Origin of the sequence: Flagellimonas yonaguniensis (genome assembly GCF_029193885.1) — a bacterium.
Classification (GTDB): Bacteria; Bacteroidota; Bacteroidia; order Flavobacteriales; family Flavobacteriaceae; genus Flagellimonas; species Flagellimonas yonaguniensis.
Genome location: NZ_JARFVB010000001.1, coordinates 57,672 through 115,342 on the forward strand (window position 1 = coordinate 57,672; position 57,671 = coordinate 115,342).

The following is a 57,671-nucleotide window of genomic DNA, read 5'->3' on the forward strand; positions in this document are numbered from 1 at the left end:
TGAAAATGGAGCACGTCCCCGAAGAACTTTGGCGATACCTTTTGGGAAAACGTGTTGCCGTAACCGAGTATCCGCATACCTTCCTTTCCAAGGACATAGTTCAATGTGCCCTGACAGGTCTCCCCATAAATGATCTTTGCTATCATCCCTGTTTTTCTTCCATCGTAATTTCAATGAGTGCGTACAAGAGATCATTGGTTCTTTGTATCTCGTTCCGCAAACTACTGTTCGGATTTCTCAAATTTTTATGGTGCGCCAGCTTGACCAATTGGTTGATGTTGTTGCCGATCTTGTTGATATGGTAGGCAAGGTTCGAGGTATCGGGTAGCAAATCCTTTTCCTCTGCTTCGCTGTTCAAGACCAGCCTTCTTAGTAGCGGACTTATGACACCCCTTTTGGAAATATCCAGATTGTAGGATCCACAGATTTTTCGCAATCTTTCATATTCAGCATCGTTGAACCGCAACATTATGCTATGGTACCGCTTCCTAGTCCCCAATCGTTTCCGGCCTCTTTTCCGTTGTTCCATTTTCCTTGCTTATTAAAGCAAAACACTTCGTCAGAAGTAGACAATTCTAAGTTACTTAGAATGCACCTTGCTATCCGTTTCACGGATAAATATAAGTGATTAAAATTGAATTTAACTATCTTGTAATCAACTATTTAACCTGTTAAACCATATCGGGCCATATCAATATAAATGGGTACAGAAAGTGGATTTATTTGGTCTGATATGTTGTTGAAAAAATGGAAGGAAATACGAAAATGCTCAAGCTTTTTGTGGGTAGGGAGAAAAAAGGGCAAGCGGCCTTTTCGCCGCTTGTTCTTTTGCGTGGCCGCGAGGGTGTCTTGCAAAACCGAAACGGAAAGACTTCACGGCCGGACCGGCGAAGCGTGTCCGAACGGGGAGGATCGGAGTGGAAGGTTTGCAAGACTTCCGCAGGGGCTTGGGGACATATGAATGAATGCAAAAGTTAAAAAACGTATGACGCCGTTCGTTAAAATCTTTACTCGGTATCTTTGGGCAACCTCCAAATCCGAACTTGGAATCAACAAAAAAACTTCGAACCCATTGATAGGTATCGGCGACAAAATGTTCATTACAAAGGATATCAATTCGGCTACGGTAGCCTATTTTAAAAAGATAGTACTTCGTAAATTATTGATAGCATTTTCTTTTCAGCCACAATCAAACAACGAAGCTATTACCGACCTTCTCAAAAGCGTTAATCATTATGGGTTTGACTTGCCCAGCGAGTTGGAACTTGACCTTTATGGAATGTTGATGAAGTTCAAAAACGACCTTGAAAAGGACGAACTTACCGCCCTGTACTTTTGGGGCCTCGACCAAAAATACATGTGCTATTTCGAGAATTTTTTAAATGAAAGCGATACCTATTCGGAAAAGGAATTCGATGGTGAATTTGGTAGGTCACTTGCCTATAAGGTCTATGAACCAAATGCCAGTGGATTGGAGGAGGACACCATTGAAGAGCTTAAGGCACTCTTATGTGATTTCGCCGGTGAATTCGATCTGTCGATAGTGGACGAACATACCTGTAAGGATATTTTGGAAACAATGGAAACGTACTGCTTGGCGGCGAACTAATTTTTCAACGGGTCTTCAGGCAATTACAGGCTTGGTCCCCTGCCCCTGGATTTACCCTTGCCCTTTTTGACATTTTGTTCTATCGATTCTTCCTGGTTTTTGTTTTTTGAAAGCTTGGCTTCTTCGATAAACTGCTGCATGCCCAAGTGCATAGGGTTTGTGGGCATTATTTTCTCCTGGTTCTGGAGCATAGGAGCTTTGAGGTTCAGTTCAGCTGCAACCCGGTAGCCTAAGTTAAAGGATTTTTTAAACGCTTCATCTACTTTGATATCTTCTTCCATTGTTAAAAAGTTTCCCTGGCGTGTTTTTCAATATATTCCATAATCGATTCCCTATCGTAAAGTATGATCTTCTTTTGGGGCTGGGAGAACCTTATTTTACCCTCGTCCCTCAACTTTTGGAGAGTCGTGGTCGACTTGATCCGTAAAATGGACATGGCCTCTTCACCATCGATCCATCTATCGAGGGTGTCCTGCCTTTTGGATTCGACATGTTCGATAACCTTCGTAAATAAGGCATAAAAGGCTTCTTCTTGTAAACAGACAACTTCCATTAGGTTGGTTTGAACTCCAATACCCCTTTAAGATATGTTCTCCTTTCATATTAGGGTGTTCGATTTCGACAAATCACTCGTTAATTCGTTGTGGAGCTGCAATTATTAATTGTATTATACAACCGGTGGTAAAACATGTTCAGTTTGATCATGGTTTTAGCAAAACTTAAATGGTCGAGTCATAAAGGTCGGTTTTCCCGTCTGTTTATAGAGAGACACGAACTTTCGCAGTTTGTGGTTTTAGATTCTAAGAGTATTCTTATTTTCAGTTTCTATCCTTTTCAATGTTTGAACTTAGCACTTAAAAATGTGTAATTTCAATAAGGAATAAAATAAACAAATTGTAATTCTACCCATCTTTTAGACCAAAGGCTATGTGCCAAAAATAAAAATAAAACTAGCATTATCTTCAGCCTCCATTTTTAGTCTATCCCTAATTTTTTCAATTACTTCATCCGATGATTTACTGTTTTTTAGTAAATATTCGATGCTATGGCCATCTATAATATTGTGCAGTCCATCTGAACAGATTATTAGCTTATCTGTCTTATCATTCAATTCTAATTCTTGATAAGAGACATAAGATTTCCTCAGATTCCCCTGAACAGATCGTGTTACTACGTGTGAATATTTGGATTTTATTTCTGAAATATTGGGGATAGCATCATCTGAGGTCTCATTATATAAATTATGAGATTTACTTTCAAAATTCAATTTGCTATCTGAGTACCTTAATATTTTTACGTCACCAACCCAAAAACATCTAGCCACATTATTTTCAACAATGACACCCCCTATTGTCGCTCCCAGCCTCGAATGATTCAGTTCTTGAAATTGGCGTATTACAAGATTTGCCTTGTTGACCGCTTTCTGAATGCTTTCTTCATTAATTTCTTTAACGGTAGACAAAAATGTTGAAATGCTATCTACCGTCATCGAAGCCGCAAGCTTTCCATTATCGTAACCTCCCATTCCATCAGCTATTATGTAAAGGTCCGTTCCAGAACCTAGGCTACTCTCACAAATCACATCTTGATTTGTTTTTCTTTTTCCTATATATGAAAATGCAATTGACGTCATTAGTTACCTGTAGCTTGTATAGTTCCTCCCCCATGCTTTGTTACCCTAGGTCTAGTAGAAACCTTTACTGGTTTAATTGAAATGCTTTTTTCCGTTGCTTTGGTCGCCCATAAAAATCCTTCTCCCGGAGTCAGAGCGCTCATATCCGCCGGTGTTAGAGTAGAAAGTTGAGTTATTGATTTTTGAATATGTTTAAGCCACTGAGGGCTATTAAACTTGTGTAATAGTACAACAGAACTCAATTCAATAATTTCATTTGGAAGACTAGGCGGGTCTTGACTTGCAATCATTATACTCACTCCTTTATGTCTCATTTCTCTTATTGCTGTAACAATATTTCCAGTTAAATCTTTATTGTCCATATACTTATGAGCCTCATCGAATACGATGAATTTGTTAAAATGCAATCCGTTAATATTCTTTACCGCAGAGAAAATATTCAACATTATGACAAAAAGACCCAAGGCTTCATCTTTTACAATAAATTCATCCCTTAAATCAACAACCACCAATCTTCCTGGCATTAACACATCTCTCATCATAAAGCTGTCATCAATATATTCACGAGCAAAACTTAGTTTCTGCCTTGCTAATGCTTTTTGAGAATTACTCAATAGTTCTGAATCCTCCACACTCTCGGAAAGGGCGTTTATTGTAATGTTAGATCGATGCTGCTTCATAATTGCTTTTAGCTGTCTTATGTAGGTGGAATCATTACCTATTGCTCCTAAAATAAACAGCCAATCTTGTACATTAAGTTCCTTGGAATTAAAAGCTATTGGCAATACTTTAATAGATGGATATTCGGCTTGCCTTTCTTCAATTTTGTCTTTTGGCGTGAGAATAATAACATCCTCAATGTTATTTGGCTCAGCCCCATAGCGCAACTTTAATTTTTCTAATTCCTTATTTTGGTCATTAGAGTATATCATTGAGGTAAACTCAGGTGCATAGTCCATACTTTCACTATAGTGAAAAATAACCCCTGCTAGCGGTGCTGGAAGAAGATTAATATTGCTAAATTGTTTAAGAACCATTTCGGAAATGGTGCCAATAGTATAACTTTTACCACCGCCTTGAACTCCAAATAGACTAATAGTGTTTGTCTCGCTAAGGTCAATAGCGATTTTTTTCTGTAAAATACTTTCCCCAAGAATTCCAAATTGATTGCTTGGTGATGTTTTACCAATAAGTATATCAAATTCAGGACAGATATGTTCATTATGATTTGACATGAATTCTACAGAATCAATATCTGTGTTTAATTCTATTTCCGTTTCGGCTGCCCTAAGTGTACCTTCTTGATCTTTCGGATATTCCTTTTGCTCGGTCGGCGGACGTACTGTAGGGTTATCGGGTTGGGAATCTGCCTCGGTTGAATTTTCAACCTTATCATCTCCACTAGAATCGGATGTGTTCTCGTTAGACTCCAAATTCGATTTAAATCTTTGAATAAAAGGTTTAAGCTCACTGATATTTCCAAAGGCTTTCGTAAGGTCTTTGTCAAAATCACTTTCTTCAAGCCTTTTAGTATTTAAATCTGAATTAGGATCAAGAATATCATCGATCAATTTCCCGCCGAAAGTAAAAAAGGTGGACTCATTATCTACGACTACCTTTTTATGTCTTTCTGATGCCGCAAAATCAAAAATTAAACCTAGTTTTCTAAAGTGAAGACTAAACCCCGAATCAAGTTTTTGTAAAAAAGCTAAATACTGATTGTATGCTTTATTGGATAAATACTCATATCTATGTGCTCTTTCTAAATAAAAAGTCAATAGTGATTTTAATTCCTTGTTTTTAATTTCTCTATCTAACCTGTCAAAAGAATTATTGTAGGAAGGATCAAAATGATTCCTCAAGGCTTCTATTGTATTTTCTATCTGATCAAGCATTTTTAATCTAAGAGCATCTTTTTCATTTTGCCCTAGGGCCTTACGGCATTTTATTTCTATTACCGAGATTAATATTTCTTTTTTATCAGGATTGATGGAAACAAGCAAGTTATCTGCTCTTGATTTACTTCCAGAAGGTAAATTCTCGAACAGGTTTTGATGCAAATCAATAGGAATGAGAAAAGCATCTTCCAACATTTCCTTTTTTTCCAAAACACGTTTGGTAAACGCAGAGCCAATTACTTCAAATGCCTTGTTTTTAGAAGAATTCAATTGAAGCACCAATGAACTACTTACTGCCCTTAAATCTTCAAGAAGTATTTTTATTTTATGCTCGTCCTCTTCATTATGAATATCAAGGTTGAATTCTTCAAAGTGAGGCCCTAGCAGTCCTAAGACTTCAGAGGTAGGCCTTGTTGTAAGATATGATGAAATTCCCAAAGCCTCTTCGCCAGGAACATAGTCTAGTAAAAATGGGATTTTACCATCCTTAGATGGTTGATCAAATATTTGTGGCCCTAAATTTTTATCAAACGTTATCACCCAATCAGAATAATCGTGTAGATGGGTAAGTAACACCTTGTCCTTATCATTTAGCCTAAGTTGGGTAGAAGGTATGGATAAAGTGTGTTTTGACACTAAAGCCCCGCTTACAAAACTTTGAAGGTTTTCAAAAAGCTTAATGCCGTTTGCACCTGCCGTATCATACTTTACTGGTAGTTTATTGCTTTCAATGAAACGATTCCACTTAATTTGGGATCCATTTTCATCTACCTTTACCGTAGACTCTGTAATTAAGCCATTTAAATAAAAATTGCGATCTTCTATAGTTGGTTTTATAAGTTCTATAGTTATGGGAAATGGACTTACTAAAAAGCTCAAATGAGAGGTATAAGATGAGGGGTCTTTTAAAAAGTCTGAAATATCGTTGATTGAAAAACGTAATTTTGGAAACAATCTATTCTTAGAAGGTTGAGAAAATGCTTCTGCTTCTTCGGAGATATTTGATTCTGGGTTAATTAACGTCTTTAAAGCTTCTCCATGCTCAATTATTTTGTCATCACCCTTAAAAATTCGGACTTCATAATTGATACTCTCAAATGCTTTTTCCTTTTCTAACTCGACAAATGCATTAGCAAAAACCTCTGCGTCACCCGCATTGAATAAATTAACTACTAATTTATCTATATATGGATGTTGCGCTAGGTAATTCTTAATATGTCGAATTACCAATTTGATACTTAAATCAGTCTCTACATAGTTGTCCTTAGTGATATTAAATAGCAACCTTAAATAATGTTGGAGCTGTCTAGAAATAGAAGTCATTCCGTTTTTAGATTCTTGAGATACTGTACTGAGGTAAAGCCCCCAGCCAAATGATAGCTCGCCACTATAATTAAATTGTTTTTGAGATGTTGTCTCAATTAGAACCTGTTGGTTATTTTCAGGAGAGAGCTGACCAATAAACAATTCTTCCAAATGTTGTGACCAAGATTCTTTGTGTCCTGAAAACTCTTTTGTTCTTTGTTCCCAATTTTCAAAAACTTCTAAAAGTTGTAAAGTCCAACACAAACGTAATGGATGCAAAGGTGAAAGGAGTATTGCTTCGACCTTACTCCCGTCAGGTAATTTACTTTTGACCTTAACAAGGTCAATCATTTGCAATTCGATTAGAAACTCTCTAAGTTTTGTTTTCTCGTCTAACGCTATCTCGTCAGTCGCTAACTGGTTATTTAGTTTTGTTGTCCATTTAGTATATGTATCGACATATTTTCTGATGCTCTCTTTAAGATTAAATATGTCTGCTGTTTCAAAAATTCCATTAGCCGTTGTATTTGAATTAGTAATAGCTTCAAAAAGTTGTAATCTTGACTTTAGTAATGATTTTGGTACGATTTCATTTAGTTCGCTTTTTACAAACTGTAATTGTTCAAATCCTACTGCCAACTTATTACCTTTTAGTTGACATCTCACATAGCCTAAGCTATCGGCATTTGCAAGCAACTTATTTTCTATTTGACGCAGTTTAGTCGAAATATTGATCTGATAATTATGTTGGTCGGAATAATTGATGTGAAACGTAGAGTTATGTTTTTCCTTTCCGTCATTAATCCAAATATTCGATGTCTCTGAAGGTTTTGGTAATTCAATCTCGATATCATTCTTTAACGCTTCAATGCGATATTTGAAATAGGCTTGTAAAACATTATTAAGTTTATCCTTGCGCTGATCTTCATCGCGTTCTAAAGATTCCTCAATTACATAGTCAAAATCAATCGAATCACAGCTGAGTTTATAAGGAAAAGCACTTTTTGATATACTTTCATCTTCTTTTTTAGCTTCTTCCCACGCTTTTTGAATTTTAGACTCACGAAACTCATCATTAGTATTTAACATATTACCGTGTTCGTCCTCCGCTAAAACCTTTATAAAATAAGAGCCTTCCTCAATGATATTAGGGTTCAACTCAAGAGTGGCATCCCTGTAGGGCCTATTAGAATTTGAGTTTTTGATTTTTCTTAGTACCGTAATTTCTTCTCCGTTACTTCCATTAACGGCCATCAGTATAATCCTAAAGAATCGTAAATCTTTTATATCCTTTGGATTTGGATTAGTGTGAAAACGAACCTTCAACTTTGCTACATTACCTTCTTGTGCGTAAAGCACATTGGTCCCATCTTCTACTTTTAAATCTTTAGACTTTATTTCTTCAGTTATCAATTTAATATGTGTAAAGTCTAAATCTGGAATAGGCCAGTAACTGAAATTTAATTCGTCATAGCCATTTTTAATAGCATTACAAATCTCTTGGGCATTTCTTGCTCCCTTTTCAGTTTTGAGAAAATTGACAATATCCTTTTGTATAGAATCATTTTCTAACCTTAGTTCAGCTATTCTATCATATAGTGGTTTATTGAAAGCTGATAATAACTCAACACTTTCTCTATTGAAATTTAATCTTGACCTAATTTTTTCGACATGTTTTGTAAGAACCTCATCAGGTATCAAACAAAGGTTACATATACAATTTCCAATTGCCGAAGCCTCATACCCCTCTTGATCAATAGCTATTAAGTAGTCTATTACTTCAGTATTTGAAGGGTTCAAATAGTTTATTATATCATTGACAACCATATCATAAACATCATCGGGAACCTGTTCTATAAGAGTATTGACCAATTCTTCTTCCATACCTTCTAGAGATATCTCTTTAAAGGTTGCGTTACCATACGAATCTTCTGCAGCTGTACGGCTGTTCGACGGGATTAAAATGAGTAGTGGTTTGTCCTGCTTATTGCGAAGCTCGATAAGTTTTGTTGCAGAAATAAATTTGCGACTTGTGTTTTCCGCTTCGGAAACAATATACATGTCGAGATGTGAATGTTTCTCAAATAGCAAATCCCATAAATATTCCAATTCTAGAACACCTAGCCCCGTAATTTTCATACAATGACCGGGGCCTGCCGTTTCAAAGTCAGTATCGTATAGCTCAAGGATAAGACCTATTATCTTTTGATAGTATACATTAATCGTAATTGTTTCCATTCTTTTCTTAATCGTTTAATTCGTATCGAGGACGTATTCTTTGCAAAATATAGGCATCACTTAAATCATTGTAAAAGCCTATTTGGCGTAGTTTCATTTTAAACGATTCTACATTTTCTTTAAAAGCTAAATGGGTATTCAAATCTGCATCCGCAAATCTTTCCTCAGACAAGCCATTAATAATTAATCCATAGCGTGTTCTTATATTATCCATCAATTCCTCTATGGAAAGGGTTTTTGTAGTAAAATGACCATCTTCTACATTTAGCACTAATATTTGAACTAGTGTCTCTAATAATCGAGTACCTAAGACAAAACGTCGCGGATGCTTTTTACTTCGTCCTTGAGCCATAAAGCCTCTTTCCGAATTCTTTTGTGAGAGATTATCAATCAGTTGTATATGATACCTAAATTGATACGCACCACGCGCTTTCACTATTAATTCAATGTATTTGTCGAAGTAAGAATCTTCGTACTTTACCATATCTTTTATCAGTTCCCGATCATCCTCTTCAAGTGAATTGTAGAGATTATCCCATTGGGTCTCAAAATATATTTCAAAACCCACAGGTTTTTCTGCTAAAATCTTAAGTGCTTTTTCTAGGTTTATTGAATTTGTCTTCTCCAACTTTAATCTTCTCAAAGCTGCGTTTATTTGAAAAGTAGCCTTGATGTAATCATAAATGCTGTTAGTTAAGCTTTCAGCGTCATAGCTCGCGAGTTTTGCGATTTTGCTTTCAAAATCATCCGTCGCGTCTACTACAATACTCCAATTATCACTATGGCGAATAGAACCTCTTTCTACCATTTCAGGCAAAAGAAAAACTAGCTTTTGTATATAAATTGATAAATGAAATGATGTTATGGTTTTCAAATAGTCTACCACAACGTTTCTTGGAATTTTTCTTTTATAAACCAGCAAACGTCTTACATCGTCACAGTAGAGTCTGGCTTGTTCTTCTAGTATTGGCTTGATTTGATTTAAAGAACTATTCGTATCTAAAAAACCTGGTTTAATATTTTTAATAATATGAAGTAGTCCCAGACTGTCTACATCTAAACCAGTTCTGATATTAATTTTATTAGTGGTGTTATCCCAACCTTCCATTAGAAAACTTTTGAGTTCTTCTTTTACCTTGGGATTTGCGCCAAGCATTAAATACACTTGATCTGCAGTATTATAATCTCTTGTATGGGCTGCATTTCTTACCCTATAACTTTCAAGGTGGATTGGTCTGAGAGAAGATATTTTCTCCTTATCCAAATTGCCTCTATAGACCATGTTTACCAGATTACTCCGCATCCAAAGCTCTGAGGCTTCCTTGTTCTCATTGAAGCCTTTTACAGATCCATCTTCTTCTAGTTTTCCAAAAACTCTTTGTAGCGTATCCAAGTCGATAAAAGAATTGCTTCTAGCTCGTTGTCTAGGCCTTATTCCATTATGCTTTAAGAGCATAAACAAATTCACAAATACATTATCTATGTTTACTGCTTTTGCATCCCCTGCATAAATAAGTTCATTTCTTAAGACGCTTTCTTCTTTATTTAGTTTTATCGCCATAATTATAATTGCATTGCTTTTATGCTAAGATGATTTTTAACATCCTTGCTTATTTCATAAAACTCAAGATTATCCCTTGTCACTATCACCTTATTATAAGTAAGGTTCTCAAGTAGATTTTTAAAGATGGTTAGCTCCACAAACTTTCCTCGTATATCATTAAGGGAGGGACTGTACCCTTGCTGAATAAAATAAAGCATTTCAAAAAGGTCAAGTGAAATAACTAATTCAATATGGGTTTCCTGCTTATGTCTAAATATCAAACTATCCGGTTCGTATTCTAGATATTTAACTAGATGATCTGTACGACTTACAAATAGCTCAAAATCATTTAAATCGAACAATCTGAATGATTTACTAAACGGATCGTTGATTTCCGAGGAACTTAACACCAGATTTTTTTGCCAAATTGCCTCATTTTCACATCCCTCATTCATTGATATAGCTCTTGAAATAGACATTTTGAGACGTAATAGCGAGTCTTCTGTTAGCTGCTCATATAAGCTGGGTAAAGCTTTTTTTATAGCGAGTGTATTTGTAGCTCTTTTGAAGTCTGTCCAGCTACAGCCTTTATAGGACTCTAAAGAAATCACTTCAATAAATTCAGTAGCCTGATTAATTATCGTCAATTGCTTTATTCCTTTTCCTTCCTCTTGCACCAGAGGTTTAATTTGTTTCAGGCATGCCTTTGTGAAAGAAGAATTATCAGCAAAATCTGCTTCATCAAACTTGAACTGTTTGTTTTTTGACTGTTCATCATTTGTGAGGTAACGTAGTTTTACGTCTGAAACACTATTCTCCTTTTCTACATTAAGTGCTTTATAAAAATTCTGTAAGGATTGATATGGAAGCCGCTTTTTATAATTACCTACACGTCCTTCGTAATATTGATGACGCACAAAGGACTTCTGAATTGACTTTATCTTATCCAATATTTCATTATCCTGTTCGTGAGCAGGCACCCAGATCTTGTTTGCATTGAAATCATCTAGCAAATGGAATTCACGATCAACAAATTCTAAATAATGTCTTTTAAGGTGCTGACCAAAAAACAAATCTCTATCTAGATTCGGTATGGCAACACTACCTATGTCCGTTTCTCTCAGTAATTTTACCAAACGATCGTTATCCCCAGAATCCTCATAATTTGGATTTGTAATGTTGAAATAATATAACTGCCAATATTCTTCTGGCTTATTGAATAGGCGGTTGTATACATCATCTACTTCTTCACAACTATGGTCGCGTGCAATCATAAACGCTATGAAAGATCTTAAGTCACGCATTGTAATGTGCAACTCGCGTTTTAAACCAACTGTACGAAGTAACCATTCCAATCTTGTGATAACCTCGTTACCAGAAGCAGGATCATTCAAAGAATCAACATTATATTTAATGAAACACTTGTTTGCTAGCGAGCAACCTTCGCACTTAGTCCAAAGACTTTTCTTAGTCAAAGCTTTGATTTGCTGCCTAAAGAGACTGGGTTCCTCACCGTCTATAGCAGTAATTGACCTCAAGTTAAGGTTGATAATCATTAATCCTGGAGGTAAATCAAAATGACCTTCTTTATAGAAATATTGGTCAATAGTGTCGTGTAGCGACTTGTATTTTTTAGAAGTTTTTAGAAATTCTACCAATCGTCCTTCATTTATTGCAATGATTCTTCCTTCGTTGGCTTTATTAAAATTTTTGAGCCCTTCAAAAGGATGAAAGAACGATTCTAGAACTTCATTATTTACTTTCCCGTCTTCATCCTGTGACCCGTCATAATTGCTTTCAAACGGAATACCGTTAACTTCAAATTCAGCACCATTTTTATGATCAAATCGATTTAGTTTTTTAACGCTAGCTGCGTCTTCAATCTTTCTGATGAAAGCCGTCTTACCGTCTCCCGCATTTCCGGTAATTATTATTAATTTAAAGCGTGCATCTAATATATCTGGAATTAATTTTCTATCCAGTTTAGATGGTGAATATGTGGCCTCGTCATATTGTGATCCCCGATTATTAACACGTGTTCCCCAATTACCAGACTTTGATTGACTATAAAGCGAATTAATATAATCAACCATATCAATTCCTTCAACATCTATCTTGTGTTCTTTTAAACGGTTGGTGTTTTCTTTAAAAGAGCTTTTTAAGGCATCGTACACTTTAAGGATGTTTCCATCATTAAAATTACGTGCACCACCTTTCCAAAAAACCTCATTTATCAAGACTTCATTATCAACTTTAATTACCACTTTCAATTTCTCTTTTAAAGAAATAGAGGTTTTGTAGCCGTCGATTTTTTCTTTGAATTTGTTTAAAGAAGAATATATTGTTTTCCGCAATTGACCATAATTTGACATTTCATTTAATAGAACAATAACTGTACTGCCTTGTCTAATTGAAACTTCTGTATGATATTCTTTCTGATCAAGTACTACAGAACCTGCTTTTTCTTTGTTCTCTGAGAGGAGATTTTCAACTCCGATTTCGCGTAAGCGGTCTAACATGTCTTGAGCAGAAGAAAAGCGCTTATCACCATTTGTTGCAATTGCTTTCAGAAGAAACTCAGAAAACTTTTCCGAAATTCTTTGATTAATCGTCTTAGGGTTTTCAGGCTCAATACTTATTTTAGGAATTCGACCTTGAGGCCAAGGGTATTTTTTAGTAACTAGTTCATATAAAGTAATTCCTAATGCAAATGTATCCGCGGAAAGATCCCAATTGATATTATGCCCATCCACTAAATCTGGCGCCAAATACGGGTTGGTTCCAACATATGCCTTATCATCTTCCTTAATCGAAGCCACGTTAAAATCAATCAGCACGAAACGTCCTTCATTATCCCATATAATGTTTTGCGGTTTTACATCACGGTGTAGAATGGGTTTTTCTCTATTTTGTAAATAGCTTAACGCGGAGAGCATATCCTCTGCTAGTTTATAGACGGTTCCTATAGGTAAGTTAGCATCGGTTTTTGTGTAAGTGCTTAAATTATCTCCGTCGAGAAACTCTGTTGTCGTGTAAAATTGTCCATAACGGGTTTGTCCATTCCATACGAACTTTACAATATTAGGATGATCAAGTTCTGATAGTGCTTTGTACTCATCTATTACAGAAGCAACACTCACACTTTCATGAAATAGTTTTAAGGCAAAATCACGCCCTTGTAAATCATGTTTCGCCTTAAAAACACGGGAATAGCCCCCACGTCCTAAAATTTTATGAATAATATAGTCATCTACACGATCTCCTTCTTTTAAATCATATGTATCTGGTTGGTCATTTGTTATGGAAGAATTTGTTGGCTTCGTAGATTCTTTGCTTGAAAACTCAACTTTTAAAGCTTCTTCGATATTAGTTTCCAATTCTTCTATACTATCAATACGCTTATCGCTGTCGGTTAAGATGGTTTTTAAACAGATATCATCTAGCCATTTTGGTAAAGAACTATTTTCAGCAGACGGTAATCTGTCCGGCGGTAGTTGTCCACCTAGTTTATCAAGCTCAAAAGGATTTTTTATAGGTTCTTTTCCTGTAAATAACCAAGCTATTAATACCCCTAACGAATAAATATCTGATGCTCTAGATGCATCTTTGGCGATAAGCTCTAGAGGATGGTACGCAGTAGCGCTATATTCATTAATAGTAGGCATTACGGTATAGCCATGGTCATTATGATCTGTAAAGTATGACTTTCCAAAGTTTCCTAAATATGCATATCCATTACTTAAAAAGATATTGTCAGGATTGATATCCCTATGGAAGATATTCTCTTTGTGTGCTGATTTTAAAGCACTCATCACATTCTTTATGATACTTACACGTTCATCAAAAGTGAAGGTTTTATTTCTTGAAGCTGAACGCAAAGAATCTTCTTCCATCAAATCTGTGATTTCATAGAAAAGATGATTTTCTTCATCTAGTTTGAACTCTACAGGAAGAATGAAAGGATTTGAACGGATTTTTATAAGCGCATTGTATTGATTTAAGATACTTTCTTCGCGCTTTAGCAATTCTACTGGAGACAAACCTAGCACCTGTAGCGAATACTCTTTAACCCTTTTACGTATGTTTGAAGTCACATTTTTCGGCTTTACCAAATACTCTACATAATTATCCGATTCTTGTTTTAAGATTTCTACAATTTGGTAGCCTTGTACTTCTTTCTTCTCATTTGGAGATTTTTTGTTTTGTTCCCCAATCAAGAACTGAACAATATCATTTTGAACGTCGACAATCGCTGCTTCCCATTTCCCTATTTGTTCGGGATCTTGAATATAATCGATTAGTTCATCGGTAAGTATAAATGATAGTTTTCCTGCTTCCTGTCTGAGATTTGGAATGAATGAATTAGGATATGAAAGCGTTACCATATTCTGAATCCAAGCCTTTCCCCAATCCCTGTTAGCCTCCTTAAGTTTTGAGGCTAGTATAGCTGTTTTTTGACGACCAGTTTTAAGCGGATTGGGCTTTTGTCTGTCATTGATGTACCAGTAATCATCCGCACCTTCAATTCGGCCTTTCCAATCTTTATTTTCTATATTGTAAATAGCATGAGGAGCAACAACAATCAAATCATATTCCCAAAATTGAGTTCTATTATTTCGAGGGTTCGTAGAAGCAATTTCTACATTTGGTATCAAGAAATAGTTGTCAGGGAGTTTTATCTGTAAAAAATCTAGTAAACGCTTCTCCCCTGCATTTACTACTGTTTCAAAATAGGGTGGTTTTATTATTTTTGCCATTGTTCTATTTCCTTTTCCACTAATGCTATTGCCTCTTCTTCCTTTAACAAGGCTTGATATAACATAGTATGGGCTTTTTTTACTGATTCATCTATTTCATTCATGACAGCTCTGTCCAGAATAGGTACTGGAATATCCTTGAGTAGCGCAGGAATCGGCCTACAAAGTTTAGTACCTGTTTGTGTTGATCTAATCATTCGAAATCCATAGTCAGATGAAAGCCAGCTAAATAAATATCCCGATGGAATTTCATCTTTTGTTCTCATGCGAATGAACTCACCTGCAACTAATTGCCCATCTAATTCTTCGTTTGCAAAAATCACCCTGCTAAAGGTTTCCCCCTCTCCCAAAGTCCCAACACCAGCAACTAAAATTTCTCCATAACGCACAAAATTTTCGGTGCTTACATATCTTCTAGATATCAATTTTCCAGTTTTTCTGAAATTGAATATATCAGACTGATTTAACAGTTTAATGGACTTATTAGAATTAATTGCAACTCTTTTAAAAGAGCCTGTAGAAAAAAACTTATTACTGTCAAGGCAGTTAACCAACTCTGTATGGTGATTCATTTTTACAGCATTGATAACCTCTTCAATTCTTTTTGAATAATTAAAGGCGTTTATTGAAATGCTAGTGATTTCTGAAATGTTCCGAGTAAAAGTAGATACAGCTCTATCGGAAGAATGATGCCCGAAGTATTCAAAGTTTTCCTTTTTGAGAGGTTTTAAGCCTGTGGAATTTTTAAGTGAATTTTGAGCGTCAGTTAATAATATATTTCCTTCTACCCTTAATTTTGATGATTTAACAATTAAATTGTGAATCTTTTCAGTCAATTTAGTCGAAAAAACCGGCACTAATGTTTTTCTTATTCCCGAAGCCTCTATATAACGGACAACTGAACCGGAGGCGTTTTTATTAAGTTGAGATTTTCCGTATTTAGAGGTTAAAAATGCATACACAAAACCATAAAAAGAATTTGATGACACATCTACTCTACAAACATTATTCGCATAACAAATACCAGCACTAATCTCATTTACTAACCTTGTGTTACCTATTGTCCCAAATCCTGTTACTAGAATCTGTCTATCCTTCACAATAGCCTTAACTTTCAAAGCTTGTTCCTTATTTATATAGACATTATTACCTTCTAATGTGTTAGGGATATCGCTACTTTGACAATATTGTATTGCTTTTTCAGTATTTTCACAGAACTGTCTCTTGAAAATCGGAGGATTCCAAACTTCAGCTAGCTTCTTAAGTTGAACACACTTGTCACTATTTTCTTCTAACAATCTACTATTTATGGCATCTTTATTTAAAAAATAACCACTATTCAGCCTATTAGACTCATGAATCAATTGACTTCTGACGGAAGATATAATCATAATTTATCTATTTAAAAAATCGCGATAAGCGATGAGAATTCCTTTAAGATCATCATCAATTTGCTTGACCTTCTCCTTTCTAATTTTAAGAATTTTTTCTCCGTTTTTCTTTTTGGTCAAATATTTAGTTTCGGTATTAAAGATTAATTCAGCTCCATCTTCATCTTTTAAATATATTGGACTGCCTCTACGATCTTTACCCAATTTTTCTGCAATTGCCATAAAAATGTGATAATCTTCTCCTTTTCCCTGCGCCAATTGCCTCTGCTCTTCAGTTTTCTTCTCAAGGAATAAAAGTGAAGATTGGACTCCAACCTGTGGCAAAAAGGCTTCTACTGGAAGATCGATTGATGCAAGAATTTTAAAGCGATCTAAAACCCACTCACGCACACCTTGCATGTTGGGATTTCCCAAAATACCATCGGGCAAAACAATTGCCATTCTACCACCCTCTTTTAGAAGATTATAACAAGCCTCAATAAACAAAACTTCTGGCGCACTACTATACTGGCTCAAATAATAGCGCGAAGCAATTTCCGTTTCGACCTTTACTTTGGCACCAAATGGTGGATTGGTAAAAACCATATCAAACTTTCCACGGGCATCGGTAGTATATACATTTTCAATATCCTGCATAGCTCGGATACTCTCTTCTATCGTGCGGTTTATTTTTTCAACCTCTGCGGGGTGCTCCCATAGCGGATAAGCAAGTGAGTTCACGTGAAAAATGTTGGCGTGGCCATCACCTCCCATAACCATGTTCATCCGCGCTGCTTTCTTCAGGTCCGGGTCGAAATCAAATCCAAAAATACTACGCTCTGCATAGGTTCGAACGCGCTCGTTCACTTCTACCGAATTATATTTTTCTTCTAGCAAAGGCCCTTCTAATTCTGGATACATATATTTTGTAATCTGTTGGCGCACGTGATCAAGAACCATTACCAGAAAACCTCCGGAACCACAAGCAGGATCCAATACACGATGGTGCTCTTTAGGGTCAAGCATTTGTACCATAAATTTCACAATGTTACGTGGTGTAAAGAATTGCCCTGCCTCTTGTTTTAGCGTATTACTTACTATAGTTTCATAGGCTAGACCCTTTACATCTACGGAAGCATCTAGGAAAGAATATTTTGAAAGTCCTCCTGCAATAAAGGCTAGACCCTTATCTGTAAGGTCGATACTTTCGTTTCCTTGGAATACTTCCGAAAACAGATTATCGTTCTTAAGTTCTTCAAAAAGGCCCTTAATTCTTTTTGCAACGGCTCTACGACCTTCTTCGGAGTTCTGTTCTTTGACACCTACCCAAAATTTACGACGGTAGCTTTCGCCATCCGGTAACTCCATAAATCTGCGCTTCTCATCGTAGATTTTACAGAAAATTAGGTTGAGCAATTGCCAAAAGGCATCTTTTTTTCGACCTTCATTTCCATAAATATAATCATGAGAACGTTTGAATACTTTAATCAAAGAGTCATTTGCTGGCGTGCGTGTATGCGAGCGATCTGCGCGATCTAAATCTTCTAAGGTTTCTCCTTCTCCCGGAAAGTCCGATAAATCTGTAAATTCAAAATCGAAGCCAATTCCATCATCTTCCTTTTGTAGAAAATGATAGCTAGAGCCATTTGCCCAAAGACCAAACTCACAATTATTAACCGCACCCATTGCATTCTCCAAAGTAGCAGCAAGACCTTTTTTCTTATCGGTTTCCTTAACCTTATCATCTTGTACTACGCACATGCGAATAATAAAATCTTGTTCGTGTGGTTTGTCCTTTTCAAAAATGGTTAAATCTACCTTTTGTTTTTTAGTTCGACCAGTATCTGGATCTTCGTATTCAATGGTAAAATTACGCTCCATATCATCTAGGTCGAATCCATATTCTTCATTAAGCATTAGGATTACAGATTGCAAATTGCTTTCTTGAGCCTTAATTTTCTTTACTTCTCCCGTAAGTATGCAAACAAGCTCATTATCTTCTAATACTACTTCTTCTTTACCTTTTATAGCTGTGGCCATATAAATAATAGTTGTGTTTAGTTAAGTTGGTTGATTATATTTTCTATACTATTTAGCACTTCTTCAAACGAGAATGCCTTGTGGGTTTCTATTATTTGATTGATCAGTTTACTGTCTTCCTTTTTATTATTTTCAGTAGTTAATATTTCAACTATGGAAGCTTTGGTTTTTTGATGGGTTTTGAGCAGTTCATTGATATCCTTTCCTATGAGAGTTGCGCCGCCGGTAATTATTGAAAAAGGTTCAGCTCCATAAATTTCATCATAGTGTTCCATAGCAGCTCGTTCTGAATTAATATTGAGATAGTTTTCTAATATGAATCCCATATCATCGGCATCCTTGTTGTTTTTATGATTTCGGTCTTTCCATGCCGCTATTTTCAATAAAAAAATGCCACTGAGGGTAGCAATTTTGATATCAGTCTCTTCATCGATACTAACAGATAAAGCTGCTTCATCGGCGGCCGAAAATCCTAAGACCGACATAGCAAACTCCTCTTCGGGTGGCCAGAATATCCTACTATCCTGTTTCATTATTTCTCCGAAAGGCACAATATCCAATTGAAACTTACCCTTGTAGATAAAGCGTTGTTTTTGGTTCTCGTCCTTGGTAAAATTTTCAAGACTTATAATTTCCTCTTCAACTTTTTTCCATTGTTCCCAATCATTGACTGTAATCGCAATATCAAGATCATGTGTTAAGCGTCCAGATTTTTCATTATGCAATTCCATGATGATATCCCTAGCTGTAGCACCTATGACGAAAAAGGAAATTCCCGCTTCCTTGAAATACTCTGTAAGCTCCAATAAAATGGGCTTTAATAGCGGATGAGTAAACCTACTACTAGATATATTGTAACTCATTCTCTAGTATTTGTTTTGCCATCTCTATGTTTCTGCCGTAACCGCTATTAATCAAATCAGTATATATCAAAAGCGCAGGGGCTACTCTAGTGTCATCAAAATCATTCTTCCAAAATTTTTGTAGTACTTCAATTTCCCCATTTTCACTTGGCACTAATCGAAGCACTTTAGCCAATTCTGATAGTTCTAGGTCAGTAAAAAGAGTAAAGTGTTCTGGTCTTAGGTTATCGGTAAGGATTGCACCACCAGGTTCGCCACCCCAAAGAATTGTACCAAGATTAGATTGTGTATCTATATTTCGCCAATTTTGAACATAGTCTGAATCCATAAAACGCATGCGTTTTCTTATAATTCGTGGCCTAAGCACAGAGTTGAACTCGACAAGCCAACGTTCTAAGAGTTCAGTTGTGTTCTTAAGAACTCGTTTTTCATTGGTTTTTAGAAGGAAGTTTAAGTCTTCAAGCTCTGCCATAACATTACTTACTGAGCCGATAGAGACATCTGCCTTTTCCGCTATTTTTCTATAAGAATCTTGAAGATGTTCAGGCTTAGACAAAAGATGAAAAAGTATCTTTAAACCAGCCTCTTGAAAAGCACGAGATTGATTTGTTTTTTCTCTTTTTGGTTTTTTCTGTCCTTCAATATATATTACTAAATCATTATGTTTAATGAAGGCATTGCCAGCTACATCTATATAATTGATAAGACGTTCCTTCAATTCCTTTGCGGCCATTTTAGAAATATACTCGGCAATTAAAATAACAGGCCTACTGTTACTATTTTTCATCTCCTGTAATTGAGATAATACTAGGCCTTGATTAGAAGTTCTAACAGCAGATTTTGCTTCGACGACAAACTGCTCGTTTTTGATTCGTAGTAGAGCGTCATAATTTTGACGGCTACTATCTATTTCTATGGGAATATTTATAAGCTGCTCAAGCTTAGAAGTAGCTTCATATATGAAGTCATTATTACGATACATAGCTTTTTTTGTTCATTATTTTTATTTGTTCAGCGACAATGAACATTCAAATATAATGAACACTATGTTAATTACAAAATATTCCTTTACAATAATATTAATGTATCCAACATTAAGATTTCTTGCTTTCAAACACCTTCAATACAATCAAGATTTTGAATTGAAGGTGTTTGAAAGCTGCTTTAAACTCGTAAGGGAGTTACTAATGAGCTTGTATTTGACATAAATTTTGAACCAATATAGATAGATACTATATTAAAAAAGGCACGCCAAAAGCACGCCACTAAATAAAAAAGGCAGCTACATTTTCATGTAACTGCCTGATTTTAACGCTCCCCCTCTTGGGCTCGAACCAAGGACCCTCTGATTAACAGTCAGATGCTCTAACCAACTGAGCTAAGGAGGAATATTTTACCTTAAGCGGGTGCAAATATAATGGATTCTTTTTTACACCACAAACAAAAAAATTGCTTTTCTATTTAAAAAGCCATTTATATAAATCATTACCGTTGGCAAACAGCAATAAAGCTATCAAAATAAAGAAGCCGATCATTTGGGCGTACTCCAAAAACTTGTCGCTCGGTTTGCGTCCCGTAACCATTTCGTACAGCAGGAACATGACGTGTCCTCCATCCAAAGCTGGTATGGGTAAAATGTTCATAAAGGCCAAAATAATGGATATAAACGCAGTAGTGGCCCAAAACGCAGGCCAGTTCCATGTATCGGGGAACATACCTCCAATAGCGGCAAAACCACCCACTTCCTTATAGGCACCCGTATCTGGGTTAAAGATCTTCTTCATCCCCCTAATGTAGTCCGAAAGCGTCTTTACCCCTTTGTTCCATCCAGCGGGAATTGATTCCCAAAAGCTGTATTTTAACGTTTTTTGCTCAAAATAGCCAGCTTCTTTGAGTTCTTCTGGGCTCATCCCCAAAGCAACACCCAATGCAGCCTCTTCCGACACATTTAAAGTTAAATCAATTAATTTACCGTTGCGCTCTACCTTTACAGGCACCGTACCACCTTTATTGGCTTCTAAAATCGGAATCACCTGATCTTTGTATTCTACTGGCTTACCCGCCATTTCAACAACTGCATCGCCTTTTTCAAGACCACTATCTATATTCGGAGATTTTTTGGGAACTGCGCTAATCACAAATGGAACCCTATAGTAAATAAAGCGCGCCTTTTCCTTATCCTTGGACAAAGTTTCTATAAAATCGACCGGAATTGTTTTTTCAATAACCTGTCCGTTTCTTTCAATTGTGTACCTTTCTCCGTAAATCATTTCGGGAAGCACCTGCTGCAAAGCCTCCACCTTTTTACCATCTACCGACAAAATTTTGTCTCCGGTCCGTACCCCCAATTCATCCCCCAAACTTTTCTCTGTTACCCAAATTCCATCTTTTAGGCTATCGTTGGCAATATATTCTTCACCATAGGTAAAAACCAACCCAATGAAAATGACCACGGCCAAAATAAAGTTGACGGTCACCCCCCCGAGCATTATGATCAAACGTTGCCAAGCCGGCTTGCTCCGAAACTCCCATGGTTTTGGTTCCTCCTTCATCTGCTCCTTATCCATGCTCTCATCAATCATTCCGGATATTTTCACATATCCGCCCAAAGGCAACCAACCAATGCCATAAACAGTCTCCCCGATCTTCTTTTTGAAGAGGGAAAATTTCACATCAAAAAACAGATAAAACTTCTCCACCCTGGTTTTAAAAATCTTCGCAGGGATAAAGTGTCCCAACTCATGAAGCACGATGAGGAGCGATAAGCTCAGAAAGAATTGTATGGTCTTTATTACTATAGGGGTCATCCGTTATCTTTTGTTAAAACGCACAAAAGTAACCTTTTAGGAAATGATAAAAAAACCACAATTTTAATCCCCTTATGATTTAAGAAAGATTTAGCAAGAATAAACCGCTTTATCCTTGAGGAATAACCATTTGGAACGTAATTTTGTAACCATGGCATCATTCTTTGCAAAATACAAACTGTTCGGAATTGTAATGTTGGCACTTTCGGCGGTCATCGTTTACCTGTTTTACAATGCATTGCAACCCAAAAAAATGCTTCCGGTCTACCAGCCATCCATGGTGGACAAATCTTTAGTGGACAGCACACTGCACTACACCAAGAAATACCACAAAGTGGCCGATTTTGCATTAGTGAACCAAAATGGGGATACCATTACCCAAGAAAATTACAAGGACAAGATTTATGTGGCCGATTTCTTTTTTACCACCTGCCTTACCATTTGCCCGATCATGACCAAGAACATGGGCGAGATACAAGAAGCCATTAAGGACGACCCGAATATCATGCTGCTTTCCCATTCGGTCACGCCTCAAATAGATACCGTGGCCCAATTAAAAAGATATGCCTTGGAAAAAGGCGTTATAGACAGCAAATGGAATTTAGTGACCGGGGATAAAAAACAGATCTATGAGCTGGCCAGAAAATCCTATCTGGCCGTTAAGAATGATGGAGACGGAGGTCCTTTTGACATGATCCATACCGAAAACTTCATACTGGTGGACAAGGAAAAACGGATTAGAGGTTTTTATGATGGCACCAATCGTGAAGATATAGACAAGCTTTTGGCGGACATCAAAATACTTGAAGCCAGTTACCAAGAGTAACTGCTTGTACCTTTTACCATGATTACGCCTTGTAGTTTCCCTTTTTTACTTATTTTTGCTCTTACTTAAATTTATTCTAAATAAGAACAGTGGCGACCGTTGCAGATTTACGATATGGACAAAAAGGGATTATAAAGGATTTTACCGAACACATCCTTCCCATCAAATTATTGGAGCTGGGGTGTCTTCCCGGCAATAGTGTGGAGCTTTTGCAAATCGCACCCTTGAACGACCCCATATACATCAACCTCAGTGGAAGTCATTTGGCAATAAGAAGGTCTTTGGCAGAACTCATAGAGCTTGAAATTATTGAAGAAACGCAGGCCAAATGAGCAAAAACATCAATGTAGCCCTAATCGGGAACCCCAATACAGGAAAAACCTCGGTTTTCAACCAACTTACCGGACTCAAGCAAAAAGTCGGGAACTATCCCGGAATCACTGTCGAGAAAAAAGAAGGTGTCTGCAAGCTCCCAAGGGGAGTAAAAGCCCATATCCTTGACCTTCCTGGGACCTACAGTTTAAATACCACCTCTTTGGACGAAAGCCTGGTAGTGGAATTGTTGCTCAACAAAAACGATAAGGACTATCCCGATGTGGCCGTAGTGATCAGTGATGTGGAAAACCTGAAAAGGAACCTTCTCCTATTTACTCAGATCAAAGACCTAAAGATTCCTACCATCTTGGTAGTGAACATGGCCGATAGAATGGACCGTAAAGGGATTTCACTGGATGTGGAGGCCATGGAAAAAAAGTTTGACACCAAAATTGCCCTGGTCAGTACACGGAAAAATACGGGTATCGAACGCATCAAAGAACTGATTGCCGACTACAAAAGTATTTCTTCCAGGCCCATCTTGGACCCGACCAGAATTTCCCCTGAATATTTTGACCGCCTTAAAAAGACATTCCCTCAGGAAGACCTCTACAAATTATGGTTGGTCATCACGCAAGACGTGAACTTTATGCCCATCGAGAAAAAACGCATTCAGGATGCCACCGATTTTTCCACCAAGTCCAAGGACGACCTCAAAAAATTACAACATAAAGAAACCGTACTGAGATATCAGCTCATCAACAATATCCTAAAAGAAACCTATAAGGTTGATTTTATGGCCGCCAAAGGTCTACGAGCTTCACTCGACAAGATTCTTACTCACAAAATCTTTGGTTACCTTATCTTCTTTGCCATATTGCTATTGATTTTTCAGGCCATTTTCGATTGGAGTGGCTATCCCATGGATTTTATCGATGAGCAATTTGCCATGGCAGCGGAATGGATCAAAAATACATTGCCGCCCGGGGTTTTTACGGACTTACTTGCGGAAGGCATCATTGCCGGTATCGGTGGGATCGTCATTTTTATTCCTCAGATTGCCTTTTTGTTCCTGTTTATTTCCCTATTGGAAGAATCAGGATATATGAGTCGCGTGGTCTTCTTAATGGACCGCCTTATGCGCCCTTTTGGATTGAGCGGAAAAAGTGTTGTCCCATTGATTTCCGGAAACGCTTGTGCCATTCCTGCTATTATGGCCACACGTACCATTGAAAACTGGAAGGAAAGGCTCATTACCATTTTGGTAACACCGTTCACCACTTGTTCTGCGAGATTGCCAGTCTATCTCATTTTGATTGCATTGGTGATTCCCGAAGGAACTGTTTTGGGACTTAGCTACCAAGCTTTGACCTTGATGCTCTTGTACCTTATCGGATTTGGAATGGCACTACTCTCGGCCATGGTATTGAACAAGATTCTTAAAATAAAGAGCCGCTCCATTTTTATGGTAGAAATGCCCACCTATCGCCTACCATTGTTGAAAAACGTTGTTTATACGGTCATCGAAAAGACTAAAAGTTTTGTTCTAGGTGCCGGTAAGATCATTTTGGCCATTTCCATTGTATTGTGGTTCTTGGGATCCAACGGGTATTCCGAAGACTTTCAGGATGCCGACCGTATTGTAACCGAGCGTATCGAAAATGAAGGACTGAGCATCTACAGTAAAAACTATATCCAAAACAATGTAGCATCCTACCGAGAATCTGTGGAAGCCGAAGGTATGTCTCCAAGTGCTCTCCAAGATTCCATTCAAGTGTTGACTACAGAACTTTCAGAGCGAGCCGTTGCCCAGGAAATCGCCAGTTACAAATTGAAACACTCCTACATTGGGCAAGCTGGAAAGGCCTTTGAACCCATTGTAAAACCATTGGGCTACGATTGGAAAATTGGAATTGCGGTATTGACCTCCTTTGCCGCCCGTGAAGTCTTTGTAGGAACCTTGGCCACCATATACAGTGTGGGCAGTGACGAAGAGGAAACAATCAAGAACCGAATGGCGGCAGAACTAGATGATTCTGGCAAACCTTTGTTCAATTTGGCCTCTGGTATTTCTTTGATGTTGTTTTATGCATTTGCCATGCAATGTATGAGTACCCTCGCCATTGTAAAAAGAGAGACCAACTCTTGGAAATGGCCCATGATTCAATTGGGCTTTATGAGTGTTTTTGCGTATATTATTGCTTTGATAGCCTACCAAATCCTAATTTAATCCAAAAATGATTCAACAACTTTTGGCATACGGAACATTGATTATCGCTGCAGGCTATTTGGTGTGGAAATTCTTGCTGCCCAAATCGTTCTTCAAAGGGAACGACAACTCCAATTCCTGCGGGAGTGACAATTGCGGTTGTAGTTAAAACATCCTAATCTGAACGCCAGGTCGAGTCCAATCAAGATCTTGCCTTTTCATTCTGTTAACCTCTTGACTGCGCTCGAGGTGACATCCCCGTATTTTTTTGTCAATTCGAGTAATCTTTATGAGTGGAACGAAAAAAGATCGTATCGAGAATCACATACCACCATGAGCTTGTTCTCGATACTTTTTCATAGAAAAAACTCAAACTGACGCTTCTTTTGGTTACCTATCCTAAATTTTTTTCTGTTATTGGTGTAACCTTTCCTAATTTCCTGACTATATAAGTTAAACACCAACTAAAAAACAGCATTTGGAAACGCTTTCAGATGAAATGATCATGCAAAAAGTATCCGAGGGAAACCTGGATTTGCTCAAGGAACTTTTTGACCGACACCACAAGCACGTATATAATTTTCTATACAAAATGTCGGGCGATCAAATGTTGGCCGAAGATCTTACACAAGATGTTTTTTACAAACTGATTAAGTATCGGAACTCATACAACAATGGGGTCTTCTTGTCGTGGATGTTTACAATAGCTCGCAATAGCCTTAAAACGCACTACACAAGAAACCATAAATCCCATGACGATATGGAAGTTTTGGCATATAAAGCCGTGGAGGAGGAAAACGATGTGAGCGAGAACAACGCCCACCTACAATATGCCCTGAGCCAACTTGATCCGTATGATAGGGAACTCGTGATATTGAACCGATATAAGGAAATCAAGTACGATGACCTGGCAGAAATCATGGGGAGTACCCCTGGAGCCGTAAAAACCAGAGTGTGCAGGATTTTAAAAAAATTGAAGAATATCTATTTAGAAAGTATATAGCCATGGAAAAGAATCATGTTTTTGACCAAATACCGGACTATCTGGATGGCAATTTGAGCAAGTCGGACAGAGCCGCATTCGAAAAACACGTAGAACAATGTACCGATTGTCAAAAGGAATTGGAAGAGATGAAAACCTTTTTCAATGTATTTGAAGAAGAAGTTCCAACACCCTCGAACAGGCTTAAAACCAAGTTTGAAGCGGCCCTAGAACAAGAAAAGAACAATCAAGGCAAGGTGGTTCAAATGGAATCAAAACCTTCTGCCAATTGGACGAGCAATGTGCTAAAAATCGCAGCAAGCATTGCACTTTTGGTTGCAGCTTTCCAGATGGGAAGTCTTTTTCAACAGCGAAAAGCGAACGAGGACATTGCACAGCTTCAGGACGAGACCAATCAGATGAAGCAAACGGCCATGCTATCGTTGATGGAGAACCAATCGGCGAGCAAACGTATTCAAGGAGTAAATTATATTGAAGAGTTTGAGCAGCCCGATGCCGCCATTATCCAAGCACTTGCCAACCGATTGCTCTATGATGAAAATGACAATGTTCGGATGACCGCCTTTGAGGCATTGGCCAAGTTCACTTCCTCCGAAACAGTAAAAAACACTTATATAGAAGCCTTGGAACAAGAAAAAAACCCAAGTATCCAAGTGGCCATTATTCAAGCCTTGGTACAGATCCAAGAGAAGAAAGCCGCCGAACCCATGAAAAAATTATTGGAAAAAGAAGATACTCAACCCTTTATCAAAGATCAAATCAGGGCAGTATTGCCAAGTATAACATAAACATCAAAAAAGCGAAAATCATGAGAAAATTCACATTTATTCTAATGGCTCTATTTGTAGCCACCATTGCCAAAGCACAAAACGATTACACCAAATCCCTAAATGGAATCCAATGGGTAAAAATCGAATCCAAAACAGACATTGTGATAAAAACACATAGCTCCAATGAACTGTTGATCAAATCGGGCCCAGAAATAAAAACACCAGAACGTGCCAAAGGACTAAAATTGGTCGGCGAAGGTGGTACGGACAATACCAACGTTGGTTTTTCCGTAGTACAGGATGGCAACACTTTGATTGTATACAATTTAAGAAAAAGCAAAGGTGCTGAAATCCATCTCCCCGCTTCACAAAATATTGCGGTAAAAAGCACATGGAACGGTGATATAGAAATCGATGGATTTTCTGGCGAAATTGAGGCAGATGCCCAACTTAACGGTGGCATAAAAATACACAATGTAAACGGACCTGTTACGGCCAATTCGTTGAATGGTCAACTGGAAGTAGTGTTCGGAAAAGTGAAACAAGATTCCCCTATCTCCCTTTATTCCACCAATGGAGCGGTGGATGTAAGCCTACCCTCGAACACACCGGCCAATCTAGCTTTGAGCACACTCAATGGCAATGTGTACACCGACTTTGAGGTAAAAGCCGAGGACAAGGATGGATTAAAATCTGTATTGGGAAGGAACATTAAAGCCTCCATCAACGGAGGTGGCGTAAAAATCTCCATGAAATCCACCAACGGAAATATGTATCTCAGAAAAAAATAAATTACGCTGTCACATCGAGCGCAGTCGAGATGTTTTTTACCCATCCTTCGACTACGCTCAGGATGACAAAACATCAATTAAATATTAAAATCAAAAATCGAATAATCATGAAAAAATTCATCATTACCGCATTCGTAGGGTTGGCCACGTTGAGCTTGAGTGCACAGAAAATCATTGAAAAGAACTTTAACTATTCCGGGCAATCCATTGACCTGGAAGTAAAATTCGCCAAGGATATCGAGATTAAGACTTGGGATAAATCCACGGTTTATTTCAAGGCAGATATTGAAATCAAAAACGGGAAATTCATTGAGCTTTACGAGCTCGACATTAATGAAAGTTCATCAGTCATTAATATCTCGGAGGATGCTATACCAGTTTTCAAGGCATTTCAAGATGAATGGGATAAAACCCATCCAAATTCAAAGAACCAGGGATTTATGGAAAATGACACCTACGAATTTAACTATGTACTTTATGTTCCCAAAGGAGCCACGTTCAAAGTGAGCAGCATTAACGGTGACCTTTCATCGGACATCATCGAAGGGGATTTTACCGCTGAGTTGATCAATGGGGATATTGACATCGCAAAATATAATGGGGACATGGATCTACAAACCATCAATGGGGAAATAGATTTGGTAATGAAGAATTCCAGATTGATCGCTGAGACCATCCATGGCAATATTTACGCAGATGAAAATATGGAACTGACCGTATCCGATCGTTATGTTGGACAAAAGGTCGAAGGAAGGTTCGACAATGCAGCCCACCGCCTAAAATTGAATACCATAAACGGCAATATGTACCTGCGCCTTTAGATCAAATTGGAAACAAGGGAATAGAGCAATAGGGCCCAACCCGCTACCAAAAGTAGTCCCCCAAGTGGGGTAACAGGGCCCAAAAACCTAGGTTTACTGTCTTTCGCCGCCCCCAAACAAAGGGCATAAATACTAAAGGAAAACAATAGGGTTCCAAAGATAAAGCAGTTGACTATCCAAGAATCCAGCGGTTGATCAAAACTTAGATTAAACCCCAAGACCAAAAGCACGATAGCGTGATACATTTGATATTTGACCCCTGTCTCAAAACTTTGCAGTAGTTCGGGGGTCAATTTCTTTTTTAGCGCATGGGCACCAAATGCTCCAAAAATCACAGCTAAAAGTCCGTATAGTGCGCCCATCAACTGGGCCATAAAAATTGTTTCCATACTACTACAGATCAATGTGTATTTCGTGGTCCGTGCTCATTGTAAAGGTACATTCCCTGAACTTGGGCGGACCAAAAGTCTTCATCTTGCCCTTGGAAAAGGCTACTTTCTCTTTCGGAATTCCCAACCAATTGGTATCCAACTTGCCATTATCATTTTCATCATGGAACACGGCCAGGGCATATTCCCCTGCCGGAAGGTCTGGTATACTCAAAACAACACTTCCTTCGTTCGCCGCAACACTATCCGTTTTCAACACATGGTCAAAAGACAAAAAAGATTCGTCCGAATCATAAACCGCAACATTCACTTTTCCATTTGTGGATTGTACATTGTTTACTTGAATGGACAATGTGTTTTGAGAAAAGCCAAAAGTGGGCAACAGCAGTAAATAATAAAATCCTTTCATACTCATTGGACTCCTTTGGCAGTTTCCTTCTGATTCATCAACTCGGTCTGCAAAATTGCGAATAATTCCTCGGTTTTGAGGCTGTCCCGAAGGTTTACATACATTTTAAGGGAATCGTGGTGCACCACTTTTATTTTTTGTTGATAGAGGTCGTCCACAAAAACGTACACTTTGGCATTGGTAATGGAATCGTTGAAAACCCCTTTTTCCTTTTCCATCCAAGAAAATCCGCTGGAACGTTCCATTTCGGGCAGTTTTTCCACAAAAAGTACACTGTCCAGTTCGGACAATGGTATTTTTTGATAGTATATCCCCGAGAAGATTTTCAAGTTTCCTTCCTCTATCTTGTGCCAATTTTTATAATGTTCCACAAAGGTAAGAACACACAATACCAAGGTCAGGACAATCAAAACATTCCACAACCAATGTCTTTTTCTTTTGCTCATTTTCTATTATTCAGGTAATATTTGGCATGATTTAAAGGTAGTGCAATTCATTTTAAGGGTCAAGAACATACAATCCTAGTATATTTGAGGCATTAAGAATTATTCTATGGATTTTACCAATAAAAATGTATTGGTCACAGGTGCCTCACGCGGCATTGGGAAAGCTACGGCGCTTGCCTTTGCAAAAAAAGGGGCCAAAGTGGGGTTGAATTATCGAAGTAACGAGGAAGTGGCCCATAACACCTTGGCAGAAATGCCCGGGGAAGGACATTGCCTTTTTAAAAGGGATATTTCCCAAAAGGCAGAAACCGAAGCCTTGATCAATGATTTTGTGAAGGAATTCGGTCAGCTTGATGTATTGGTCAACAATGCGGGGATTTCCATTTTCCATGAAATTGACAAGGTGGATTTTGACCATTGGACCGACGCTTGGGAAAAAACCTTTGAGACCAATCTGTTTGCCGCAGCCAATCTCTGCTATTGGGGCGCAAAAGCCATGATGAAAACCGGAGGCGGTCATATCGTAAACGTATCCTCTCGTGGTGCTTTTCGAGGAGAGCCCACCAAACCAGCATACGGGGCCAGCAAAGCTGCCTTGAACTCCATGAGTCAATCCCTTGCCAAAAAACTCGCGCCACACAACATTTATGTTAGTGTGGTCGCCCCCGGATTTACCGAAACCGAAATGGCCAAAGAAACCCTGACCCCCGCAGAACGCGAGAATCTGCTCCGCGAATCCCCGTTCAAGCGAATGGCCCAACCTGAAGAAGTCGCCCATGCTATTTTGTTCTTGGCATCTTCTGAAGCTGCCTATGCTTCAGGAACCATAATCGATGTGAACGGAGCCTCATATTTAAGAAGTTGATTTATGAAAGCCGCTAACGTTGCACAACTCAAAAAAGAACTCCAGTTCAAATCGCAAGACGAATTGATGCAGTTTTGCCTGCGTTTGGCCAGATTCAAAAAAGAGAACAAAGAACTCCTTACCTATTTGCTCTTTGAATCCGACAGTGAGGAAGGCTACATCGACACCGTAAAGGAAGAGATTGATGCCATGTTCGAAGACATCAATGTCAATAGTTATTTCTACATCAAAAAAAGTGTTCGGAAAATACTTCGAACCATCAAAAAATATATTCGCTATTCGGGCAACAAAGCTACCGAGGTGGAACTGCTGCTCTATTTTTGTGAGAAGTTAAAATCCTTTCGCCCTTCCATCAAAAGAAATGTTACCCTCATAAATCTATACAACCGGCAATTGGATTACATCAAAAAGAAAATTCCATTGCTCCATGAAGATCTGCAACACGATTATAGTATGATTCTGGAGGAATTGGACCAATGAACATTTTCAACAAGAAGCCTTTTTTTCATCGTCAAAGCAACAATGCATTAAGAATCAGACTCATTCTAAATTAGTTGTCAGCTATTTACCCGACGATGTTTAATTCGTAATTTTATCATCGTCGGGATGAATAAGATAGTTTCCATAGGGATTTCCCTTATCATTTTGCTGCAAGGAGCCAATATCCACTTTAATGATTTGGTAGAGCTTGGGCAATTGATAGAGCATTACCAATTCCACAGCGAGGAATATGGTGATGGCTTTATGGTTTTTGTTTCCAAACACTACGGGGAACTCAAAGCTTCACACAGCGAAAAACACCAAGAAGAACAGAAAGAACACGAGAAACTACCTTTTCAGCATCAGACCCAATGTGCACAGCTTCTGGTTTTTGTGCTTAACACAGATAGTTTTATCAACTCACGTTCCGAAATACCTGTAGCTACCAAAGATAATTTTCACTACGAAATGTCTTACTCGCATATTTGGGGAGATGATCCTTTTCAACCACCAAAACATGCGTAATTCATAGTATTTCAGCTTTGCTGAACACTTCATCAAGCCTTATTCCATTTAATAATGCTATTATTTTCTATGAATCATGTTTTCAAAAATCATCAACTTTAGTATAAGGAACAAGTTCATTGTTCTTCTCTTTACAGCAACTATAGCCGTAGTGGGTCTATACTCACTATCACAAATACCCATTGGGGCGGTACCCGATGTAACCAACAACCAAGTACAGGTGTTGACCACTTCCAATAGCTTGTCAACTCAAGACATGGAAAAGTTTGTCACTTATCCTGTGGAACTTGAAATGGCCAACCTTCCCGGGGTCAAGGAAATCCGGTCGGTGTCCAAGTTTGGGCTATCAGTGGTAACCATCGTCTTCGAGGACGATATGGGCACCTTTCTGCCCCGGCAGCTTATCGCTGAAAAAATAAAATCAGCATCAAGCCGGATACCTGAAGGATTCGGAAGCCCGGAAATGGGACCCATAACCACAGGTTTGGGTGAGATTTATCAATACATTCTCGATGTTGAACCCGAATACAAGGATCAATACACCTCCACGGAGCTCAGAACCATCCAGGATTGGATTGTGAAGCGTCAACTTTCGGGAATACCTGGCGTAGTGGAAGTGAACACATGGGGTGGCTACCTTAAACAATACGAGGTAGCCATCCAGACCCAAAAACTGAACGCCTTTAACATTACCGCAAAAGAAGTTTTTACCGCACTGGAGAACAACAACAGCGTAACTGGGGGTGGATATATCGAAAAAGTAAACCAAGCTTACTTTGTAAGGGGCGAAGGTTTGGTAGGTAGCTTAAAGGACATCGAAAACATCGTTGTGACCAACCGAAACGGCATTCCTATCTATATTAAAGATGTGGCGAAAGTCGGTTTTGGCAGTGCGCCTCGTTTTGGAGCCATAACAGGTAATGGAGAGGGAGAAAAAGTGCTCGGCCAGATCATGATGCTCAAGGATGCCGACTCCAAAAGGGTAATCGATGCTGTCAAGAAACGAGTTGCTGCCATCTCGAAATCCCTGCCAGAAGGAGTTTACATCAACCCATTCCTAGATCGAAGCGAACTCATTGGAAGAACCACCTTTACTGTTACCGAAAATCTGGTTTTGGGTTGCCTGATCGTGATTTTCGTGGTGGTATTGTTGCTTGGAAACTGGCGATCAGGTCTTGTGGTGGCATCGGTTATTCCGCTATGTTTGTTGTTTGCCCTTACCTTGATGAACATTTTTGGAGTCGATGCCAACTTGTTGAGCCTGGGTGCGATTGACTTCGGGATTATTATAGATGGTGCGGTCATCATTGTGGAATATATTGCTTTCCAGATTACCCAAAAGCAAGCGGAAATTGCCACTTTGGGCAAAAATGAAACCCAGTCCATTAAAGATAAAATAACCGTTGAAGGAGCCACTAAAATGATGAACTCCGCAGTATTCGGACAGCTCATCATTTTGATTGTTTTCATTCCGATTCTATCGCTTAGCGGTGTGGAAGGCAAAATGTTCAAACCAATGGCACTGACATTCAGTTTTGCCTTGTTGGGTGCGGTTCTGCTATGCTTTACTTATGTTCCTGTGGCTTCATCACTATTTTTAAAGCCCACCAAAGAATCGTCCAAGAATATTTCCACCCGTTTGGTCAACTGGATCAACAAACAGTATGAGCCGGTCATCGAATGGGCCATGAGAAGTAAAAAATTGGTGCTTTCCATCGCTGCTGCATTATTGGTCGGCGCTGTCTTATTGTTCTCTTCCATGGGAGGGGAATTTGTGCCCACCTTGGATGAGGGAGACTTTGTGATTCAGCCCGTGCTGAAAACAGGGACCTCTTTGGCGAAAACCGTGGAAACCACCACAAAAATCGAACAGATATTGTTGGGCCAATTCCCAGAGGTAAAACAGGTGGTAAGCCGTATCGGCGCCGCCGAAGTGCCCACGGACCCCATGTCGATGGAAGAAAGCGATGTGATTATTACTTTAAAACCAAAAGATGAATGGGTCTCCGCTAAAACCAAGGACGAACTGGCCGATATGTTCAAAGAAGCCTTGTCCGTGATTCCGGGTATGGAGGTGGAATTTACCCAACCCATTGAAATGCGTTTCAATGAATTGATCACGGGTGTACGGGCCGATATTGCCATCAAAATTTTTGGGGAGAACCTAGAAATACTGAACAGAAAGGCCAATGAGATCAAAGACCTTATCCAAGATGTGGAAGGCGCATCCGATATCACGGTCGAAAAAGTGGAAGGCCTGCCACAGATGAACGTATCCTATGATCGGGCCAAAATTGCCCGTCACGGACTCAATATTGCCGACCTCAATGAAATGATTTCCATGGGGTTTGCTGGCAAGGTCATAGGAAGTGTATTCGAAGGCGAAAGACAGTTTGATCTTGCCGTTCGATTGGATTCTGAGAATCGGCAGGATATTTCCAACTTGAAAAACCTCTATGTTGATATTCCCAACGGTGGAAAAATTCCCATGAGCGAGTTGGCCGATATTACCTATCAAAAAGGGGCGGCAAAAATCTCCCGTGACGATACCCAAAGACGTATCGTAGTGGGGATCAATGTGAGGAACCGTGACCTGCAATCCGTTGTGGACGATGTGCAATTACTGATTGATCAAAATATTACATTGCCTCCGGGCTATCTAATTACTTATGGTGGTCAATTCGAGAACCTCCAAAATGCAAAAGCAAGATTGATGATAGCAGTGCCCATTGCGTTGTTACTCATCTTCATCATGCTCTATTTTGCGTTCGGCTCGGTAAAGGAAGCTTTGCTTATTTTCTCCGCCATTCCACTTTCAGCAGTGGGCGGCGTACTCTTGCTTTGGCTAAGGGATATGCCCTTTAGTATCTCGGCCGGGATCGGGTTTATCGCCCTGTTCGGTATTGCTGTGCTGAACGGGATTGTATTGATCGAGCACTTCAAAGAACTCAAGGGAAAAGATTTTGATTCCATGGAAGACCTCATCAAACAGGGAACCAAGGACAGGCTACGTGCTGTATTGTTGACTGCTTCCGCTGCTGCTCTAGGTTTCTTGCCGATGGCAGTATCCACCAATGCCGGTGCCGAAGTGCAACGACCCCTTGCTACCGTGGTCATCGGTGGATTGGTAACGGCAACCATGTTGACCTTGGTGGTTTTGCCTGTTTTATATGCTTATGCGAACAACATAAAATTCCAAGGAATGGGAAAAAGAAGAAAAGAGCGGAAAATGAACAAGAATACACTAACTCTGCTATTGCTTTTAGCGACTACTTCGGGATTCGCTCAGACCAAATTGGACCTTGAAGATTTGATGACCCTGTCATTGGAGAACAATAAAGGTATCCAAGCAGGTTCGTTGATGGTAGATCGAGCGGAAACCCTCAAGGGAACTGCCTTTGAATTTGATAAAACCGCCATTTACTACCAGTATGACGAAAACAACTTGGCATTGAACGGAGAGCCCCTCAAGGTTTTTGGGGCGCAGCAACAGTTTGAATTCCCTACGGTCTACGGTGCCAAGAACAGACTTCAAGAATCAAATTATGAGCTACAGAAATCTTCGTATGAGATACAAAAAAAGCAACTGTACCAATCACTGAGCAATGCGTACTATCAATACCAGACATTGAACCAAAAAGCAATGCTTTATGGTACACTCGATAGTATTTACAGTAAATTCGCCCATGCGGCCAATAGGCGCTTTGAACTGGGTGAGACCAATTATCTGGAAAAGGTGACCGCAACAGCGAAGCAGCGTCAGATTGCGAACACCTACTCGAAGGTAAAGCAACAAATGTTGACCACCTACGGCCAAATAGTGAGCTTGGTGCAAAGCGAGGACACTTTGGAAATCGTTGATGAAAAACCAGAAAAGTTGAGGGTACTGAATTCCCAAGGGATGTTGCCAACGGAAACCTCCTTTTTGGACAACCGCCAAAAGTTGAGCAATGCCCAAAAGAGCTTGGAACAAAACAGGTTGTTACCGGACCTCAACCTGGAATATTTTCAAGGGACCAACAGTGGGCTTGGAACATCTTTGTACGGCATTCAATTGGGTGTTCGCATCCCGATTTTCTTCTTTGGACACAGTAGTAAAGTAAAGTCATCCAAAATACAGACCAAGATCACGGAGATGGAGAACACCGAAATCACCGTGGCCATGAACCAGCGCTATAAAACCCTATTGGGGCAACTGGAGCAACAGGCCAAGGAACTCTCCTACTACGAAGACGAGGGCGGTCTTTTATCCGATCAAATTTTGAAAGCGGCCTCTGGTAACTTTCAAAACGGGGAAATCGACTTTTTCCAATACATACAAAGTTTGGAAAACGCCTACGATATCCAACTCAATTATTTGGATGTGCTCAACCAATACAATCAAACCGTAATCGCCATTAATTACTTGACAATAACATTATAACAATGAAACATATATTTCAAATAGCCGCTGTATTCCTTCTTTTGATGGGCTGCGGCAATAAGAACAACAAAGCATCCACCTCCGAAGGACAAGCAGGAGCATCGGGAATCATGGTTACACAAGATCAATTTGACACCAACGACCTTATGATCAGTACCATGGAAAAAAGAACATTTCCAAAAATGGTGGAGATCTCCGGAATGATTGACGTTCCACCAGAAAACCGAGCTAGCATAACAGCGTTTATGGGCGGTTTTGTAAAACAGACCTTGTTGCTTGTCGGTGATCAAGTAAAAAAGGGACAACTATTGGTGGTATTGGAAAACCAGGAGTTTGTACAAATGCAACAGGATTATCTCGAGGTATTCAATCAGTTGGATTTTCTTAAAGCAGAGTTTGAAAGAAACCAGACTCTTTTCGAGGAAAAAATCGCATCGCAAAAAAACTACCTTCAAGCCAAGAGCAATTATGAAACGGCCAAGGCCCGCTATCTAGGTCTTAAAGAACAATTGCAAATGCTGAATATTTCGCCCAGTAAGGTAGAGCAAGGTAATATTTCATCGCAAGCCGCCATTTTTGCTCCAATTTCTGGAAGCATCACAAAAATGAACGTGGCCAAGGGTAGTTATGTCTCCCCTGCTACCGAAATTCTGGAGATCGTGAACAATGACCACGTTCATTTGGAACTCACGGTTTTTGAAAAGGATATTTTAAAAGTGAAGAAAGGACAAAAAATCCGGTTCAGAATCCCAGAAGCATCCGAGGAAGCATTTGAGGCAGAAGTGCATTTGGTAGGTACCTCCATTGACGATGCTAAACGAACAATTAAGGTTCATGGACACTTGGCCCACGAAGAGGAGGGCGACTTTCTTCCAGGAATGTTCATCGATGCGATGATCATGACCGACACCACCAAAACCTGGTCATTGCCAGAAGAAGCGGTAATCGAATCAGAGGGCAACTATTATGTACTTAAATTGATCGAGCAAAAAGACGGTGGCTATACCTTTGAAAGGGTTGCTGTAAAACAAGGCGGCACCTTTGAGGGTTATACCAAAATCATATCAACCGGACTGAACGAAACGGACCAATTCTTGACCAAGGGTGTCTTTGACCTAATCGGAGGATAAAAGACATTGCCTAAAAAAACAAACTGTAAACCCTAAAACAATGGGGATATAACGTGTTGAACAATTTTGAGGTGTCCGGGCCCAACCAAGGGATTCGTGACTTCTTTGGGTTACGTTATGCGGTTTTTTTAGGATGGAGCAAGATTGTTTATCTTAGGCAAATAAGGTAATTCATTTTTATCCAAATGGAAAATATCATAACCTACTTAAAGCCTGTTTCAATTTTAAAAAAAATATTTGGCACTATAATCTTTCTGTTTGCATTTTACACCATTGTATATCAAAGCATGCTGTTTGGCTTTTTCATGATTTCTTTTGCTGTCTATTTGATTTCATCAGAAGGGACACAAATAAACCTGGATAATCGTACCTACCGGAACATATGGTCAATTTTCGCAATTCATTTTGGCAAGTGGAAGCCTATTCCTGAATTCGAATACATCTCTGTTTTTAAAGGAAAGCAGAAACAACGTGTTAACTCCTTGGGAGCCTCAACTACTTTCACAGATGTTGTGTTTCTTATCAATCTATTTTATGATAGAAATAAGCACATCACATTTTATCGAACTTTTGAAAAGGAAAATGCCCTTAAAGTAGCTCAGCATTTTAAGCTTGCATTAGGAATTGATATTCTTGATGCAACTGAAAGACAACAAAAATGGTTGGATTAACCTTTTTGATTTTCAAATTCTCCTGAGAAGCATTTTCTTTATCACTATCCCCTATCTTTGATTCTATGCCCAAGTACGATTACATCATTATAGGAGCGGGAGCTGCCGGACTTTTGTTGGCCCAGGCCTTGGGTAAAGACAAGTTCTTTGCCTCCAAATCCATTTTGGTATTGGATAAGGACGACAAATCCAAAAACGACCGTACTTGGTGTTTTTGGGAACGTGGCAAGGGCGAATTCGATGATCTGATCCATAAAACCTGGGGGCATATTTATGTGGGTGGGCAACAGCTTCAAAAATCGACTTCCATTGCACCGTACACCTACAAAATGCTCCGCGGTATTGACTTTTACAACAACTTTTTACCAAAGGTAAAATCCTATCCCAACATTACTTGGGTGCAGGAAGAAGTGCTAACTATTAAAGAGCAAGAAAATGAGATCTTGGTGACCACTCCCTCCCAAAAATTTACCGGACAAACGGTATTTTCCAGCCTCTACAACTCTTCCGTCCCTATAAAACAAAATAGGTTCCCTGTCTTGCAACAACACTTTGTAGGTTGGCAAATAAAAACTGAACAGTCGGTATTTAATTCAAAAGAAGCCACTTTTATGGATTTCTCCGTACCCCAAAAAGGTAATACGCGCTTTATGTACGTGCTCCCTTTTTCAGCTAACGAAGCCTTGGTGGAATACACCTTGTTCTCTGGGCATCTTTTGGAAAAAGGCGAATATGAGGATGCCATCAAAACATACCTAACAACAAACTTTGGCGATACACCGTATACCATTGAAGAAACCGAATTTGGCAGCATTCCAATGACCTGTTATCCCTTTCATCAACATAATACCAATCGGATTTTTCACATTGGTATTGCAGGTGGATGGGCCAAACCAAGTACGGGTTATACGTTTTACAACACAAGTCATCAAGTACCCAAATTGGTGGAACATATAAAAGCAAACAAACCCTTGTCCGAGTTTCACCAAAAGCGTCGGTTTTTGTTTTACGATATGCTATTGCTGGATATTCTCTACGAGAGCAATCACTTGGGACACGAGATTTTTGAGTCGATGTTCAAAAGAAGAAAGGCTTCGCTGATCTTAAAATTCCTCGAGAACGAGACCAATTTGTGGGAAGAACTGAAAATAGTAACGGCCCCCAAGCCCATGCCTTTTATCAGAGCCTTGTTTAAACGGATGTTCTAAACGGTCCGCTCCATCAAACTTTCGCCAAATTGCTTTAGCAATGCTTTGTTTTTATCCGGCAGTCCAGTTTCCGCCAAAGCATCGAATGCCTTTTGGGTAAACCTTTTTATGGCATTTTTGGTTTCCTCCACTGCCCCACTTTCCTTAAAAATGGTTTTTACAGCAGCCACCTTTACCGTGGAGTCTTCGGGTTTGATGGAATAGAGGTGCAATAGACCATCTTGATCTTCCTTGGAAGCTTTTTCCAAGGATTTCAGGTACAAATATGTCTTCTTATTCTCCATAATATCCCCCCCTACCTGCTTGCCAAAGGTTTTGGGGTCTCCAAAGGCATCCAAATAGTCATCTTGCAGCTGAAAGGCAATACCCAGATTACGGCCAAATTCGTAAATGGCATCCGCATCTTTTTGGGATGCATTCGCCACAATGGCTCCCATCTTCATGGCGGCGGCGACCAAGACGGACGTTTTATACTCGATCATTTTCAGATATTCGGGAATCGCTACATCGTCACGGGTCTCAAAATCAACATCATACTGTTGGCCTTCACATACCTCAAGGGCCGTTTTGCTGAACAACTTGGTTAACTCGAAATATATTTCAGGCGGATAACTTTCGAAAAACTGATACGACAAAATCAACATCGCATCCCCGGAAAGGATTCCAGTGTTCACATCCCACTTTTCGTGCACAGTGGTTTTTCCCCTGCGCAATGGGGCATCATCCATGATATCATCGTGTACCAACGAAAAGTTGTGGAACATTTCCACGGCCAATGCAGCATCCAGAGCGTCTTTGGCTTTCCCTCCGAAGGCTTCGGCCGTCATTAAAGTGAGTATGGGCCGCATTCTTTTGCCTCCCAATCCCAAGATATACTGCACGGGCTCATACAGATTCTTAGGTTCCCCTAATTTGGTTCGTCCATGGAGATACGTAACAAACTGCTCTCTATACTGACTAATGATATCGATATATGACATGGAACCAAAAATACATTCAAATATTGAATTTGAGATGAAGGCCCTCGCTTAAAAACTCGGATACTTTGTATCCAAATCCTGAAAATCGGATTCTTTTGAAAAAAATTTCAGAATAACTGCAATAGAATATTTTTTCTTCGTCTCTATAAGTGAAAAGCAACCTGATCCAACTAAATGGCAGCCAAAACCGATAACCGTAACAACCTGGCCGACTTCTTTAATGAGGAGTATGGATCGCTGCGCTCCTATGTGCAGTCCAAGATCAGGGATACATCGGAGCGTGATGCTGAGGACATTGTGCAGGATGTTGCATTACGGATGTTTTCACGATCGGATGATGCCCTGCCCATAACCAACGTGGGCGGATTTGTGTACAATGCCATTCGGAACAGGATCATAGACATTATGCGGGGCAAAAAAGAAAGGAAATTGCCCAGTGACGATATCGATCAACAATGGCAGGAGTTTGCCGAGTTCTTTTATGGCGATGCTGACAACAGTTATTCCCCAGAAATGGAGCAAGCCCTTAAAAAGTCGGTTGAAGACCTAAAACCTGCTTATCGCGATATCATTATTGCGATAGATTTTGAAGGATACAATTATAAACAAATAGCAAAAAGAACCGGAATACCGGCAGGAACCCTGATGTCCAGGAGACACCGGGCCATGTCGGAACTATCAAAAACATTGGAGAATATAAAAGCACTGAATTATGGAACATAAAAAAGAATTTGAGAAAGCCGTAGAAAAAAAGGTGGAGAACACCGTGAAAAAAGCAATCAAGGTCATTGCCATGGTCATACTGGGGATTCTGGTATTCCTGTTGGCCAATTATCTATTGATGCGACTGTGGAATTGGCTCATGCCAGACCTTTTTGGCGTGGGAACGGTTACCTACTGGCAAGCATTGGGCATTTTTGTCTTAGCCAAACTATTGTTCGGCTTTGGTGGCGGAGGTGGGAAAAGCAAAGGAGGCTCCAGTCACAAAAAGAAAATTAAATCGTCCCATAAGTGTACGCCCTGGAGAAGGGATTTTGATGAATGGAAACACTACGACCAATTTTGGAAAGAGGAAGGCGAAGAAGCCTTTAAAGCATATGTGGAAAAAATCAAAAACGACCATCATGATACATCAGAAGAAAAATAAAACACGGAAAAAGTACTTACTTCAATTCAGTCCCTTTTTATGGCGGTTGGGAAATATGGATCCCCATACCGCAGACAAAGAGATGCAACTTCGACCCGTGTTCATAGATGGGAAAGAATCCAGTTGAAACAAATAATCACTCCTTCGTTAAAAAATTGTAAAACTATGGAAACTTTTTTTGTTTTTAAAGTTTCCATCCCTACATTTGGCCCCTGATTATGAAGGAGACTATTATAAACAAAGCAACTGAAATGTTCTTGAACCTTGGTTTTAAGAGCATTACCATGGACGATTTGGCCCACGAACTGGGGATATCCAAAAAAACCATCTATTCCTATTTCAAAAACAAAAATGAGCTTGTTGCCGAAACGACCATGTCCATGTCCGAATTTATCACATGTGGAATCAATGATATCATTTCATTGGAAAAGAACCCCATTGAAGAGCTGTACGAGATCAAAAAATTCGTCATGGTCCACATGAAGGACGAAAAGTCTTCTCCCCTATTTCAACTACAGAAATATTACCCAAAGATTTTTAAATCCTTGATGGAAATACAATTTGAATGTACAAACAGATGTGTTTCCGAAAACGTGAAAAGAGGGATCGAAATGGAAATATACCGGGACAATCTTGATGTCGAATTTGTATCTCGCATCTATTTTTCAGGAGTCATGGCCATTAAAAACAACCAACTTTTCCCCACGGATACATTTAACAAACCCCAATTGCTCGATAATTATTTGGAATACCATCTGAGAGGCATCGTGACACCCGAAGGAAGAAAAATACTCAACTCAATCATCAATTCAAACAAAGAATAAATGCGAAAAACGTTAATCAGTCTATTACTAATACTTCCCTGGTTGGCATCTGCGCAAGATACCATACCGAGCCTTAGCTTGGACCAGGCCATTACCTATGCATTAGAGCATAATTACAGTTCTATCAATGCAGAGAGGGATATTTTGGATGCCCAAAAGCAAAAATGGGAGACCATTGCCACGGGACTTCCACAAATCAATGGTGCAGTCAGTTATCAAAACCAGTTGAAGCAGCCCGTTTCACAGATTCCTGCGGAGTTTTTTGGCGGCGAGCCCGGCACTTTCCAAGAGGTGGTTTTTGGTCAGGCGCAATCCATGTCGGCCACGGCCACATTGAGGCAACAAATTTTTGATGGCTCATACATTGTTGGTGTTCAGGCAACCAAAACCTTCTTGGAATACAGTAAAAACAACAAGAAAAAAACAGAACTGGATGTTCGTAAGGCGGTAGTGGAAGCCTACGGCAATGTACTTTTGGCCAGAGAAAGTGTTCTGATCTCGGAAAAGAACAAAGCCACACTCGAAGAAAATCTTTACGAAACCAAGCGCATCTACGAAAATGGCCTTGGGGACGAGGAAAGCGTGGACCAGTTGCAGATTACCTTATCCTCAGTGGACAACCAACTTAAAAATGCCCGCCGTATGGAAAAGATTACCCTGCAAATGTTGAACTTGGTACTGGGGCTTCCCATTGAAACACCTACGGTATTGACCGAAAACTTGGACAATCTTACCCAAAGGGAAATCGATTTGGGACTGATTGATACGCAATTCAACATCGAAAACAATGTGGACTACAAAATGGCCGACAACCTCAACCAACAAAGGGCATTGGAATTAAAATTAGCTAAAAGCTATGCTTTGCCCACTTTGAACGCCTTTGTAAATTATGGAGGAAACTCCTTTAGCGACAATTTCAATTTTTTAAATAGCGGCCAACAATGGTTTGGTTCATCCATTTTAGGGGTAGATCTTAATATTCCCATTTTTAGTTCATTAAAGAGAAGTGCAAGCACCCAACGGGCCAAGATTGCTTTGGAAAAGGCGAAAACCCAATTTACCGAAGCGCAAGCGCAGATTCGCCTTCAATTGGAAAGTGCCAAGAGCGATTATATCCTGGCGATAGAGCAATACGGTACTTCCAAGGAAAATCTAGAGTTGGCGGAACGCATCGAGAAGAAAAATCAAATCAAATATTCCGAAGGTCTGGCCACCAGTTTTGAACTGAGACAAGCCCAGACCCAATTGTATACCAGTCAACAAGAGTATTTACAATCCATGGTCGATGTCATCAACAAGAAGACCGAACTGGAAAACATTTTAAATCAATAATCAAGAAACTCAATCAAATGAAAAAAATAATTCAACTATCCATACTAGGGTTACTCGTGGTCGCCTGCGGGGGTGGAAACAACCAATCCGTTGATGAAGCATTGGCAAGCAAAGATTTAGAGATCATGAGAGCCAAGCGCTCCTCCATTACAGAAGAATTGAAGGCATTGGAGGATCAAGTGAAAAAGCTCGATGATGCCATTGCCGAACTGGATGATAACTCAAAACTACCTTTGGTTTCCACAATTACCGTTCAAGCTGAAAAATTCCAACACTACTTGGAATTGCAAGGCGATGTGATGACGGACCAAAATGTACTGGTCTATCCGGAAATGGCAGGGACACTCTATCGTGTGTATGTAGAAGAAGGACAGCGCGTGTCCAAAGGACAACTGTTGGGTTCCATTGACGACGGCGGGCTATCAAGTCAACTGGCCCAATTAAGAACCCAAGCAGAATTGAGCAAAACCACTTTTGAACGCCAAAAAAGACTTTGGGAGCAAAACATAGGCTCAGAAATCCAATACCTACAAGCCAAAACACAATATGAAGCACAACAAAGTGCTGTAAAACAATTGGAAAGCCAAGTAGGAAAATCTTCCATTCGCGCACCATTTTCAGGTATCGTTGATGATGTGATCAAAGATCAGGGAACCGTGGTCAGTCCAGGCCCGGGCTCCGAAGTATTCAGGATAGTGAACTTATCGGACATGTACATCGATGTGGAGGTTCCAGAGGCCCATTTGCCCAATGTAACACCAGGCAAAAAGGCAGAAGCTTACTTTCCGGTGTTGGACGAATCCATTACCACCGAAGTACGTCAAACAGGGAACTTCATCAACCCCAGCAACCGGTCCTTTATCGCCGAGATTCCTGTTCCCAATAAGGATGGACATATAAAACCCAACCTTACGGCCCAAGTTAAAATCAACGATTATACCAATGAGAATGCCATTCTCATTCCCCAAAGTGTTGTTTCGGAAAATGCGGAAGGAGAGCAATATGTATATGTTATTGCCGAGAAAGATGGTAAAATGGTTGCAAAAAAGTCCATTATAAAACCCGGTAAAACCCAAGGAGACTATTTGGAGGTCCTTGAGGGACTTTCCGCAGGAAGTCAAGTAATTGTTGATGGTGCCCGTAGTGTAAGGGACGGACAAAATGTTCAGGTATCGGATTCAATCACAACTGCTAAAAACCAATAGACCACAATGGAAAAAGCTAAAAAGAACGCAAATAAAGAATTTCGGCTTTCTTCATGGGCCATTGGCAACCCGTCGGTGATCTATGTGATGATCGGACTGTTCTTCATCATAGGTCTGTCTTCCTATTTTGCCATGCCCAGAGAGGATTTCCCCGAAGTGGAGGAAACCAAAATATATATTAGCTCTGTATATCCCGGCAATACCGCCGAGGATATGGAACGACTTATTACCGACCCCCTGGAGGATGTTCTCAAAAATATAAGCAACGTAGTCGAAATCACTTCAACTTCCCAAGAAGATTATTCCATGATCATAGTGGAGTTTGATGAAGAAATTTCAGTTGAAAATGCGAAACAAAAGGTAAAGGACGAAGTAGATACTGAGAAAGCAGGGGAAGATTGGCCAATTTTCAATGGAGCGAAGGTAGAACCCAATGTATTTGACCTCAACTTGGCAGAATCGTTCCCAATCATGAACGTAAACCTTACTGGGGATTATCCGGTTGAAAAACTAAAGGAGTACGCGGAATATTTGGAAGATGAAATCGAAGATCTTACCCAAATAAAAGAGGTGGATATCCGAGGTGCCCAGGAAAAAGAGGTTGAAGTGGCAGTGGATGTATATAAAATGATGGCCTCCCAGGTAAATTTTGATGATGTTATCCAAGCTATCTCCAATGGAAACATGACGATGTCCGCCGGCAATTTGATCACCAGTGGCCAACGAAGGACCATTCGTATCATTGGCGAGATAGACAAACCGTCCGAACTGGAAAACTTTGTGGTCAAATCCGAGAACGGGGCCATTTATCTGCGTGACATTGCCTCCGTATCATTCAAAGAGGAGGACAAAACCACCTATGCAAGGGAACACGGTTCCCCCGTGGTTATGTTGGACATAAAAAAGCGATCAGGAAAAAACACCATTGAGGCCGCCGATATGATTCGTGATCTGGTAGATGATGCAAAGGAGAATCACTTTCCCCCAGACCTAACCGTGACCATTGCGAATGATTCTTCCAGCAGGACCCTGAACCAAGTGGATGACCTGGTGAACAACATCATTTTCGGGATTATCCTTGTAGTGACCGTTTTGATGTTCTTCCTAGGCTTTAGGAACGCCCTTTTTGTAGGTTTCGCCATACCCATGTCCATGTTCATGTCCTTTATGATTCTTTCGGCCATCGGCTACACCTTGAACACCATGATTCTGTTTGGATTGATCATGGGACTGGGAATGTTGGTGGATAATGGGGTTGTTGTGGTCGAGAACGTATATCGACTCATGGAACAGGAAGGCATGTCACGCAAGGAGGCTGCCAAAAAAGGTATTGGTGAAATAGCCATACCCATTATCATATCCACAGCTACCACGGTGGCCGCCTTTGTGCCCTTGGGTGCATGGCCCGGTATTATGGGCAATTTCATGATCTTATTCCCGATTACGCTATCAGTGGTACTCGGTTCTTCATTGTTCGTGGCCATCTTCATGAACTCCATGTTGGTATCACAGTTTATGCAGATTGGTGAAAAAGAACTTACCAGAAAACAATTGATACGACTGAGCGTCATTCTGGGTGGATTTGGCCTGTTCATCTACTTTGTGGGAGGACCCGTTCGCGGACTTGGAACGCTTATGATCGTAGTGGCAGGCATGTTCTGGATCTATAAGTATTTCCTAAAACCATCGGCACGTCGTTTCCAAACCAAAAGTTTGGTGCGATTGGAGAATTTTTACGAAGGCCAATTAAAAAAGGCGCTCCGAGGGAAAAATGTCTATTGGTATGCCGGACTTACCTCTCTGCTGTTGATATTGGCTTTTGTTTTCTTTGGAATATCGTTGGGAACACAACGTACCAAAGTGGAATTCTTCCCCGATAATACACCCAATGAAATCTATGTGTATATAGAATACCCGCAGGGGACCGATATAGACAAGACCAATACCATTACCAAAGATATCGAGGGTAGGGTATATGGTGTGACCGGAAGGAGCAAATACAATAATGGGGACTACAATTATTTGGTACAATCCAGCGTATCCCAAGTAGGTAAAGGTGCTGAAAATCCATTTACCGAAGGAGGCTCCGCAGCGGAAATGCCACATCGTGGTAAAATAACCCTATCCATGCGTGAATACAAATACAGGAATGGATTGGACACCGAAGAACTTCGTCAACAGATTCAGGATACCTTGTCCGGGGTCTATCCGGGTGTGACCATCTCCGTTGAAAAAGATGCTGTTGGACCACCTGCCGGATATCCCATCAACATTGAAATCGAAGGGCAAAATTATGATACCTTGATCAATACCGCAGAACGTATGCGCAACTACATCAACAGCAAGAACATTGCAGGTATCGAAGAGCTCAAAATCGATGTGAACAAGAGCAAACCCGGTATGCAGGTTGAGGTAGATCGTGCCAAGGCTGGGGAATTGGGTGTTTCCGTAGGTCAGGTAGGTCAGCAACTACGCAGGTCCATTTTTGGCGATAAGGCAGGAATTTACAAAAAGGATGGCGAGGACTACGATATCAATGTTCGGTTCAATGAAGATTTGAGGTACAACACAAGTGCCCTGTTCAACCAAAAAATCATTTTCAGGGACCCGTCCAACGGTCAGATCAAGGAAATACCCGTATCTGCAGTAGCCGATAAAAAGAACACCTCATCCTTTAGTGCCATCAAGCATGTGGATACCAAGCGTGTGGTAACCGTATATTCTGCATTAAAACCCGGGTTTACCGATGCTGCTGCCATTGTAGCCCAAATTCAAGAGGAGATGCAAGAATTCAAAGGCCTGCCCCAAGGAGTCAAAATCGATTACACTGGTCAGATTGAGGAACAGAACAAACAAATGTCGTTTTTGATCAGTGCCTTCTTTTTAGGTCTAGGGCTCATTATGCTGATCTTGATCTTTCAATTTGGTGGCATTTCCAAACCCACCATTATTATGATGGCCATTTTCTTGAGTTTCATTGGGGTTTTTGGTGGTCTGATCGTAACCGGATGGTCATTTGTGATCATGATGACCATGATGGGCATCATATCATTGGCAGGTATTGTGGTAAACAATGGAGTGGTACTACTGGACTATACCCAAATCCTGATTGACCGTAAAAAAGTGAACCTTGGTATTTCCGATGATGACCTTTTGAGCAACGAAGATGTTACCGATGCCATCATTAAAGGAGGCAAGGCGCGTTTACGTCCAGTTTTACTGACTGCCATTACCACGGTTTTGGGATTAATCCCCCTTGCTATTGGACTTAACATCAACTTTGTTGGTCTATTCTCGGATTTTAACCCACAGATCTATATGGGAGGGGACAATGTCATCTTCTGGGGTCCATTGGCATGGACTGTAATATTTGGTCTGATTGTGGCCACCTTCTTAACCTTGATCATTGTTCCTGTACTGTTCAACATTAGTTACAGACTTAAGATCAGGATTAAAAAGTGGCAAACAGGACATGAAACGCCAGAGATAGTTACAGAAGAATAGGAGTTTTCATCATATCAAACAAAAAAGCCCCGACCATTTTGGTCGGGGCTTTTCTCTTAAACACTGATTTTAACTATTGGTTTACCGTAACGGCATCGCCTTGGTTCCAATTTTTCACTTGTACAATACGGTTGTCCGTAAAGTCTACTTCGCTCAATCCATCATTCTGCCAAAAGAACCATTTACCGGTCTTTTGTCCATTTTCGTATTGGCCAGTGGCAATTTTTTTACCTTCAACATTGAACATTACCCAATCGCCATGCAACTTTCCGTTCAACATATAACCTGTTTGGGCAATTTCGCCATTGTCGTGAAAATAAGTGGCTTTCACCATTTTTCCCATTTTTTCAAAGGTCGGTTTCGTATCTTGAGCAGATACACTAACCGCAAACATCACCGCCAAAAATAATACTGCTTTTTTCATATTTTATGGGATTTTAATATTGTAATTATCAAATGATAACGTAACAAAGTTACTTAAATTTTACATTAATCACACATTTACATAACATTTAGTTTACATTAAATTAACTTTAAAAATTTAATTAACTATATTTCAATTAGTTAAATATTTATTGAATAAACTATTCTTACCATTTTAACTGGGATTTTATGAACTTTATCCATTAAAAATCATTCAAAATGTTGTTTCAATGTTAATTTAATGTTATCTAATCACGAATGAAGCTCATGTTCTTTGATTAGAAAAAAAAGGAAATACAGAAAATGGACATATCTCCTAAAAAATACCCGCATTCCTATTAAATTTGCGCTCTCATAACAAACATCATGTACAGAAGCAATACTTGTGGTGCATTAAGGGCATCGGATATAGGTTCGGAAGTTATTTTAAGTGGATGGGTGCACAAGGTCCGTGACAAAGGTTTTGTGGCATGGGTGGATCTACGCGACCGCTATGGCATCACCCAATTGGTTTTTGACCATGAACGCACCTCTGAAGACCTTCTGGAACAAGCCCGCGAATTGGGTCGTGAAACCGTTATCCAAGCTAAGGGAGAAGTGATAGAACGTGCTTCAAAAAATCCAAATATCCCGACGGGGGAAATAGAAGTTCTTGTAACCGAGCTTACCATCTTGAACAATTCATTACTTCCCCCCTTTACTATCGAAGATGAAACCGATGGTGGCGAAGACATCCGTATGAAGTACCGTTATCTGGACATTCGAAGGAATCCCGTCAAGAACAAACTTATCTTTAGACATAAAGTGACCATGGAGGTCAGAAAATATCTGTCCGACCAAGGTTTTATCGATATCGAGACCCCATATTTAATAAAATCCACTCCCGAAGGAGCAAGGGACTTTTTAGTGCCAAGCCGTATGAACGAAGGTCAGTTCTATGCCCTTCCCCAATCCCCACAAACTTTTAAGCAGTTGTTGATGGTCGGTGGAATGGACAAATACTTCCAAATCGTAAAATGCTTTAGGGACGAAGACCTTCGCGCTGACCGCCAGCCAGAGTTTACTCAAATAGACTGTGAAATGGCGTTTGTGGAGCAAGAAGATATTTTGAACACCTTTGAAGGTCTGACCAAACATCTTTTAAAAGAAATCAAGGGTGTCGAAGTGGACGAGTTTCCTCGTATGACCTATGATGATGCCATGCGTTTGTATGGAAACGATAAACCTGATATCCGTTTTGGCATGCAGTTCGGCGAACTGAACGAAGTGGCACAACATAAAGATTTCAATGTATTCAACTCTGCGGAATTGGTGGTGGGAATTGCCGTTCCAGGGGCTGCTTCGTACACCAGAAAAGAAATTGATAAACTAATCGATTGGGTAAAACGTCCACAAGTTGGCGCCAAGGGGATGGTTTATGTGAAATGTAACGAAGATGGCACTTACAAATCTTCCGTGGACAAGTTCTACGACCAAGAGGATTTGGCCAAATGGGCCGAGGTAACCGGAGCCACACCCGGAGACCTTATCTGTGTGCTATCTGGAAATACCAACGAAACCCGTACACAATTGAGCGCACTTCGCATGGAATTGGCAACTCGTTTGGGCCTCAGAAAATCCGATGAATTTGCTCCACTATGGGTTATTGATTTCCCACTATTGGAGTTGGATGAGGAAACAGGGAAATACCACGCAATGCACCATCCATTTACCTCACCAAAACCCGGCCAGTTGGAATTATTGGACACAAAACCTGGCGAGGTAAAGGCAAATGCTTACGATTTGGTGCTGAACGGAAATGAAATCGGTGGCGGTTCCATCAGGATTTATGATAAAGAGACCCAAGCAACCATGTTCAAACATTTGGGCTTTACACCCGAAGAGGCCAAAGCACAATTTGGCTTTTTGATGGATGCCTTCCAATATGGGGCACCTCCACATGGTGGCATTGCATTTGGTTTGGATAGATTAGTAGCTATTTTGGGTGGGCAGGAGACCATCCGAGACTACATTGCCTTCCCTAAAAACAATAGCGGCAGGGATGTTATGATCGATGCCCCTGCCAATATTGATGAGGAGCAACTCAACGAATTGCATCTGAAGCTCGACCTTTAAATTGTTTTTTTCCATATCATTGTGTTATGATCGGAAGGTTTACATTCTTATCATCCTCAATACTAGCCGCTTTATTCATTGTTTTTGGATGTAATCGGCGTCAAAAAGACAACACCCATATTGTTGATGGGAACAAGTACACTCATAGAATTGGATATATAGACCCTACTGAGGCCCTGTTGAACAAAGGCTTTAAGGTTTGTGACGAAAACAAGATTTACCAATATTACAATCCCGAAGCTGCTACGTTCGGCAAAGGCAAAAATGGCCTCAGGAAGTTTATTACGGAAAATTATCACAATAGGGGTTATACCGATTCAGGTTATTTAACCATTCGTTTTGTAATCAATTGTGAAGGAGAAGCTGGGAGATACGTGATCCATGAAAATGATTTGGATTTAAATCCTACAAAGTTGGACCCCCAGATGGTGGAGCATCTCTTTGAATTGACATCCCAATTAAAAAAATGGAATCCCAATATTATAAAAGGAGAGCCTAAGGATTCCTACATGTTTATAACTTATCGTATTGAGAATGGTAAGATCGTGGAAATATTACCTTAGCATTTTGGTATTGCTGCTTTCCTGCAAAACCAAAGAGACCGACTCTTTGGCCGCTGAAAGAAGGGCTTTGGCCGAGCAGGTATTTGAAGAAGCAGTTCAATATGGGCAAGGCTCCCCAGAATGCATGCGCCTCTTGGAAAAAGCCACCCTTATTGACTCCACCTATGCAGAAGCCATTCATGAGCTTTCGGTTGCCTATTTAAAAAGAGGATATCCCCATAAATGGAAACCATTGTTTGATAAAGCTGTTCGTCACGATCCAAAATCGTGGCTGGCGGCAAGGGGCAACATCTATCTTGTTTCCTACCGGGATTATAAAAAAGCTTTGGCGGATTTTGATGCTGCCGACACACTTACTCCCGGCTTTGTGGACTATACCGGGGGCCACAGCATAAACTTTTGGCGAGGTATGGCCTATCTGGGATTAAAAGATTACGAAAATTGCATCGCCTTTTACGATAAGCATATCAAAAAAGAAACAGAGGAAACAGGGGAAGATTGGGTTGAAATAGAGGCATTCTTATATAGGGGCATAGCCAAATATGAGCTGGGAAATATTTTCACCGCCAAAAAAGATTTTGAGAAAGTTTTACGTTATACTCAAAAATCAGCAGATGCCAAATACTACCTTTCCAAAGTTTTAAAGCAACAAGGAGTCATCGATTCCGCTAAAATATATATTGAACAAGCTAAAGAAGATTTTCAGGAAGGGTACTATAATCAAAGAGCATATGTGGAAGCCCTTCGACAAATCTATTGGGAGGATTTAATAGCACAGCAAAAATCAGTGGATACAAGTTTAAGCCTATAATTCGAAAAATAACCTCATGCCGAACAGGTACAAAAAGCTTTTTACCCGTTTTCTCAAATGGCGGTATAGAAATATCTCCAATAGGACCTTTATTCAGGTTATGAGCTTGGTTGTGGGATTTTTGGCTGGATTGGTTGCAGTTACCGTTAAAAACTCCACCTATTTTATTGAAGCCCTTTTAAAAAAGGGCATTGTATCCTCGGAAAATCAATTGTACTTCATACTTCCCACTATTGGCCTCGCACTGGTTTATCTATACGTGAAATTTGTCCATAAAGAACCATTACAGCATGCGGTATCCTCTATTATATTCTCGCTTTCTAAAAAAAGGGGCTTGCTCAAGCTCAAGGACATCTATACTCCTTTGATCACAGCACCGCTAACGGTTGGTTTTGGTGGTTCCGTAGGATTATTGGGTCCGGCCGTAAAATCAGGGGCGGCCTTGAGTTCCAATTTGAGTCGATTATTTCACATCGATGCTAAGACCAGGACACTCTTGGTGGCCTGTGCTTCCGCTGGAGCAATTGCCTCTATTTTTCAATCGCCCATTGCAGCTATCATCTTTGCCGTAGAGATTTTTACACTGGACCTGACCATGATGTCCATGCTACCCTTGCTTTTGGCTTCTATTTCTGGTGTATTGACCTCCTATTTCTTTCTAGGGAATGAAGTCTTGTTCAGTTTTTCACTATCCGAAGGCTTTAAACTAAAGGATACGGTCTTTTACATACTCTTGGGTGTGGGCACAGGTTTTGCCTCCATCTATTTTACCAAGATGTATTTTGCCATACTCTCGATTTTTAAAAAATTGAAAAGTCCCAAATATAAATTATTGGTGGGCGGTATTGCCATTGGGATAATGCTATATGCAATTCCCCCACTATACGGGGAAGGTTTTGGTTTTATCAACAATTTGTTGGAGGGCGACCATTTAAAAGCACTTGGCACAACGCCTTTCGATGCTTTCACTGATAATATTTGGGTGGTAATTGCCCTCTTGTTCGGAATTACCATTTTCAAGGCCATTGCCATGACAACGACCATAGGTGCAGGTGGTGCAGGTGGAGTATTTATTCCTACTATGGTAATGGGAAGTGCACTTGGGAATGTAGTCGCCAAGGTAATCAACAACTTGGGCTTGGGATTCTCCGTTTCCGAAAGTAATTTCACCCTTATTGGCATGGCCGGTTTGATTGCAGGGGTAATACACGCACCGTTGACCGCCATCTTTTTGATTGCTGAGATTACCGGAGGATATCAGCTTTTTGTTCCACTGATGATCACGGCCTCCATCTCTTATCTGATCACCAAAAACGCCTTGGATTATACCATTTACACCAAGGAACTGGCCAAAATCGGAGCGCTTTTATCACACAACAAGGATCAAATGGTGCTCGGGCTTATGGAAATGGACGATGTGATAGAAAAGAATTTCAGGCCCGTACACCCAAAAATGTCCTTGGGTGAAATGCTGCATCAATCCGTTTCCAAATCCAAAAGGAATCTTTTCCCTGTTTTGGATGACGACAAAAAATTGATTGGAATCATTGTCTTGGACGATATCAGGCCCATGATGTTCGACACCGAAATGTACGACACCGTTTTTGTTAAAAATTTGATGCATGCTCCACCAGAGGTCATCTTTTATGAAACGGACAACATGAAACAAGTGATGAAAAAGTTTCAGGACAGTGGTGCTTGGAACTTGCCCGTAATAAAAAATGGCAAATACGAAGGCTTTATTTCCAAATCAAAAATGTTGACGGCCTATCGTAGAAAACTGATTAATTATTCGCAATGAAAATCAAACTGAAGTATATTATCTTCCTCATCATGCTAGCTTCCCTTGGGTCAATCTTTTATGGCCTTTCCTTGGAAGAGGAACATCCCAATGCCCCAAAATACATTGGCGGAGGTACTGTAGGACTCTTTTTGGTGGCCATGCCACTTTTCCTTTGGAAAGAAAGCAAGGTAAAAAACATGAAAGATTATATGTTAACCAAGGGAAATATTAAGAAAATGCAAGAAAAAGAACGTGAAAACACTGAAAATCAATAATTTTCGTGAGATTTAAAGTTCATTTCACTCAATCAGCCGTAAAAAAAGTTACATTCGTGTTTTAACATTTTATTTATTTTTTAATGACTGGTACAGTAAAATTTTTCAATGATTCCAAAGGATATGGATTCATTACAAACGACGACACAGGAAAAGACATCTTTGTTCATGTTACAGCATTGAACGGAGTGGAATTGAACGAAGGCGACAAAGTAGAATACATCGAAGAAGAAGGAAGAAAAGGAGTGGTTGCTGCACGAGTGCAGGTAATCGGATAATAATATTTTATTTTGATTTGATTTCAAAACCTCGGCATTGCCGGGGTTTTTTTGTTCAGTTTAAGTTCCGGCGCTGGATAAAGAAACGCTTGAGCAGTTCCGAAGCTTCTTTTTCCATTACTCCCCCCACCACTTCCGTTTTGGGATGTAAGTGCCCTCCCATAACGCTAAATCCACGTTCTAGATCAGCTGCCCCATAGACCACTCTCGAAATTTGACTCCAATACAAGGCCCCAGCGCACATTTGGCAAGGTTCCAGGGTTACATACAACGTGCAGCCCTGAAGATATTTCCCTCCCAAAAAGTTGGATGCTGCGGTAATCGCCTGCATTTCGGCATGGGCCGTAACATCCTTTAAACGTTCGGTAAGGTTGTGGCCCCTCCCAATGATCCTGTTGTTCACTACAATGACGGCACCAACAGGTACTTCACCATTTTCAAAGGCCATTTCCGCCTCTTGCATGGCTCTCTTCATAAAATAGTTGTCATCAAAGGGGTTCTCCACGATTTTTATCCATTTTTTCAACAGATTGCTAAGCTACACATAAAATAATCTTAGGGAGAATCGATACTTTTGTTTTTTTAATCATTGGAAAGGCTTTTAACACATATCAAATCCCCCAAAGACCTCAAAAAATTGAGCTTGGACGAATTGCCCAAACTTGCCCAAGAATTGAGGGAATTCATTATTGATATTGTTTCGACCAAAGAAGGGCATTTAGGTGCCAGTTTGGGCGTTGTGGAACTTACCATTGCTCTACATTATGTGTTCAACACCCCAAAAGACAAACTCATCTGGGATGTGGGCCACCAAGCCTACGGGCATAAAATTTTGACGGGCCGCAAAGAAATTTTTGAAACCAACCGGCAATTGGGCGGTATAAGTGGATTTCCCAAACGAAGTGAGAGCGAGTACGATGATTTTGGAACAGGACACAGCTCCACTGCCATCTCGGCCATATTGGGAATGGCGATGGTCTCCAAACTAAAAGGAGAGTTTTCCAAACAACATATTGCCGTAGTGGGCGATGCTTCCATTGCCAGTGGGATGGCTTTTGAAGGGCTCAACCATTTGGGCGTGACGAATATCAACGCATTAATTGTACTGAACGATAACGCCATAGGAATTGACCCAAGCGTCGGCGCTCTAAAAAAATACCTTACCAATGTAAAGGTGGGCACAGCTAAGGACGAAAACATTTTTGAATGTCTCAACCTTAACTATTCCGGTCCAATTGATGGTCATGATATAAAAGCCTTGGTTGCCGAACTGGAACGCTTGAAACACGTCGATGGTCCTAAATTGCTCCATATCATCACTACAAAAGGGAAAGGGCTAAAACAGGCAGAGGAAAACCAAGTGGTGTACCATGCCCCGGGCAAGTTTGATAAAATCACAGGGGAACGATTAAAAAAAACGGGGCAAGTCCAACCACCGAAATACCAAGATGTATTTGGGCATACTATCGTGGAACTGGCCAAGAAAAATGAAAAAATCGTAGGGATTACCCCTGCCATGCCCAGTGGTAGTTCCCTTAAATTCATGATGGACCAAATGCCCGACCGTGCTTTTGATGTGGGCATCGCCGAGCAACATGCCGTAACCCTCGCTGCGGGAATGGCCACCCAAGGTTTGGTCCCTTTCTGCAATATTTACTCCACCTTTTTACAGCGGGCCTACGATCAGGTCATACACGATGTGGCCCTGCAAAAGCTTCCCGTTGTTTTTTGTTTGGACCGAGCTGGTCTGGTAGGACAGGATGGACCTACGCACCACGGCGTTTTTGACATGGCCTTTTTACGATGTGTCCCAAACCTCATCATTTTTGCCCCGATGAACGAGATGGAACTTCGAAACATTTTGTACACCGCCCAATTGGGATTGGACAGACCCATTGCCATACGGTATCCAAGAGGTCGAGGCACCACCATTGATTGGAGGAATGCTGTTGAATCCATCAAAATAGGAACTTCCCGATGTTTGAAGGAAGGTTCTGAAATCGCCGTGCTTACCATTGGCCATATAGGAAATGATGTTGAAAAACTCATCAAAAAATTAGATGCCTCAAAAAAAATCGGGCATTACGACATGCGTTTTGTGAAACCGTTGGATAAAAACACCTTACGCACTATTTTTAGCCAGTACAAGCACATCATAACGGTGGAGGACGGCACTAAAACAGGTGGTTTTGGATCTGCGATTTTGGAATTTGCCAACGAAGAGGGGATATCAAAACCTGTTAAAATATTCGGAGTGCCCGATCAATTTGTGGAACAAGGAACAATACCCGAAACCCATAAACTGGCTGGTATAGATTTTGATACCATACATTCATACATACAATCAACCTTAAACCAATGCGTATAAATTGCTTTTTAATCCTATTCCTTACCGCTTTTCTATCAGCCAATGCCCAGGTAACCCAATTAAAGGCTTTTGAAATCGATAGTACCGATGGTGACTTTAAAATTATCCGCATCAAAGATGTAAAACTCAAATACCTCACACGAAACGCAAAATTGACCGATCCCCGTACTGTGTTGAACAGGGTAAAGCCTTTGAGTGTTTGGTACAATCGGTTCAAGCCCACATCATTCTGGAAAAAAGTCAACAAATTTGGACTTAACATCAGTGAGGTATCCTTTGTAAACTGGAATGCAGGGGGGGACAACTCTGTATCCGCACTTGCAAGTGCCGATTTTGCCCGGAATTACAAGTTTCGCTATTTAAGTTGGAACAACGAGGCACAACTTAGGTACGGACTCAATGCACAGGAGGGGCGCAAGCTTCGGAAAACGGACGACCAGATTCGATTGTCCACCACGCTCAGTTTCAGAAAGGACACCATTACCAATTGGTACTATTCCGTAAAGGCCAATATAAGAACACAGTTTTCCAATGGTTATAAATATCCTGATCGGGAAACACCGATTTCGAGGTTCATGGCACCAGGATATTTGTTTGTCGGTGTCGGTACATCTTACCTTCCTCCCAAAGACCAATTCAACCTGTATATTTCCCCGGCCACGATGAAATCCACTTTTGTTTTGGATGAAGTACTGTCCAATCAAGGTGCATTTGGTGTT

49 protein-coding genes and 1 tRNA gene (2 of these 50 cut by a window edge) are annotated in these 57,671 nt (G+C 39.9%); 30 read left to right on the top strand and 20 right to left on the bottom strand.

All coding sequences use genetic code 11. From position 1 onward, the window contains the following. Both PY092_RS00240 and PY092_RS00245 read right to left on the bottom strand, forming a co-directional pair. A protein-coding gene (locus PY092_RS00240) for a relaxase/mobilization nuclease domain-containing protein (protein WP_275613862.1) crosses the window boundary here: on the bottom strand, window positions 1–146 show its beginning. Its footprint begins 2,158 nt before the window's first position; 146 of the gene's 2,304 nt are visible here — the first part of the coding sequence; its start codon is at window positions 144–146; its stop codon lies beyond the left edge, outside the window. Then, window positions 143–529: a hypothetical protein gene (locus PY092_RS00245; protein ID WP_119638950.1), complete on the bottom strand. Its 387-nt coding sequence runs from the start codon at window positions 527–529 to the stop codon at window positions 143–145. Before PY092_RS00245 ends, PY092_RS00240 begins: the two co-directional genes overlap by 4 nt. Window positions 530–985: 456 nt before the next feature. Between PY092_RS00245 and PY092_RS00250 the strand changes: the two genes are divergently transcribed. Next, window positions 986–1,609, top strand: a complete 624-nt coding sequence (locus PY092_RS00250) for a hypothetical protein (RefSeq protein WP_147378519.1) — start codon at window positions 986–988, stop codon at window positions 1,607–1,609. A 23-nt stretch (window positions 1,610–1,632) separates the two neighbouring features. Here PY092_RS00250 and PY092_RS00255 read toward each other — a convergent pair whose 3' ends face one another. The 12 genes from PY092_RS00255 to rseP all read right to left on the bottom strand — a co-directional run bounded on the left by PY092_RS00255 (window position 1,633) and on the right by rseP (window position 22,063). Further along, complete coding sequence (locus tag PY092_RS00255; protein WP_119638953.1) at window positions 1,633–1,890, bottom strand: hypothetical protein; 258 nt, start codon at window positions 1,888–1,890, stop codon at window positions 1,633–1,635. A gap of 2 nt (window positions 1,891–1,892) precedes the next feature. Next, window positions 1,893–2,162 (bottom strand): helix-turn-helix domain-containing protein, encoded by a 270-nt coding sequence (locus tag PY092_RS00260; RefSeq protein ID WP_119638954.1) that lies wholly within the window; start codon window positions 2,160–2,162, stop codon window positions 1,893–1,895. Between the two features lie 372 nt (window positions 2,163–2,534). Next, a complete protein-coding gene (locus PY092_RS00265) occupies window positions 2,535–3,242 on the bottom strand; it encodes a PP2C family protein-serine/threonine phosphatase (RefSeq protein WP_119638955.1) in 708 nt (235 codons plus the stop codon). Next, window positions 3,242–8,683, bottom strand: a complete 5,442-nt coding sequence (gene mads8 / locus PY092_RS00270) for a methylation-associated defense system ATP-binding protein MAD8 (RefSeq protein WP_119638956.1) — start codon at window positions 8,681–8,683, stop codon at window positions 3,242–3,244. Before mads8 ends, PY092_RS00265 begins: the two co-directional genes overlap by 1 nt. A 7-nt stretch (window positions 8,684–8,690) precedes the next feature. Next, the gene (gene mads7, locus PY092_RS00275; RefSeq protein WP_119638957.1) at window positions 8,691–10,244 is read right to left on the bottom strand and encodes a methylation-associated defense system protein MAD7; all 1,554 of its coding nucleotides are present in this window, start codon (window positions 10,242–10,244) and stop codon (window positions 8,691–8,693) included. Between the two features lie 2 nt (window positions 10,245–10,246). Next, complete coding sequence (mads6, locus tag PY092_RS00280) at window positions 10,247–14,983, bottom strand: methylation-associated defense system protein kinase MAD6 (protein WP_275613863.1); 4,737 nt, start codon at window positions 14,981–14,983, stop codon at window positions 10,247–10,249. Further along, window positions 14,971–16,374: a methylation-associated defense system restriction endonuclease subunit S MAD5 gene (mads5, locus tag PY092_RS00285; RefSeq protein ID WP_119638958.1), complete on the bottom strand. Its 1,404-nt coding sequence runs from the start codon at window positions 16,372–16,374 to the stop codon at window positions 14,971–14,973. Before mads5 ends, mads6 begins: the two co-directional genes overlap by 13 nt. 3 nt (window positions 16,375–16,377) lie before the next feature. Then, window positions 16,378–18,393 carry a methylation-associated defense system DNA methyltransferase MAD2 gene (mads2, locus tag PY092_RS00290; RefSeq protein WP_119638959.1) on the bottom strand — a complete coding sequence of 672 codons (2,016 nt, stop codon included), beginning with the start codon at window positions 18,391–18,393 and terminating at the stop codon, window positions 16,378–16,380. A 17-nt stretch (window positions 18,394–18,410) separates the two neighbouring features. Next, a complete protein-coding gene (locus PY092_RS00295) occupies window positions 18,411–19,256 on the bottom strand; it encodes a nucleotidyl transferase AbiEii/AbiGii toxin family protein (protein WP_119638960.1) in 846 nt (281 codons plus the stop codon). After that, window positions 19,237–20,238 (bottom strand): type IV toxin-antitoxin system AbiEi family antitoxin, encoded by a 1,002-nt coding sequence (locus PY092_RS00300; RefSeq protein WP_119638961.1) that lies wholly within the window; start codon window positions 20,236–20,238, stop codon window positions 19,237–19,239. The genes PY092_RS00295 and PY092_RS00300 overlap by 20 nt, the downstream gene beginning before the upstream one ends. Before the next feature lie 332 nt (window positions 20,239–20,570). Next, window positions 20,571–20,644: transfer RNA gene (locus PY092_RS00305), tRNA-Asn, on the bottom strand. 69 nt (window positions 20,645–20,713) lie between these two features. Then, a complete protein-coding gene (rseP, locus tag PY092_RS00310) occupies window positions 20,714–22,063 on the bottom strand; it encodes an RIP metalloprotease RseP (RefSeq protein WP_275613864.1) in 1,350 nt (449 codons plus the stop codon). Between the two features lie 151 nt (window positions 22,064–22,214). On the opposite strand from rseP, the gene PY092_RS00315 reads away from it, so the two are divergent. The 8 genes from PY092_RS00315 (at window position 22,215) to PY092_RS00350 (ending at window position 28,798) form a co-directional block, all read left to right on the top strand. Further along, entirely contained in the window at window positions 22,215–22,889 is a 675-nt protein-coding gene (locus PY092_RS00315; protein WP_275614622.1) for an SCO family protein, read from the top strand. An 89-nt stretch (window positions 22,890–22,978) separates the two neighbouring features. Beyond that, window positions 22,979–23,221 (top strand): FeoA family protein, encoded by a 243-nt coding sequence (locus PY092_RS00320; protein WP_127136243.1) that lies wholly within the window; start codon window positions 22,979–22,981, stop codon window positions 23,219–23,221. After that, the gene (feoB, locus tag PY092_RS00325) at window positions 23,218–25,434 is read left to right on the top strand and encodes a ferrous iron transport protein B (protein WP_275613865.1); all 2,217 of its coding nucleotides are present in this window, start codon (window positions 23,218–23,220) and stop codon (window positions 25,432–25,434) included. The genes PY092_RS00320 and feoB overlap by 4 nt, the downstream gene beginning before the upstream one ends. 7 nt (window positions 25,435–25,441) lie before the next feature. Next, window positions 25,442–25,582, top strand: a complete 141-nt coding sequence (locus tag PY092_RS00330; protein WP_275613866.1) for a hypothetical protein — start codon at window positions 25,442–25,444, stop codon at window positions 25,580–25,582. 309 nt (window positions 25,583–25,891) lie between these two features. Further along, window positions 25,892–26,416 carry an RNA polymerase sigma factor gene (locus PY092_RS00335; RefSeq protein WP_275613867.1) on the top strand — a complete coding sequence of 175 codons (525 nt, stop codon included), beginning with the start codon at window positions 25,892–25,894 and terminating at the stop codon, window positions 26,414–26,416. A 2-nt stretch (window positions 26,417–26,418) separates the two neighbouring features. After that, window positions 26,419–27,204 (top strand): HEAT repeat domain-containing protein, encoded by a 786-nt coding sequence (locus PY092_RS00340; protein WP_275613868.1) that lies wholly within the window; start codon window positions 26,419–26,421, stop codon window positions 27,202–27,204. 20 nt (window positions 27,205–27,224) lie between these two features. After that, on the top strand, window positions 27,225–27,977 hold the full coding sequence (locus PY092_RS00345) for a DUF4097 family beta strand repeat-containing protein (protein ID WP_275613869.1): 753 nt from the start codon (window positions 27,225–27,227) through the stop codon (window positions 27,975–27,977). A 107-nt stretch (window positions 27,978–28,084) separates the two neighbouring features. After that, window positions 28,085–28,798, top strand: a complete 714-nt coding sequence (locus PY092_RS00350; protein ID WP_275613870.1) for a DUF4097 family beta strand repeat-containing protein — start codon at window positions 28,085–28,087, stop codon at window positions 28,796–28,798. On the opposite strand, the gene PY092_RS00355 is transcribed toward PY092_RS00350, so the two are convergent. From PY092_RS00355 to PY092_RS00365, 3 genes are read right to left on the bottom strand one after another with little or no spacing between them, the layout of a single operon-like run. Next, window positions 28,795–29,187 carry a DUF423 domain-containing protein gene (locus PY092_RS00355; protein WP_275613871.1) on the bottom strand — a complete coding sequence of 131 codons (393 nt, stop codon included), beginning with the start codon at window positions 29,185–29,187 and terminating at the stop codon, window positions 28,795–28,797. The genes PY092_RS00350 and PY092_RS00355 overlap by 4 nt on opposite strands. Before the next feature lie 4 nt (window positions 29,188–29,191). Beyond that, entirely contained in the window at window positions 29,192–29,596 is a 405-nt protein-coding gene (locus tag PY092_RS00360) for a DUF2141 domain-containing protein (protein ID WP_275613872.1), read from the bottom strand. Between the two features lie 2 nt (window positions 29,597–29,598). Continuing rightward, window positions 29,599–30,042 carry a hypothetical protein gene (locus tag PY092_RS00365; protein WP_275613873.1) on the bottom strand — a complete coding sequence of 148 codons (444 nt, stop codon included), beginning with the start codon at window positions 30,040–30,042 and terminating at the stop codon, window positions 29,599–29,601. A gap of 106 nt (window positions 30,043–30,148) precedes the next feature. Between PY092_RS00365 and PY092_RS00370 the strand changes: the two genes are divergently transcribed. The 7 genes from PY092_RS00370 (at window position 30,149) to PY092_RS00400 (ending at window position 39,344) form a co-directional block, all read left to right on the top strand. Further along, on the top strand, window positions 30,149–30,907 hold the full coding sequence (locus PY092_RS00370) for an SDR family NAD(P)-dependent oxidoreductase (protein WP_275613874.1): 759 nt from the start codon (window positions 30,149–30,151) through the stop codon (window positions 30,905–30,907). 3 nt (window positions 30,908–30,910) lie between these two features. After that, on the top strand, window positions 30,911–31,387 hold the full coding sequence (locus PY092_RS00375; RefSeq protein ID WP_275613875.1) for a hypothetical protein: 477 nt from the start codon (window positions 30,911–30,913) through the stop codon (window positions 31,385–31,387). Between the two features lie 126 nt (window positions 31,388–31,513). After that, a complete protein-coding gene (locus PY092_RS00380) occupies window positions 31,514–31,912 on the top strand; it encodes a hypothetical protein (protein WP_275613876.1) in 399 nt (132 codons plus the stop codon). Window positions 31,913–31,988: 76 nt separating this feature from the next. Next, window positions 31,989–36,335 (top strand): CusA/CzcA family heavy metal efflux RND transporter, encoded by a 4,347-nt coding sequence (locus PY092_RS00385; RefSeq protein WP_275613877.1) that lies wholly within the window; start codon window positions 31,989–31,991, stop codon window positions 36,333–36,335. Between the two features lie 2 nt (window positions 36,336–36,337). After that, window positions 36,338–37,465, top strand: coding sequence for an efflux RND transporter periplasmic adaptor subunit (locus PY092_RS00390; protein ID WP_275613878.1), 1,128 nt, complete (start codon window positions 36,338–36,340; stop codon window positions 37,463–37,465). 185 nt (window positions 37,466–37,650) lie between these two features. Beyond that, complete coding sequence (locus PY092_RS00395) at window positions 37,651–38,136, top strand: hypothetical protein (RefSeq protein ID WP_275613879.1); 486 nt, start codon at window positions 37,651–37,653, stop codon at window positions 38,134–38,136. A 65-nt stretch (window positions 38,137–38,201) separates the two neighbouring features. Further along, window positions 38,202–39,344, top strand: a complete 1,143-nt coding sequence (locus PY092_RS00400) for a lycopene cyclase family protein (protein ID WP_275613880.1) — start codon at window positions 38,202–38,204, stop codon at window positions 39,342–39,344. On the opposite strand, the gene PY092_RS00405 is transcribed toward PY092_RS00400, so the two are convergent. Then, on the bottom strand, window positions 39,341–40,324 hold the full coding sequence (locus PY092_RS00405; RefSeq protein WP_275613881.1) for a polyprenyl synthetase family protein: 984 nt from the start codon (window positions 40,322–40,324) through the stop codon (window positions 39,341–39,343). The two genes, PY092_RS00400 and PY092_RS00405, sit on opposite strands and share 4 nt — an antisense overlap. Window positions 40,325–40,498: 174 nt before the next feature. Between PY092_RS00405 and PY092_RS00410 the strand changes: the two genes are divergently transcribed. From PY092_RS00410 to PY092_RS00435, 6 genes are all read left to right on the top strand, one after another. Next, entirely contained in the window at window positions 40,499–41,047 is a 549-nt protein-coding gene (locus tag PY092_RS00410) for an RNA polymerase sigma factor (protein WP_275613882.1), read from the top strand. Then, window positions 41,037–41,471 carry a hypothetical protein gene (locus PY092_RS00415; RefSeq protein WP_275613883.1) on the top strand — a complete coding sequence of 145 codons (435 nt, stop codon included), beginning with the start codon at window positions 41,037–41,039 and terminating at the stop codon, window positions 41,469–41,471. Before PY092_RS00410 ends, PY092_RS00415 begins: the two co-directional genes overlap by 11 nt. Before the next feature lie 218 nt (window positions 41,472–41,689). Further along, window positions 41,690–42,295 carry a TetR/AcrR family transcriptional regulator gene (locus tag PY092_RS00420; protein ID WP_275613884.1) on the top strand — a complete coding sequence of 202 codons (606 nt, stop codon included), beginning with the start codon at window positions 41,690–41,692 and terminating at the stop codon, window positions 42,293–42,295. Further along, on the top strand, window positions 42,296–43,627 hold the full coding sequence (locus PY092_RS00425; protein ID WP_275613885.1) for a TolC family protein: 1,332 nt from the start codon (window positions 42,296–42,298) through the stop codon (window positions 43,625–43,627). Between the two features lie 17 nt (window positions 43,628–43,644). Then, window positions 43,645–44,832, top strand: a complete 1,188-nt coding sequence (locus PY092_RS00430) for an efflux RND transporter periplasmic adaptor subunit (RefSeq protein ID WP_275613886.1) — start codon at window positions 43,645–43,647, stop codon at window positions 44,830–44,832. A 6-nt stretch (window positions 44,833–44,838) separates the two neighbouring features. Further along, entirely contained in the window at window positions 44,839–48,336 is a 3,498-nt protein-coding gene (locus PY092_RS00435) for an efflux RND transporter permease subunit (protein ID WP_275613887.1), read from the top strand. 73 nt (window positions 48,337–48,409) lie between these two features. Here PY092_RS00435 and PY092_RS00440 read toward each other — a convergent pair whose 3' ends face one another. Continuing rightward, window positions 48,410–48,760 (bottom strand): toxin-antitoxin system YwqK family antitoxin, encoded by a 351-nt coding sequence (locus PY092_RS00440; protein ID WP_275613888.1) that lies wholly within the window; start codon window positions 48,758–48,760, stop codon window positions 48,410–48,412. Between the two features lie 365 nt (window positions 48,761–49,125). Here PY092_RS00440 and aspS point away from each other — a divergent pair, with 365 nt between their 5' ends. From aspS to PY092_RS00470, 6 genes are all read left to right on the top strand, one after another. Beyond that, window positions 49,126–50,874, top strand: a complete 1,749-nt coding sequence (gene aspS / locus PY092_RS00445) for an aspartate--tRNA ligase (RefSeq protein WP_275613889.1) — start codon at window positions 49,126–49,128, stop codon at window positions 50,872–50,874. A gap of 26 nt (window positions 50,875–50,900) precedes the next feature. After that, on the top strand, window positions 50,901–51,437 hold the full coding sequence (locus PY092_RS00450; RefSeq protein WP_275613890.1) for a hypothetical protein: 537 nt from the start codon (window positions 50,901–50,903) through the stop codon (window positions 51,435–51,437). After that, window positions 51,409–52,248, top strand: coding sequence for a tetratricopeptide repeat protein (locus tag PY092_RS00455; protein ID WP_275613891.1), 840 nt, complete (start codon window positions 51,409–51,411; stop codon window positions 52,246–52,248). The genes PY092_RS00450 and PY092_RS00455 overlap by 29 nt, the downstream gene beginning before the upstream one ends. Window positions 52,249–52,264: 16 nt before the next feature. After that, window positions 52,265–54,049, top strand: a complete 1,785-nt coding sequence (locus PY092_RS00460; RefSeq protein WP_275613892.1) for a chloride channel protein — start codon at window positions 52,265–52,267, stop codon at window positions 54,047–54,049. Continuing rightward, the gene (locus PY092_RS00465) at window positions 54,046–54,306 is read left to right on the top strand and encodes a hypothetical protein (RefSeq protein ID WP_275613893.1); all 261 of its coding nucleotides are present in this window, start codon (window positions 54,046–54,048) and stop codon (window positions 54,304–54,306) included. Before PY092_RS00460 ends, PY092_RS00465 begins: the two co-directional genes overlap by 4 nt. A gap of 83 nt (window positions 54,307–54,389) precedes the next feature. Continuing rightward, the gene (locus PY092_RS00470; protein WP_108245446.1) at window positions 54,390–54,584 is read left to right on the top strand and encodes a cold-shock protein; all 195 of its coding nucleotides are present in this window, start codon (window positions 54,390–54,392) and stop codon (window positions 54,582–54,584) included. A gap of 55 nt (window positions 54,585–54,639) precedes the next feature. On the opposite strand, the gene PY092_RS00475 is transcribed toward PY092_RS00470, so the two are convergent. Continuing rightward, entirely contained in the window at window positions 54,640–55,089 is a 450-nt protein-coding gene (locus PY092_RS00475) for a nucleoside deaminase (protein ID WP_275613894.1), read from the bottom strand. Window positions 55,090–55,173: 84 nt separating this feature from the next. Here PY092_RS00475 and PY092_RS00480 point away from each other — a divergent pair, with 84 nt between their 5' ends. Further along, window positions 55,174–56,952: a 1-deoxy-D-xylulose-5-phosphate synthase gene (locus PY092_RS00480; protein WP_275613895.1), complete on the top strand. Its 1,779-nt coding sequence runs from the start codon at window positions 55,174–55,176 to the stop codon at window positions 56,950–56,952. Then, window positions 56,943–57,671 carry the 5' portion of a DUF3078 domain-containing protein gene (locus tag PY092_RS00485; RefSeq protein ID WP_275613896.1) on the top strand. The gene runs 330 nt beyond the window's last position, so only the first 729 of its 1,059 coding nucleotides appear in the window; it begins with the start codon at window positions 56,943–56,945; its stop codon lies beyond the right edge, outside the window. The genes PY092_RS00480 and PY092_RS00485 overlap by 10 nt, the downstream gene beginning before the upstream one ends.

Excerpts from the sequence above, each read along its gene's own strand:
- PY092_RS00345 (WP_275613869.1), top strand. The coding sequence starts at position 27,225 with ATGAGAAAATTCACATTTATTCTAATGGCTCTATTTGTAGCCACCATT.
- PY092_RS00440 (WP_275613888.1), bottom strand. The coding sequence starts at position 48,760 with ATGAAAAAAGCAGTATTATTTTTGGCGGTGATGTTTGCGGTTAGTGTA.
- PY092_RS00260 (WP_119638954.1), bottom strand. The coding sequence starts at position 2,162 with ATGGAAGTTGTCTGTTTACAAGAAGAAGCCTTTTATGCCTTATTTACG.
- PY092_RS00435 (WP_275613887.1), top strand. The coding sequence starts at position 44,839 with ATGGAAAAAGCTAAAAAGAACGCAAATAAAGAATTTCGGCTTTCTTCA.
- PY092_RS00380 (WP_275613876.1), top strand. The coding sequence starts at position 31,514 with ATGAATAAGATAGTTTCCATAGGGATTTCCCTTATCATTTTGCTGCAA.
- rseP (WP_275613864.1), bottom strand. The coding sequence starts at position 22,063 with ATGACCCCTATAGTAATAAAGACCATACAATTCTTTCTGAGCTTATCG.
- PY092_RS00465 (WP_275613893.1), top strand. The coding sequence starts at position 54,046 with ATGAAAATCAAACTGAAGTATATTATCTTCCTCATCATGCTAGCTTCC.
- PY092_RS00430 (WP_275613886.1), top strand. The coding sequence starts at position 43,645 with ATGAAAAAAATAATTCAACTATCCATACTAGGGTTACTCGTGGTCGCC.
- PY092_RS00390 (WP_275613878.1), top strand. The coding sequence starts at position 36,338 with ATGAAACATATATTTCAAATAGCCGCTGTATTCCTTCTTTTGATGGGC.
- PY092_RS00400 (WP_275613880.1), top strand. The coding sequence starts at position 38,202 with ATGCCCAAGTACGATTACATCATTATAGGAGCGGGAGCTGCCGGACTT.
- PY092_RS00460 (WP_275613892.1), top strand. The coding sequence starts at position 52,265 with ATGCCGAACAGGTACAAAAAGCTTTTTACCCGTTTTCTCAAATGGCGG.
- mads2 (WP_119638959.1), bottom strand. The coding sequence starts at position 18,393 with ATGGCCACAGCTATAAAAGGTAAAGAAGAAGTAGTATTAGAAGATAAT.
- PY092_RS00265 (WP_119638955.1), bottom strand. The coding sequence starts at position 3,242 with ATGACGTCAATTGCATTTTCATATATAGGAAAAAGAAAAACAAATCAA.
- mads5 (WP_119638958.1), bottom strand. The coding sequence starts at position 16,374 with ATGATTATATCTTCCGTCAGAAGTCAATTGATTCATGAGTCTAATAGG.
- mads7 (WP_119638957.1), bottom strand. The coding sequence starts at position 10,244 with ATGGCGATAAAACTAAATAAAGAAGAAAGCGTCTTAAGAAATGAACTT.
- PY092_RS00330 (WP_275613866.1), top strand. The coding sequence starts at position 25,442 with ATGATTCAACAACTTTTGGCATACGGAACATTGATTATCGCTGCAGGC.
- PY092_RS00360 (WP_275613872.1), bottom strand. The coding sequence starts at position 29,596 with ATGAAAGGATTTTATTATTTACTGCTGTTGCCCACTTTTGGCTTTTCT.
- PY092_RS00375 (WP_275613875.1), top strand. The coding sequence starts at position 30,911 with ATGAAAGCCGCTAACGTTGCACAACTCAAAAAAGAACTCCAGTTCAAA.
- PY092_RS00245 (WP_119638950.1), bottom strand. The coding sequence starts at position 529 with ATGGAACAACGGAAAAGAGGCCGGAAACGATTGGGGACTAGGAAGCGG.
- PY092_RS00420 (WP_275613884.1), top strand. The coding sequence starts at position 41,690 with ATGAAGGAGACTATTATAAACAAAGCAACTGAAATGTTCTTGAACCTT.
- PY092_RS00455 (WP_275613891.1), top strand. The coding sequence starts at position 51,409 with ATGGTAAGATCGTGGAAATATTACCTTAGCATTTTGGTATTGCTGCTT.
- PY092_RS00395 (WP_275613879.1), top strand. The coding sequence starts at position 37,651 with ATGGAAAATATCATAACCTACTTAAAGCCTGTTTCAATTTTAAAAAAA.
- PY092_RS00365 (WP_275613873.1), bottom strand. The coding sequence starts at position 30,042 with ATGAGCAAAAGAAAAAGACATTGGTTGTGGAATGTTTTGATTGTCCTG.
- PY092_RS00250 (WP_147378519.1), top strand. The coding sequence starts at position 986 with ATGACGCCGTTCGTTAAAATCTTTACTCGGTATCTTTGGGCAACCTCC.
- PY092_RS00300 (WP_119638961.1), bottom strand. The coding sequence starts at position 20,238 with ATGTATCGTAATAATGACTTCATATATGAAGCTACTTCTAAGCTTGAG.
- mads8 (WP_119638956.1), bottom strand. The coding sequence starts at position 8,683 with ATGGAAACAATTACGATTAATGTATACTATCAAAAGATAATAGGTCTT.
- PY092_RS00295 (WP_119638960.1), bottom strand. The coding sequence starts at position 19,256 with ATGAGTTACAATATATCTAGTAGTAGGTTTACTCATCCGCTATTAAAG.
- PY092_RS00370 (WP_275613874.1), top strand. The coding sequence starts at position 30,149 with ATGGATTTTACCAATAAAAATGTATTGGTCACAGGTGCCTCACGCGGC.
- PY092_RS00340 (WP_275613868.1), top strand. The coding sequence starts at position 26,419 with ATGGAAAAGAATCATGTTTTTGACCAAATACCGGACTATCTGGATGGC.
- PY092_RS00350 (WP_275613870.1), top strand. The coding sequence starts at position 28,085 with ATGAAAAAATTCATCATTACCGCATTCGTAGGGTTGGCCACGTTGAGC.
- PY092_RS00355 (WP_275613871.1), bottom strand. The coding sequence starts at position 29,187 with ATGGAAACAATTTTTATGGCCCAGTTGATGGGCGCACTATACGGACTT.
- PY092_RS00410 (WP_275613882.1), top strand. The coding sequence starts at position 40,499 with ATGGCAGCCAAAACCGATAACCGTAACAACCTGGCCGACTTCTTTAAT.
- PY092_RS00255 (WP_119638953.1), bottom strand. The coding sequence starts at position 1,890 with ATGGAAGAAGATATCAAAGTAGATGAAGCGTTTAAAAAATCCTTTAAC.
- feoB (WP_275613865.1), top strand. The coding sequence starts at position 23,218 with ATGAGCAAAAACATCAATGTAGCCCTAATCGGGAACCCCAATACAGGA.
- PY092_RS00405 (WP_275613881.1), bottom strand. The coding sequence starts at position 40,324 with ATGTCATATATCGATATCATTAGTCAGTATAGAGAGCAGTTTGTTACG.
- PY092_RS00385 (WP_275613877.1), top strand. The coding sequence starts at position 31,989 with ATGTTTTCAAAAATCATCAACTTTAGTATAAGGAACAAGTTCATTGTT.
- PY092_RS00415 (WP_275613883.1), top strand. The coding sequence starts at position 41,037 with ATGGAACATAAAAAAGAATTTGAGAAAGCCGTAGAAAAAAAGGTGGAG.
- PY092_RS00425 (WP_275613885.1), top strand. The coding sequence starts at position 42,296 with ATGCGAAAAACGTTAATCAGTCTATTACTAATACTTCCCTGGTTGGCA.
- mads6 (WP_275613863.1), bottom strand. The coding sequence starts at position 14,983 with ATGGCAAAAATAATAAAACCACCCTATTTTGAAACAGTAGTAAATGCA.
- aspS (WP_275613889.1), top strand. The coding sequence starts at position 49,126 with ATGTACAGAAGCAATACTTGTGGTGCATTAAGGGCATCGGATATAGGT.
- PY092_RS00470 (WP_108245446.1), top strand. The coding sequence starts at position 54,390 with ATGACTGGTACAGTAAAATTTTTCAATGATTCCAAAGGATATGGATTC.
- PY092_RS00315 (WP_275614622.1), top strand. The coding sequence starts at position 22,215 with ATGGCATCATTCTTTGCAAAATACAAACTGTTCGGAATTGTAATGTTG.
- PY092_RS00450 (WP_275613890.1), top strand. The coding sequence starts at position 50,901 with ATGATCGGAAGGTTTACATTCTTATCATCCTCAATACTAGCCGCTTTA.